The organism is Nocardia sp. NPDC004573, from assembly GCF_053602135.1.
This window is the reverse complement of the sequence record NZ_JBSGDA010000016.1, coordinates 112811-170481: the sequence shown is the minus strand read 5'-3', so window position 1 is coordinate 170481 and position 57671 is coordinate 112811. Positions and strand designations below refer to the sequence as shown.

The window sequence follows — 57671 nt, the reverse complement described above, 5'->3', positions numbered from 1 at the left end:
CGCGGGAGTGGTGGGGCTGGAGCGCGACACCACCCGGGCGTGCGCGCTGCCGAGCGCGCCGGATCCCGGTGAGGCCACCCGCAGCGTCACCCACGCGGCCGGCGTCTCCGAGGTGCCCGCCGACCCGCAGCGCATCGTCGTGCTCACCACCTCAGCGCTGGACGCGGTCTGCGCGCTCGGCCTGTGGGAGCGGGTCGTGGGCACGGTGACCATGGACGGGCCGAGTCCGCAGCCCGCCTACCTCGGCACCGGCGTGCTGAAGATCCCCGGCGTCGGCACCGCCGAGCAGCCCGACCCGGCCCGGATCGCGAACCTGCACCCTGATCTGATCCTGGGCGAGGTACCCGCCGGCGCAGCGACTTTCACCGCGCTGCAGGCCATCGCCCCGACCGTGCTGGTCGGCTCGAACAACAGCTGGCAGGCCGAGTTCGCCGCGTTCGCGGCGGGTCTTGGACGGCGCGGGGCGGCCGAGACCGCACTGCAGAACTACCGCACCGAGGCGCGCGACACCGGCGCCGCCTTGGCGGCGGGCCAGACCCAGGCCTCGGTCGTGCGGTTCACCGCCGACACCGAACGGGTGCAGGGCAGCGACAGCTTCTCCGGCCAGGTGCTCGGCGACGCGGGCGTGCAGCGTCCCGCGGCCCAGCGCGGCGCCTCGTTCGACGTGCGCGAGGACGAGTTCGCCACGAAGGTGGAGGGCGACGTCGTCTACGTGATCCTCGCGGGCCCGGAGGGCAAGGAGCACGGCGAGACGGTGCTGCGCACCGACGCATGGAAGCACCTCGGCGCCGCCACCGATCGCCGAGTGTTCGCCGTGGAGGACAGCGTCTGGCACGGCGAGGGCCTCACCGCCGCCCGCGCCCTGCTCACCGATCTGCGCAACACGCTCAACGGCTACGTGACCGACTGACCCCACACCCTTGGGTGGGGTTTCCCCCACCCTGGGAGTGCGTGGACCAGCGCTGGGGTTGCTGTCGAAAAGCGCTCTCGAGGACGAGATTCAGAGGTACGCCGAGAACCTCTCAATCGACCCCGAGGACACGACATGCACACGCTGACCGATTCGCTCGCCGACAACCTGTACGTCCTGCCGCAAGCGCAGTCCGTCGCCGAGGTCGATCCGCAAGCGGTCGTGGCGTCCGTCGCCGATTGCGACCTCACCTACGCCGAACTCGATCGCTGGTCCAACCGCCTCGCCCGGCTGCTGCTGGCCATCGGCGCGGGACCGGGCACCCGCGTCGCGGTCGCGATCGACCAGCCGATCGAGTCCGTGGTGGCCGAGCGGGCCGCCACCAAGATCGGCGCCATCACCGTCCCGGTCACCGGCGACCGCTCCTACGCGCTCGGCACCCCGGTGGGCGTCACCACCAAGGATCAGCAGCCGGAGCCCGCGGACGAGATCACCTGGCTGGTGCTGGACGAGCGCTCCACCTTGCAGCGCTACCTGGCCAGTTCCGCCGCACCGCTGCGCGCGGCCGATCTGGATCTGCTCCCGAAGACCGCCTGACCGGGCACTGCCTCCTCCCCCGCGACCCGAACAGCGATGTTCGGGTCGCGCAGTGTGCGCAATACCCCCGCAGCGCCGGCCGCACCGGTTCAGAATTGAGTTGCCGCGTGCTGTGCGGCGGCAGGTACTACCGCTACCGCGGTGGCTACGGGCGGTCATTGCCGGATAGCCCGACCGCGGTCAGAACGTAGGACACGTCATGCAACAGCCTTCCCTTTCGGCGAAAAATCCGGACACAGTTCTCCCCGACGGAGCCTTCGCCCTGTCGGCGGCGCAGCGCGGCATCTGGTTCGCCCAGCACGTCGCGGGTGCCACGCCGATCTCCATCGCCCAATACGTCGAACTGACCGGGCCGATCGACCTCGACCTGCTCGCGCGGTCGGCGCGGCAGGCCGGGCGCGAGTTCGGCACCGGCTACCTCCGCCTGATCGAGGTGGAGGGGCATCCGTTCCAGTTCGTCGACCCCACCCTCGACGACAGCCTGGAAACGCTCGACTTCCGCGCCGAACCCGATCCCGAGGCGGCCGCGCACGCGTGGATGCGGGCGGAGTACGAGGCGCCGCTGGAGTTGACCCGTGACCGGCTGGTCCGCATCGCCATGCTGCGCGTCGGCGCGGACCGCTGGTTCTGGTACTCGCGCATCCATCACATCGTGCTCGACGGCATGGGCGCGCTGACCATGGTGCAGCGCACCGGCGAGCTCTACAACGCCGCCGTGGAGGGCCGCGAGGCGCCGCCGGCGAAGGCGGAGGACCTGCGCAAGATCGTCGAGGCGGATCTGGCCTACCGCAGTTCGGAGCGCTTCGGCGCGGACCGCGAGCACTGGATCGCGCACCTGGACGGCATGGCCGACCCGGTGAGCCTGGCCGGGCGCACCGCGCGCGTGGACGGGCATCCGAGCCGGGTCACGGGCGCGCTGCCCGCCGAGACCGCGCGACTGCTGGACGCGGTGGCCGAGCAGGTGTCCTCCGGCGTCGCGCCGACCGTGGTCGCCGCGTTCGGCGCGTACCTGTCCGCGATGACCGGCGCGCCGGAGGTCGTGCTGAGCCTCCCGGTGTCCGCGCGCACCACCGCGACGCTGCGCCGTTCCGGCGGCATGATCGCCAACGTGGTCCCGCTGCGGCTGCGGATGACGCCGGCCACGACGGTCGGCGACGTCATCCGGGCGGCCCAGGGTGAGCTGACCGGGGCACTGCGACGCCAGCGTTACCGGCAGGAGGACATCTTCCGCGATCTGGGCTGGCCGATGGACGAGGCCGGGTCGTTCGGCCCCTCGGTGAACCTGATGATGGTCGACACCAGGATCCAGCTCGGCCCGGTCACCGGGCGGTTGCACGTCCTGACCTCCGGGCTGATCGATGACCTGTTCGTCAACCTGTATCCCGGCGTCGGCGGCGAGAGCACGCATATCGACTTCCAGGCCAACGGCAACCTCTACAGCGATTCCGAACTGACCGGCCAGCACCGGCGCTTCCTGTCGTTCCTGCACCGCTTCCTGGCCGCCGGACCGGACGCGCCGCTGGCGAGCGTGCCGGTGCTGTCCGAGGACGAGCGCGCCGACTTCGCACCCGCCCGCGGGCCGGTGGGCGTCGCGGCGCGCACTCTGCCCGCCATCCTCGCCGCGGGCGCGGCCCGTGATCCGCTGGCGACGGCGCTCGTGGAGGGCGAGACCGCGCTGACCTACCGCGAGGTGGACGACTACACCAACCGGCTGGCCCGGGTGCTGATCGCCGCGGGCGCCGGACCCGAGCGCACGGTGGCGATCTCCATCCCGCGGTCGGTCCGCTCCGTGCTGGCGACGCTCGCGGTCGCGAAGACCGGCGCGGCGTTCGTGCCGATCGACCCGACCTATCCGGCCGACCGGATCGAGCACATGGTCGGCGACAGCGGGGTGGTCGCGGGCATCACGATCGCCTCCGCGCGGAAGTCGTTGCCGGACCGGGTGTCCTGGCTCATCCTCGACGACGAGGGCACCGAGCGAGCGGTCGCCGAGCGGGACGCCGCAGCGTTGACCGACGCCGAGCGGACCGCCGCGGTGCGACCGGACCAGGTCGCGTACATCATCTACACCTCCGGCTCGACCGGCCTCCCCAAAGGCGTGCTCGTCTCGCACCGCGGGCTGGCGAATCTCGTGGCGAGTTCCGGCGCCGGGTTCGGCGTCGACGCGGATGCCGTCGTCGCTCACGCGGTGTCGCCGAGTTTCGACATCTCGGTCGAGGAGATCCTGGTGACGCTCACGGCGGGCGCGACGCTGGCCGTGGTGCCGCCCTCGGCGTACGCGGGCGAGGAGCTGGCCCAAGTGCTGCGCGCGCACCGGGTCACACACCTCAACGTCACCCCGGCGGTCGTGGGATCGCTGGACCCGGCGACGCTGCCCGAGCTGCGCACCGTGATCGTCGGCGGCGACGCCTGCCCGCCCGAGTTGGTCGCGAAGTGGTCGGGGCGCAGGCTGTTGAACGGCTACGGCCCCACCGAGACCACCATCACCGTGACCCTCAGCGCCCCGCTGACGCCCGGCGGTCCGGTCACCATCGGCGGTCTGGCCCGCGACGTGTCGGCCGTGGTCCTCGACCCCTGGCTGCGTCCGCTGCCGCCGGGCACCACGGGTGAGCTCTACCTCGCCGGGCCCGGTGTGGCGCGCGGCTACCACCGGCGCAACGGGCTGACCGCGGACCGGTTCGTGGCCAATCCGTACGCGATCGGTGAGCGCATGTACCGCACCGGCGACCTGGTGCGCTGGGTCGGCCACGACGGGCGCGTGGAACTGGAATATCAGGGCCGCAGCGACTTCCAGGTGAAGGTGCGCGGCTTCCGCATCGAACTGGGCGAGATCGACGCCGCCCTGCAACGCCATCACGACGTCGACTTCGCGCTCACCCTCGGCGTCGAAACCGGCTCGGGCGCCACCGCTCTCGTGTCGTACGTGCTGCCGAAGCCGGGCACGCAGCCGCATCCGGAAGCTCTGAAAGCCGCTGCGGGCGAGTCGCTTCCGTCCTACATGGTGCCCGCGGTGATCATGGTGCTGGACAGTCTCCCGCTGACGCCGCTGGGCAAGGTGGACCGCAAAGCGCTGCCCGCACCGGAGTTCGGCGGGCGCACCAGCACGAGCAGGCCGCCGTCCACGCCCCGCGAGGAGACGCTCGCCGCGCTGTTCGCGGAAGTGCTCGGCCTGGAATCGGTGGGCGTGGACGAGAGCTTCTTCGCGCTCGGCGGCGACAGCATCGTCTCGATCCAGCTGGTGTCGCGGGCGAAGGCGGCCGGACTCGGGTTCGGCGCGCGGGATGTCTTCGAGCGCAAGACCGTCGCGGCGCTGGCCGCGGTGGCCACCGACGTGCCGACCGGCGCGGTGCACGAGCTGCCCGGCGGCGGAGTCGGCGAGGTGGAACTCACCCCGATCGTGCACTCGATGCTCGAGACCGGTGACACCTGGCGGCGGTTCGCCCAAGCGGTGCTGATCGAGCTGCCCGCCGAGAGCGAACGCGCGAGTCTGGTCGCCGCGCTCCAGGCCCTGTTCGACCGGCACGACCTGCTGCGTTCGACGCTGCGCCGCACCGGTGACGGCTGGAGTTGGGTGGTCGCCGAGCCCGGCGCGGTGAACGCGGGCGCCCTCCTGGAAGCCGTGACCGCGGACGCGGACCTCGAGACGACCTGCGAGCGTGCGCTGCAGCGCGCCGCCGACCAGCTCGACCCGGAGACGGGCGTGATGGCGCGTTTCGTGTGGATCGAGCGCCCCGATGCGGCGCCGCTGCTGTGGCTGGTGCTGCACCACCTGGTCACCGACGGCGTTTCCTGGCGCATCCTGCTGCCGGATCTGGCCACCGCCGCGCTGGGCGCCGAGCTCGCGCCGGTCGGCACGTCGTTCCGGCGCTGGGCGCACGGACTGCGCGAGCACGCGGCCACCCGCACCGGCGAGCTGCCGCTGTGGCAACGCGTGCTGGCCACGCCCGATCCCGCGCTCGGCTCGGCGCCGATGGATCCGGCTCTCGACGTGGTGGGTTCCATGGCCCATCTGACGACCGTCGTGCCCGCCGACATCGCGCACACCGTGCTCACCACCGCCCCGGATCGTTTCCACTGCGGCGCCGACGACGTGCTGCTGGCCGGGCTCGCGCTGGCGGTGGCCCGGTGGCGCGGACGCACCGCGACGCTGTTCACGCTGGAGGGCCACGGCCGCGCGGAGAGCGTCCTGCCGGGCGCGGATGTCGCGCGCACGGTGGGTTGGTTCACCAGCGTCTACCCCGTCGCGGTCGACCTGACCGGCATCGATGTGGCGGACGCGTTCGCGGGCGGGGACGCGGCGGGCGCCGCGATCAAAGCCACCAAGGAACAGCTGCGCGCCCTGCCGGACAAGGGCATCGGGTTCGGCATGCTGCGCTATCTGGTGCCGGACACCGCCGCGGCGCTCGCGGACGCGCCGACGCCGCAGATCAGCTTCAACTACCTCGGCCGCGCGTCCACCGGCGGGGAGGCCGAGCCGTGGCTGCCGCGCCGGTTCGCCGCCACCCAGGACGACCGCGCGCCGCTGGCCGCCGCGGTGGATATCAACGCCGTGCTCACCGACGCCGGTCTCGAGGTGACCTGGGCCTACGCCGGACGACTGTTCGACGAGGCCGATCTCGGCGAACTCGCCGCGCTGTGGGAGCAGGCGCTCGGCGCGCTGGCCGGGCACGCCGCTTCCGCGCGCGCGGGCGGACGCTCCCCGTCGGACTTCGACCTGGTCGCCGTCACCCAGGCGCAGATCGACGCCTGGGAGCGCGACTACCCGACCATCGCCGACGTGTGGCCGCTCTCGCCGCTGCAGTACGGGCTGCTCTTCCACGCGCTCTACGACTCCGACACCGCCGACGGCTACACGGTGCAGTCGCTGCTCACCTTGGCCGGGACGGTCGACGCGGCCCGCTTGCGCCGGGCCGCGCAGGCTCTGGTCACCCGGCACGAGAACTTGCGCGTCGCCTTCGTCGAGACCGAGGACGGTCCGCGTCAGCTCGTCCTGGCCGACGCCGAGATCGAATGGCGGGAAGCGGATCTCACCGGGATCGCCGACGCGCAGGAGCGCGAGCGGGAGGCCGACCGGTTGATCGCGCTGGATGCCCGCACTCGGTTCGAGCTCACCCGTCCCCCGCTACTGCGCTGCACGCTGATCCGGATCGCCTCGGACACCTACCGTTTCGTGCTCACCAACCACCACTTGGTGCTGGACGGCTGGTCGACGCCGCTGCTGGTGCGCGAGCTGCTCACCCTCTACGTCACCGACGGTGACGCCGCGGCGCTGCCGCCCGCGCACTCCTACCGTGAGTTCCTGACCTGGCTGGCGACCAGGGACGATGCCGCATCCCTCGCGGCGTGGACCGAGTCGCTGGCCGGTATCGACACGCCGACCCGCGCGGTCCCCACCCTCGCCGGCATCGAATCGACCGAGACCGGCATGATCTCCACCGACCTTTCCCGCGACACCGTCGCCCGGCTGGAGATCGCGGGCCGGGAAGCGGGCGCGACGGTGAACACCTTGGTGCAGGCAGCGTGGGCGATGCTGCTGGCCATGCTCACCGGCCGCACCGACGTGGTGTTCGGCGGCACCGTCTCGGGACGGCCGCCGGAACTGGGCGGGGTCGAGGAGATGGTCGGCCTGTTCATCAACACGCTGCCGGTGCGGGTGCGCCTGGATCCGGCGGAGAAGGTGGCCGACCTGCTCGCTCGCGTGCAGTCCGAGCAGGCGCGGCTGATGGACCATCAGCACGTGGGACTGGCAGCCATCCACCAGGCGGTCGGGTTGGCCGAATTGTTCGACACGCTCACCGTGTTCGAGTCCTACCCGATCGATCGCGAAGCGCTCTCGCAGGCGCTGGACATCGCGGGCATGCGGGTGCTCGATGTGGAAGGCACCGACGCGACGCCGTATCCGCTGAATCTCATGGTGATCCCGCTGCGCGGCGACGATGGCCGCGACACCCTGCGGATCACGCTGAAGTACATGGCCGACCAGCTTCCGGAGCAGGCGGCGCGGCCGCTGCTGGACCGCTTCGTCCGGCTGCTGACCCAGCTCGCGGACAACCCGCGCGCGCTGGTGTCCCAGCTGCAGTACTGCGACGACGCCGAGCGCGCCGCGCTGGTGCCGGTGCGGGGCCCGGAGTCGGTGCCGCAGGCCACGCTGCCCGAACTGCTCACCGCGGGCGCGCGGATCGATCCGGACGCCATCGCGATCACCGCGGGCGCGCTCACCATGACCTACCGCGAACTCGACGCCTGGTCCAACCGCTACGCCCGGGTGCTGCTGCGCCGCGGCGTCGGGCGCGAGGTGTTCGTCGTGCTGGCGCTCACCCGCTCCCTGGAATCGGTGGTCGCGGTGTGGGCGCTGGCCAAGACCGGAGCGGCGTTCGCCCCGCTGGACCCGAACTACCCGGTGGAGCGCATCGAGCACATGCTCAGCGATTCGAAGGCTCCGATCGGCGTGACGGTCACCGCGACCGGCGAGACGCTGCCCGGCACGATCGACTGGCTGCTGCTCGACGACCTCAACACCATCCGCCGGGTGATGACCGTGTCCGAGGCGCCGATCACCGACGAGGAGCGCGGCGGCCCGATCGACCTGGATCAGACGGCGTACCTGATCTACACCTCCGGCTCGACGGGCAAGCCGAAGGCCGTGCTGCTCAGTCACCGCGGCATCGCGAATCTCGTGACCGCGCAACGGGAGACGCTCGGGCTCGACCACACCGCCAGCGCGCTCCAGGTGGCCTCGCCGAGCTTCGACGCCTCGGTGTTCGAGCTGCTCACCGCGCACGGCGCGGGCGGCAGACTGGTGGTGTCACCACCGGACGTCTACGGCGGGACGGAACTGGAAACGCTGCTGCGCACCCAGCGCGTCACCCACGCGGTGATCACGCCGTCGGCGCTGGCCACCATGGAACCCGCCGGACTGGAACACCTGCGCGTGCTCGCGGTCGCGGGCGAGGCGGCCACACCCGAGCTGATCGAGCGGTGGGCGCCGGGCAGGCGCATGGTGAATCTGTACGGCCCCACCGAGTTCAGCATCTGGGCCACCGGGCCGGGCGAGCTCGTCGCCGGCGAGCCGATCACGATCGGCGGACCGATCCGGGGCGCGGCCACCGTGGTGCTGGACGCCTGGCTGCGTCCGGTCCCGGTGGGGGTGCCCGGCGAGCTGTACCTGGCGGGTCCCGCCCTCGCGCGTGGCTACTTCAACCGGTACGAGATGACCGCGAGCAGGTTCGTCGCCGACCCCTTCGGCGAGCCCGGCGGGCGGATGTACCGTACCGGCGACATGGTGCGCTGGGTCGACAACGGCGACGGGTACGAACTGGAGTATCTGGGCCGCAGCGACTTCCAGGTCAAGATCCGCGGCCTGCGCATCGAGCTGGGCGAGATCGACGCGGTGCTCTCCCGCGACGACGAGGTCGAGTACGCGGTGACCATCGGGCGCGCCGGCCCGGCAGGCGCCACCGTGCTGGTCTCCTACGTGCTGCCCGCCGAGGGCGTGCGGCTGGACGTCGAGCGGCTGCGCGCGCAGGTGGCCGCCGAGCTGCCCGGGTACATGGTGCCCGGCTACCTCGTCGTACTGGACACCATTCCGCTCACGCCGGTCGGCAAGCTGGATCGCAAAGCCCTTCCGGTGCCGGACTTCTCGGAGGACCATCGGCCTTACCTCGCGCCGAGCACGCCGGTCGAGGAGGCGGTGGCCGCCGTGTTCGGCGAGGTGCTCGACCGCGAGCGCGTCGGCGTCGACCAGTCGTTCTTCGAACTCGGCGGCAATTCGCTGAGCGCGACGAAGGTGGTGGCGCGGGTGAACGCGGCGCTGGGATCACGGATCGCGCTGCGCGATCTGTTCGACGCGCCGACCGTCGCCCAGTTGTCCGCCCGGGTGGTGCCCGCCACCGGCGCGGAGCCAGGCCGGTTCGCCCTCGCGCCGCGGTTCCGGCCGGATCGCGTGCCGTTGTCGCCCGCGCAGCAGCGCATGTGGGTGCTCAACCGGATGGATCCGGCTTCGCCCGCCTACAACATCGCGGTGGCACTGCGGCTCACCGGCGACCTGGACGTCGAGGCGCTGCGCGCGGCGCTCGTCGACGTGGTCGACCGGCACGAGAGCCTGCGCACGCTCTATCCCGCGGACGCGGAGGGGCCGCGTCAGGTGGTGGTGGACGCGGACGTGGCCGTGCCCGCGATGCCGGTGACCGACACCGAGGACGGCGCCCCGCTGCGCGAGCGGATCACCGAGCTGGCGGGAACCGGATTCGACCTCGCCGCTCAGCCGCCGCTGCGGGTGGGCCTGTTCCGCCTGCACGGCGGCGCCGAGCCCGCACCGACCGCGGCACCGGTGTCGTCGGCTCCGTCCACCGGCGCCGCGCCGGTCGCGTCCGGGCCCGTCGCCGGGACCGCGCCGGTCGCGTCCGGCTACACCGCGGGCCCGGAGGCGATCGCGGCCGCCACGCCGCCGGTACACGTCGTCGTGCTGGTGGTGCACCACATCAGCGCGGACGGCGCGTCGATGGCGCCGCTGGCCGCCGACCTGGTCGCGGCCTACTCCGAGCGGGCCCTCGGCGGACACGCCGCCCGCGTCCCGCTGCCGGTGCAGTACGCCGACTTCGCGCTCTGGCATCGCGAGGTGCTGGGCGACGAGGCGGACCCGCAATCGCTGGCGGCGCGCCAGATCGGCTTCTGGCGCGAGACCCTCGCCGGCGCGCCCGATGTGCTGGAACTGCCTGCCGACCGGCCGCGCCCGGCGGTGCAGACCATGCACAGCGCCGACTTCGGCTTCACGGTCGACGCCGAGACGCATCGAGCGCTGGTGGAATTCGCGGCCGCGCACGGCGTCAGCCCGTTCATGGTCGTGCACGCCGCGCTCGCGGTGCTACTCGCACGCTTGGCCACCACCGACGACGTACTGATCGGCACGCCGGTCGCCGGACGCGGCGAGGAAGCGCTCGACCAGCTCGTCGGCATGTTCGTCAACACTTTGGCGCTGCGCACGCCGGTCGATCCGGGCGCGGGCTTCGCGGCGTTCCTGGACACCGTGCGGTCCGCCGACCTGGACGCGTTCGCCCACGCGGACGTGCCGTTCGAGCGATTGATCCAGGTGCTGGATCCGGCTCGCTCGACCGCCCACCACCCGCTGTTCCAGGTCTCGCTGTCGTTGCAGAACTTCGTCGAACCGGTGCTGGAACTGCCCGGCCTGCGGTTCGAGGTGGAGGACTTCGAGCGCGACGCGTCCCAGTTCGACCTGACCCTGGATCTGCGCGAACGCTTCGCCGACAGTGGTCCGGCGGGCATCGACGCGGTGCTGACCTACGCCACGGACCTGTTCGACGAGGCGACGATGGCCGCGTTCGCCACCCGCTGGCGGCGCGTGCTCACCACGGCGCTGACCCGGCCCGAGATCCGCATCGCCGACATCGACATCCTCGGCGACGCCGAACGCGCCACGCTGGTGCCGGTGCGCGGTCCCGCGCCCGCCGCGACCACGACGCTGCCGGAACTGCTGGCCGACACCGCGCGGCGGTATCCGGATCGCGTCGCCCTCTTGGTCGGCGGGCACATCACCACCTACGCCGAGATCGATGCGCACGCCAATCGCCTGGCCCGTGTCCTGCTCGAGTCCGGCGGCGGGCCGGAAACCGTTGTCGCGCTGGGCCTGCCACGCTCAGCGGAACTGCTCACCGGGATGTGGGCCGCGGCGAAGGCGGGCGCGGCGTTCCTGCCGGTGGATCCGAAGCATCCGGTCGAGCGCATCGACCATATGCTCACCGACTCCGGAGCGACCCTCGGCTTGACCCTCGCGGCGTTGCGGCCCATGCTCCCCGACAGCACGAACTGGCTGGTGCTCGACGACCTCGACCTGGTCGAGCGGTGGAGCGCCGCGAGCGACCGCCCCGTGCGCGAGCGCGAACTGCCCCGACCCGTCCGGCCGGACAACGCGGCCTGGATGATCTACACCTCCGGTTCCACCGGCACACCGAAGGGCGTCTCGGTCTCCCATCGCGGCATCGCCGATCTCGTCGCAGCGCAACGGGACTCGCTCGGCCTGGACGAGCACTCCCGGGTGCTGCAGGTGGCCTCGCCGAGTTTCGACGCGTCGGTGTTCGAGGCGATCATGGCCTTCGGTTCCGGTGGCGCGTCGGTGGTGGCGCCGCCGGAGGTGTTCGGCGGCAGCGCGCTGGCCGAGCTGATCGACACCGAGCAGGTCACCCACATGGTGATCACGCCCTCCGCGCTGGCGACCCTCGATCCCGCCGAGGTGACCAGCGTCCGGGTGCTCGCGGTGGCGGGCGAGGCGGTCGGCGCCGAGCTGGTCGAGCGCTGGGCCACCGGGCGCACCATGGTCAACCTGTACGGGCCCACCGAATCGACCATCTGGGCGACGGGTTCCGCGCCGCTGGAGCCGGGCGCCCCGGTGTCCATCGGCACACCGGTGCAGGGCGCGCAAGTGCTGGTCCTCGACGACCGGCTGCGCCCGGTCCCGTTCGGCGTGGCGGGCGAGCTGTATCTCGCCGGACCGGCGCTGGCGCGCGGTTACCACGCGCGGTCGACCCTCACCGCCGCCCGGTTCGTCGCAGGCCCGTTCGGCGCGCCGGGTGAGCGGATGTACCGCACCGGTGATCTGGTGCGCTGGATCCGCGGCGAGGCGGGGCCGGAACTGGAGTATCTCGGCCGCACCGACTTCCAGGTCAAAGTGCGCGGACAGCGGATCGAGCTCGGCGAGATCGACGCGGTGCTCGGCCGCGCCGACGGCGTGGACTTCGCGGTGACGCTCGGCGTGCCCGGCCCCACGGGGGCGACCGCGCTGGCCGCCTACCTGGTGCGCACGCCCGGGTTCGAGCTCGACGTCGCGAAGGTGCGCGCCTTCGCCGCCGACATCCTGCCCGGCTACATGGTGCCCGCCGCGTTCGTCGTGCTGGACGAGATCCCGCTCAACGCGGTCGGCAAGCTGGACCGCAAGGCGCTGCCCGCGCCGGAGTTCGTCGCCGACCGCACCGAATACCGCGCGCCGGTCACGCCGACCGAGCAGCAACTCGCCACCATCTTCGGCGAGTTGCTGGGCGTGCCGCGGGTGGGCGCCGACGATTCCTTCTTCGCGCTCGGCGGCGACAGCATCCTGGCGATCCAGCTGGTCTCGCGCGCCAAACAACAGGGCATCACCTGCACCCCGTTGCAAGTGTTCGAGCACCGCACGGTGGCGGCGCTGGCCGCGGCCGCCGACGCCGCGGGGACCGTGCCGACGTTGGACGAGTTGCCCGGCGGCGGCGTCGGTGAGCTGCCGCTCACGCCGATCGTGCACTACATGCTGCACCGCGGCGGGAACTACGACCGCTTCGCCCAGACCGCGGTGCTGGAACTGCCGGTCGGCATCGAGCGCGCGCAGATCGTCGCGGTGCTCTCCGCCGCGATGGACCGGCACGACATGCTGCGCGCCCGGCTGATGACCGACGGCGACGGCCCGCGTCTGCTGGTCGGCCCGCCCGGCTCCGTGGACGTGGACGCGCTGGTGCACCGCGTCGAATGCACCGCCGTCGATCCGATCGATCTGCACGAGTTCGCCATGACCGAACTGGACGCCGCGGCCGACCGGCTCGATCCGGCCGAGGGCACGGTGCTGCAATTCATCTGGCTGGAGCCGGTGGGCGACGCCGGCGCGCGCACCCGACCGGGCCGGCTGATCGTGCTGGCGCACCATCTGGTGATCGACGGGGTGTCGTGGCGGATTCTCGTGCCGGATCTGGTGGCCGCGTGGGCGCAGGTGTCGGCGGGCACCACGCCCGTGCTCGCGGAGACCGGAACGTCGATGCGGCGGTGGGCACACGCGCTGGCCGACGAGGCGCGCTCCGAACACCGCGTCGCCGAACTGGCGTACTGGCACGATGTGCTCGCCGCCCCCGATCCGGTGATCGGCGGCCGGGAACTCGACCCCGCCGTCGACCGGACCGGCACGCTGCGCATGATCGAACGGGACGTCCCCGCTGAGGTCACCACCGCGCTGCTGACCACCCTGCCCGGCTTGTTCCACGGCAGCGTCAACGACGCGCTGCTGGCCACCTTGGCGCTGGCGCTGGTGCGGTGGCGCGGCAGCGACCCATCGGCGCTGGTGCGGCTGGAAGGTCACGGCCGCCAGGAGGAAGTGGTGCCCGGCGCCGATCTCTCCCGCACCATCGGCTGGTTCACCAGCCTCTACCCGGTGCGCTTGGACCTGGCCGGAATCGACGTCGACGAGGCGCTGGCCGGTGGGCCCGCGCTGGGTAAGGCGATCCGCGCCGTCAAGCACCAGCTGCTCGCGGTGCCGGACAAGGGCATCGGCTTCGGCTTGCTGCGCTATCTCAACGCCGAGACCGCGCGGCAGTTGCCGGAACGGCTGCCGGGGCGAGTCGGTTTCAACTACCTGGGCCGCTACTCCACCGGCGACATCCCAGCCGGGCTGGAGGGCTTGGGCTGGCTGCCGACCGACGAACTGGGCGACGTGCACGTCGCCGAAGACCCGGGCGTGCCGCTCCAATCGGCGATCGACGTGAACGCCGTCGTGATCGGCGACCAGTTGCGGGCGAGCTTCGGCTTCCCGTCCACCCTGCTCGACGAGGCCGAAGTCACCGAGCTGGCCGAGCTGTGGATCGAAACGCTGCACGCCGCGGCTCGGTTCGCCGCGACCCCGGCCGCGCGCACCGCCGCCGAGGAGGAAGCGGCGGCCACGGCGGCGCCGGCCGTTCCGGCGGCGGGCGGGCTCGGATTGGACGTGGTGCTGCCGATCCGGCTCGGCGGCGACGAACCCGCGCTGTTCTGCATCCACCCGTCGTCCGGAATGTCGTGGACCTACCTGGGACTCGCCGACGCGCTCGCGCCCGGCCGCCCGATCTACGGGCTGCAAGCGCCCGACCTCGGCGGCCACGAACCGCCCGCCGGCTCCATCGAGGAGTTCGCCGAACGCTACGTGCGCGAGATCCGGACCCTGCAACCCGAGGGGCCCTACCACCTGCTCGGCTGGTCGTTCGGCGGTCTGATCGCCCACGCGGCGGCCGCGCGGCTGAAAGCCGAGGGCGCGGAGGTGGGCGTGGTCGCGCTGCTGGACGCCGACACCGCCGACATCGACGGCGACAGCATCGAACGGCTCACCGCGGGGTCGTTCGTGAACGCCTTCGGCGCGGTCTTCGGCATCCACGACGTGCCCGCGGACGCGACCGCGGAGCAGGCGGCGGATCTGATCCGCGAACGGCTCGGCGGGGTCTCGCTGATCGACGCCGCCACGCTGGAGCGGATGGCCGGGTCGTACAACGCCGCCGCGCGAACCAGGACCGGTTACCGCCGTCCGGTGTTCGACGGCGACATCGTGTACTTCAGCGCGGTCATCGACACTTCCGACATCTTCGGTCCCGCTGGGTGGGGGCCGTATGTGACCGGCGAGATCATCAATCACGACATCGAGGCAACCCACGACGAACTGACAGCGCCGCACGTGCTGCCGGTCATCGCGCGCGTGCTCGATGCACATCTGGGAGGCCGAGGATGAATTCCGACCAAGGAGTCGTCGTCGAAGGGATCGAGAAATCCTTCGGCGTGGTGAAAGCGTTGCGCGGAGTCGATTTCGCGGCGGAGCCGGGCGAGGTGCTCGGCATCCTCGGACCGAACGGCGCGGGCAAGACCACGACGGTGAACGTCCTGTCGACGCTGATCCGGCCGGACCGCGGCCGCGCCACCGTCGCCGGGCACGACGTGGTGGCCGAACCCGCGGCGGTGCGCCGCAGCATCATGCTGACCGGGCAGTACGCCGCGCTGGACGACATGCTCAGCGGCTACGAGAACCTCGTGATGTTCGGCAGGCTCATGGGCTTGCGCAAGCGCGCCGCCCGCGCCCGCGCGGACGAACTGCTGGCCGAGTTCGATCTCGAGCGCGCGGCGGCCCGCAAGGTCGGTACCTACTCCGGCGGCATGCGCAGGCGGATCGACATCGCCTGCGGCCTGGTCGTCCGGCCCGATGTGGTGTTCCTGGACGAGCCGACCACCGGGCTGGATCCGCGCAGCAGGCAAGGGGTGTGGGATCTGGTCTCCGGCTTCAAGAAGGCGGGCATCACCACCCTGCTCACCACCCAGTACCTGGAGGAGGCCGACGCGCTCAGCGACCGGATCATCGTCATCGATCACGGCAAGGTGATCGCCGAGGGCACCGCCGACGAACTGAAGGCGCGCACCGGCGGCAGCTACTGCGAGGTGGTGCCGCTGAACCTGAAGGACCTGCCCGCCATCGCCGCTGCCCTGGGTTCCCTGCTGCCGCGAGAGAACCGCGACGCGCTCGGCCCGGATTCCGACCGGATCGCCATACCCGCCCCGGACGGCTCGAAGACACTGCTGGAAGCGCTGCGCCGGCTGGACAGCGCGGGCGTCGACCTCGTGGACGTCGCGCTGCGCCGCCCCTCGCTCGACGACGTATTCCTCCAGCTCACCGGACATCTGGCGACCACGGAGGACTTCTCGCGGCCGGAGGTGGTCTCGTGACGGCGACGGCGACCTGGCTGAGCCGGACCCGGGCGGCGCCGCTGCGGCCGCAACAGTGGTGGGTGCTGACCACCCGGTTGATCGTGCCGTCGGTGCAGAGCGGCGAAGTGCTCACCTCGGTGCTGGCACCCGCGACCTTCACCGCCAGTTTCTACATCCCGCTGAAGACGATCATGACCGTCATCGGCACCGGGTTCAGCAGCTACGCGCAGTACATGATGCCCCTGGTCGTGCTGCAGGCCGCCGCGTTCACCGCCGTCTCGGCCGCCTTCCGCGCCGCCACCGACTCCGTCGCCGGGCTCAACCGGCGCTTCGGCTCGATGCCGATCGGCCCGCTGGTGCCGGTGACGGCGCGCCTGTCCGGCAGCGTCTTCCGCTTGGTCATCGGGTTGATCACCGCGTTGATCTGCGGTCACGTCATCGGATTCCGCTTCTACCTCGGCACCGCGGAGACGATCGGTTTCGTGTTGTTCTCGCTGCTCATCGGGCTCGCGCTGATCTGGGGCGGGGACGTCATCGGCACCGTGTCGCGCAATCCCGAGGCCACTGCGCAGGCGCTGGTGCTGCCACCGTTGATCTTCGGCATGCTGTCCACCGGGATCGCGCCTGCCGACCAGTTCCCGGCCTGGGTGCAGCCGTTCGTGCGCAACCAGCCGGTGTCCCAGTGGGCGATCGCCTTGCGCGCGTTCGCCGGTGACAGCGGACCGAACGCGGGTCAGTTGAGTCTGTCGCTGCTGGGGCCGCCGGTGGCGTGGGCGCTCGGCATCCTGGTCGTCTGCGTGCCGCTGTCGATCCGGCTCAGCTCGAGGAGGGCATGATGGCACTGCTGGCGGATCGCGGACACGAATCATGGACCGGCTCGGAAGTGTCGGTGTCGGCGCTGGTGGCGCACACGCTGATCCAGACCCAGCGCCTGCTGCTGCGCTGGGCGCGCAATCCGGTCACCCTGCTGGAGACGCTGATCATCCCCTGCCTGCTGCTGATCATGCTGAACACCGTGATCGGCGGCCAGATCCAGAAGTTCACCGGCGAGAGCGCGCTGTACGGGTCGGTGCCCATGGTCGCCCTGGTGGGCGCACTGTCCGGCGCGGTGGCGGGGGGCGTGCTGCTCGGCCGCGAACGCGACGCGGGTCTGCTCGCCCGCTTCTGGGTGCTGCCCGTGCACCGCGCTTCCGGTCTGGCGTCGCGGGTGCTCGCCGAGGGCTGCCGCATCTTCGTCTGCACCCTCGCGGTCATCCTGGTGGGCTCCGTACTGGGTTTCCGGTTCCACCAAGGCGTCGCGGCGGCGATCGCCTTCCTGTTCCTGCCGGTCCTGTTCGGCCTCGCCTTCGCCACCATCGTCACCTCCGTCGCCGTGTTCACCGCGAAATCGACGCTGGTCGAGGGCATCACCATCGTCACATCACTGATGATGTTCTTCAGTACCGGCTTCGTCCCGCTGGTGGCCTTCCCGAAGTGGATCCAGCCGGTGGTCCACAACCAGCCCATGTCGGTGGGGGTCGACGCGATGCGCGCGCTCGCCTTCGGCGGACCGCTCGCGCGGCCGCTCACGCTGACCGTCGTGTGGTCGCTCGGCGCGATCGCGCTCTTCGCGGTGCCCGCGACCATCGGCTATCGCCGGGCCAGCAGGCGCTGAGCCCCGGTCACAGCGAATGGGCGCGCGCCCGCCGAGGCGGCACCTCCGGCGGATCATTCTCGGGCCGCCGGTGACTTGCGGCACTACCGGCGATCCGGCACGGCGGGGAAACGACGGATCGGCGAGCCCGGCAACGCTTTCCCCGCCGCGCGGCCGGGGTCGTCCGCGCCTGTGTGTCGCGGTGCCGGTACGTCGGACGCGGTTCGTCGGACCTCATCTGGCAAACATCCGGCGAGCAACACCGCCCGCCGGTGCCGATGTAGTCCCGCAAGAGCGTGTGCCGCACAATAGGGGGCCGTGCGCAGCGTGTCCCGGCGTTCTTTCACCCAGCGGACGCGCGTCGCGGCGACACAAGGTGTTGTGCTAACCGGACATGTCAGCCACTAGGAGTAGTGTCCCCTGGGTAGACATTCCGTGACGGCAGCGTGCTCGGGAAAGGCGTGGAGGCAGGATGAAACTGATCGATCGGGTGTCGGCCATCAACTGGAATCGGGTGCCCGACGAAAAGGACGCCGAGGTCTGGGACCGGCTGACCGGCAACTTCTGGCTGCCGGAGAAGGTCCCGGTCTCCAACGACATCCCGTCGTGGAACACCCTGACCGCCGACGAGAAGCAACTGACCATGCGGGTCTTCACCGGCCTGACCCTGCTCGACACCATCCAGGGCACGGTCGGCGCGGTGAGCCTGATCCCGGACGCGCTCACCCCGCACGAAGAGGCGGTGCTGACCAACATCGCGTTCATGGAGTCGGTGCACGCCAAGAGCTACAGCTCGATCTTCTCGACGCTGTGTTCCACCCGCGAGATCGACGAGGCGTTCCGCTGGTCGGAGGAGAACCGCAACCTCCAGCGCAAGGCCGAGATCGTGCTGGAGTACTACAAGGGCGACGACCCGCTCAAGCGCAAGGTCGCCTCCACGCTGCTGGAGAGCTTCCTGTTCTATTCCGGCTTCTACCTGCCGATGCACTGGTCGTCGCGGGCCAAGCTCACCAACACCGCCGACATGATCCGGCTGATCATCCGCGACGAGGCGGTCCACGGCTACTACATCGGCTACAAGTACCAGAAGGGCTTGGAGCTGGTCACGCAGGCCGAGCGCGACGAACTCAAGAACTACACCTTCGAGTTGCTGTTCGAGCTCTACGACAACGAGGTCGACTACACCCAGGACCTCTACGACGAGGTCGGCCTCACCGAGGACGTGAAGAAGTTCCTGCGCTACAACGCCAACAAGGCGTTGATGAACCTCGGCTACGAGGGCCTGTTCCCGAAGGACGAGACCGAGGTGAACCCCGCGATCCTCTCGGCGTTGTCCCCCAACGCCGACGAGAACCACGACTTCTTCTCCGGTTCGGGTTCGAGTTACGTCATCGGCAAGGCTGTGAACACCGAGGACGAAGACTGGGAGTTCTGAGCCGTCGGTTGGGGTGAAGCGCACCGGGGCCCGGCAGCCATGCCGGGCCCCGGCCTTGTCTTCGTTTGCCGACCCGGCGTGAAAGACTCTGTGCTGTGGAGCGTTTCACTCCGACGAGGAGGCTTTCGATGTACTGACGGCCGGCTCTGATCGCTGCGGTGCTCTTGACCGCCGCCGCGTGTCAGGACGACAGTCCGGCAGCGGTTTCGCAGACCGGTGACGGATCGTTCTGGGTCCACTGTGGCGCAGACCGACAACCAGCGTCTGGAAGTGCTGCGCCGGATGCGTGCGATGGACACTTGCGCGCCGCTGCCGCGAGCTCGAGTGGCCGTCCACGGGCATCGAGGACGCCCTCAGATACCGAGGACCAGTTTCGCCGTCGTGAAGTAGATGATCAGCCCGGTGGCGTCGACCAGGGTGGTGACCATCGGGGCGGAGACGACCGCGGGGTCGATGCGCAGTTTCTTGGCCAGCAGAGGCATGGTGCCCCCGATGGTGGCAGCCCAGCCGCAGATCAGCACCAGCGTGATGCCCACGACCAGGGCGATGCGCGGGCCGACGAACAGGGCGCCGATCGCCAGGCCCACCGACGCCAGCAGCGAGCCGAGCACCAGGCCCACCCGGCATTCCCGCCAGATCACCCGCAACAGGTCCGACGCCCGCACCTCGCCGACCGCCACCGCGCGCACGCAGGCGGTGGCGGCTTGCGCGCCCGCATTGCCGCCCGCGCCGATCAGCAGCGGGATGAACAGCGCCAGGTGCGCGGCCTGCTGCAAGGTGCCTTCGAAGAAGTCGGTCACGCTCACCGTCAGCGTCGCCGCGAACAGCAACAGCAGCAGCCACAGTGCGCGGTAGCGGGCCAGCTGGAACACCCCGGCGGCCATGTAGTGGCCCTCCCAGGGCGCCGATCCCGCCTGGAGTGCGACGTCCTCGCTGTCGGCGGCCTCGATCACCTCGACCGCGTCGTCGATGGTGAGCAGTCCGACCAGCCGGTCCTCGCTGTCCACCACCGGCAGGTTGATGTCGTTGGTCTCGCGCATCAAGCGGGCGGCCTTCTCCGCGGAATCGGTGGCGCGCGCGAAGGCGGGCTCGGTGACGACCAGCTCCGACACCATCGTCTCGGGCTTGCTGAGCACCAGTTCGCGCAGTTCGACGATGCCGGTCAGCCGCCTGCCCGCATCGACCACCGGCAGCGTGTACACCGTCTCGGCGTTGCCGCCCTTGGCCCGCACCATGCCGAGCGCTTCGGCCACCGTCAGGTCGCGGGGCAGCGCCACCACCTCCGGCGTCATGAACTGACCGGCGGAGCCCTCCGGATAGCCGAGCAGGCTCGCGGTCATCCGCCGTTCCCGCGGACTGAGGCCCGCCAGCGCCTTCTTGGCGACCTTCGCGGGCGCCTCGCGCAGCATGCGGGCGCGGTCGTCGGGCGCCATGCCCTCGATCAGGTCGCGGAAGCTCTGATCGCGCAGTCCTTGCAGGATCTGCTGCTGGTCCACCGGCTCGAGTTCCTCGAAGACGGCCAGTGCCAGGTCTTTGTCCAGCAGGCGGAACGCCATCCCGGCCCGTACCGCGTCCATGCGGGCGAGCTGGTCGGCGATGACGTGCGGCGGGTGGTTGCCGAGCCAGTCCAGCGCGGCGTCCACGCGACGGGTTTCGACGATGTCCTGCAGGGATTCGGACAGCGTCGGACGTACTTCGATGATGTCGGTCTGCGACATGAGAGGACCTCAGCACATGCGTGAGTGAACGGAGAGCTCGAGAATTCACACCGCGGGCGCCGGCCCCTGCCGTCGCGACCTGATCAGGAATGCGAAGGGGCGGCGCCGCGCGGCCTTCGACTGGGAGGTTCGCTGCGCATCGCTACCCCACCTCCCTCTCGTCGTCGCCGCGGATCTCTGATATCCGCACCATTCGGATCAACATCGCACGGACACGAAAACGTCCTCGTGCAGCTTACATCGCTCCGGAGAGAATGATCACCTCACGAGGGCTCGCTGTGACCGAAGCCGCTTCTCAGCACCGGAAAGCGCGGGCCGGTGTTCCGGAATGTCGGCATCCTCCCCGTACGGCGACGACCGTGACGGCAGGCGAATCGAACCCGGCCGCTCGCACACAGTGCGATTACAGGGCCCGGCCTGGATCGGCGAGGAGCGCCGCACGATGTCGTCGCGCGAACGCGCGTGCCGTGTGACCGTCACCGAGCGGATTGATCGCACCACCAGGCCCGATGGTCATCGACCGCCGGAATACAGGTTTATACGCAGTCGGCGTCGAACTGTTGCTCCCATGCCTGGGAACCGGGAGAGTGTTTGCCAGGCAGGCGGTGAAAGTCACCGGCGTCGCCGACTCCAGCACAGCTCACGAAAGTTTCGAAGTGTCGACAGCAACAGCATTGATCCGCCGTCGCGCGGTCGACTTCATGCGCGTGCCACACGGAATCTGTTGCCGCTGAGGCAGCGCGGCCGTGGTCTGGCGACCGCACTCCGCGCGGTCGTCCACCGCCGCATCGCTCCCGCTGTGGTGTCGCCGACGCCGGGCACCGAAATGCACGGCGTCATCTCGTCTTCGAAAGAACAACCATGCCTTTCCCTCCATCCTCCCGGCGCGTCGCCCGCGCTCTCTCCGCCGCCGTCGCGGTGCTCACCGGCCTGTCCGTGCTCACCGGCTGCGGCGAGTCCGCGCCCGCCAAGACCACCGACGGCAAGACCGTGCTGCGCTATCAAGGCGCCACCGGGCAGGTGAGCCCCGTCGAATTGGCCGACGACCTCGGCTATTTCACGAAGATCAGCCTGCACTGGGAAGGCGACACCACCAGCGGCCCCGCCAATATCCAGGCGGCGGCGACCAACCAGGTCGAGTTCGGCAGCGCGTTCAACGGCGCGGTGGTCAAACTGATCGCGGGCGGGGCGAAAGTCACGTCGGTGCTCAGTTCGTATGGCGCGGACGAGGAGTCGTTCACCGGCTACTACGTCCGTGACGACTCCGGCATCACCTCGGCGCGTGATCTCATCGGCAAGAAGGTCGCGGTCAACACCCTCGGCGCGCACCACGAATTCATCACCAGGGAGTGGCTGCATCGGCAAGGCCTGACCGACGACGAGATCAAGCAGGTGCAACTGATCGTCGTGCCGCCGGCCAACACCGAGGACGCGCTGCGCAAAGGGCAGGTCGACGTCGGCGCGCTGGGCAGCGTCTTCCGGGACACCGCCCTCCGGCGCGGCGGCATCCACCCGCTCTACACCGACAAGGCCATCTTCGGCACGTTCGACTACGGCACCTACGTCTTCCGCAACGACTACATCGCCAAGAATCCCGAAGCCGTCGAGGACTTCGTGCAGGGCACGGCGCGCGCGATCCGCTGGCTTCAGGTGACGCCCCGCGACCAGGTGCGCGAGCGCTTCACCCAGATCATCGGCAAGCGCGGCCGCAACGAGAACACCGGCTTGGTGCCGTACTGGCTGAGCTCCGGGATCCCGGTGCCGGGCGGCGTGGTCGCGGAGCAGGAACTGCAGATCTGGATCGACTGGCTGGTGCGCAACGGCGAACTGCCGAACGGCAAATTCAAGGCCGCGGATCTGTTCACCAACAAGTTCAACCCCTACGCCAACGGCAGATACAAGCCGGAGGCGGGACCGACCGGAGAGGTGGTGGCCGCGAAATGACCACGGCGACCAAACTATCGCTGACCGGAGTACGCAAGCAGTTCTCGGTGCGCGGGTCACACGAGCGATTCACCGCGCTCGAGGACATCTCGCTGGAGCTGCGCGAGGGCGAGTTCCTGGTGCTGGTCGGCCCCAGCGGATCGGGCAAGTCCACGCTGCTGGACCTGCTCGGCGGGCTGAGCAAGCCCACCGCCGGGGAGATCCTGCTGGATGGCAAGCCGATCACCGGCCCCGGTCTGGATCGAGGCATCGTCTTCCAGCAGTACGCGCTGTTGCCCTGGCGAACGGCTCGCTCCAACATCGAATTCGGCTTGGAGGCCAAGGGTTTGCGCCGTAAGGCGCGCCGGGAACTCGCCGAGCACTACCTGGAACTGGTCGGGCTGTCCGGGTTCGGCGACCGCTATCCCCACGAGCTGTCCGGCGGCATGAAGCAACGCGTCGCCATCGCGCGCAGCCTCGCGTTCGATCCCGAGGTGCTGCTGATGGACGAGCCGTTCGCCGCGCTCGACGCGCAGACCAGGGAGTCTCTGCAGGACGAGCTGTTGCGCATCTGGCGGGCCACCGGCAAGACGGTGTTGTTCATCACCCACGGCATCGACGAGGCGGTGTACCTCGGCCAGCGGGTGGCGGTGCTGACCTCCCGGCCCGGCCGGATCAAGGCCATCGTCGACGTCGAGATCGACCGGGACACCGACGACGACGTCCGCTCCTCCCAGCGCTTCCGGGACTACCGCCACGAGATCTGGACGCTGCTGCACAGCGAGGTCCAGCGGGCGGCGAGCCTGGAGCTGGAGTCGTTGTCCGAGCACGCGGCCGATGCCGAATCCACCACCGAGAGGACCGCCCATGTCTAGCGCCATACAGCTCACCGAGCGGCCGGTGCGGAAAACCTCGGCCGCGTCCACCCGGCTGGTCCCGCTGCGGCGGGCCGAAGTGACGCCCTCCGCCGTGCCGCGACTCCTGCGGGCGGTGAGCCGATTCGCCTGGCGGGTCTTCAAGCCGACGGTCGTGATCGCCCTGTTCCTGCTGCTGTGGCAGCTCGCCCCCACCGTCGGGTTGGTGGACGAGGTGTTCCTGCCGCCGTTCTCGGTGGTCGCCCAGGCGTTCGCCGACCTGGTGGCGAGCGGGGAGATGTGGACGCATCTGTCCGCGAGCCTGAACCGTTCGCTGGCCGGGTATACGCTGGCGCTGGTCGCCGGTATCCCGGTGGGCATCGCGATCGCCTGGTACAAGCCGGTGGCGGATTTCCTGAACCCGATCCTCGAGCTGTTCCGCAACACCGCGGCATTGGCGTTGCTCCCGGTCTTCTTGCTCATCCTGGGTATCGGCGAGACCTCGAAGGTCGCCATCGTCGTCTACGCGAGCTTCTTCCCGATCCTGCTCAACACCATCACCGGCGTGCGCACCGTCGATCCCCTGCTGGTCAAATCGGCAGCTTCCCTGGGCTTCTCGCCGTTGCGCCTGTTCCAGAAGGTGATTTTGCCCGCAGCGCTGCCGTCCGTCTTCACCGGTCTGCGCATGGCCGCCGCCAGCTCGATCCTGGTCCTGCTGGCCGCCGAGATGTTCGGGGCCAGAGCCGGGCTCGGCTATCTGATCACGGCCGCGCAGCAGAATTTCGCGATCCCGAACATGTACGCGGGCATCCTCGCCATCTCGCTGCTCGGTCTCGCCTTCAACGGCCTGCTGGTCGCCCTCGAACGCCGCCTGTCGCGGTGGCGCGCCCCGGCGAACTCCTGAGCCATGGCAGCCCCGCGCACGGTCGACCAGGCGTTGACCAAACGGCGCGCCGTCGACTTCATGCGGGTGTGCGGCAGCGCTTGTCGCGTTACCGCATTCCCCCGCATTCCCGGTTGGCGCCGGCCCGATCCTCTAGTTCGAAATGAGTTCTACCGATGACCGCTGTCCACGAAACCCCCGTCTCGACCGCTACCGCTGACGCACTGCACGTCGCCCCCGTCGCAGGCCACATCGGCGCCGACGTCTCCGGCGTCGATCTCCGTGAGCCGCTGACCGACCAGCAGGTCGCGGCCATCACCGACGCGCTGCACACCTACAAGGTGCTGTTCTTCCGCGACCAGCACATCGATCACGCCCAGCAGATCGCCTTCTCCCGCCGCTTCGGCGCGGTCACGCCGTCACACCCCTATGACGACGACGCGCCCACGGAGTACCCGGAGATCCTCGCGGTCGACAGCCGGCTCTACGAGAAGCGGTTCGGGGTGCGCAAGCACAGTTACACCAACCAGTGGCACACCGATGTCTCCGCGCTGATCAACCCGCCCGCGGCCTCGATCCTGCGCGCCGAGATCGCCCCGGAGCGTGGCGGCGACACCGGCTGGACGAACCTCGTCGCCGCCTACGAGAACCTGCCCGAGTCGCTCAAACGATTCGTCGAAGGGCTGCGCGCCGAACACCGCTTCGGCGGCAACCGTCCCATCTGGGACTCCGACAGCGACTACGCGAAGAAGGTCGCGACCGCGCCGCTGGTCACCGAGCATCCGGTGGTCCGGGTGCACCCGGTGACCGGCGAGCGGGCCCTGTTCGTGAATCCCGGCTTCACCACCCGGATCGTCGGGCTCACCCCGCCGCAGAGCGACGCGGTGCTGCGGTTGCTGTTCGACGAAGTGACCAACCCGGCCTACACGGTGCGGTTCCGCTGGGCGAAGGGCAGCCTCGCGTTCTGGGACAACCGCGCCACCGCGCACCTCGCGCCGAGCGATCTGGACCATCTCGACGTCACCCGCGTGTTGTACCGCACCACCCTCGAGGGCGACATCCCGGTCGGCGTCGACGGTGAGCCGTCGAAGTCCATCGCCGGAGCGAAGTTCACCGGCGCGTAGGACCGGACAGGCGGAATCGGCCGGGCGTTTCGCCGACGCCCGGCCGATTTCTCGTCGTCGCCACCGCACCGATTCGCCGAGACGACAACCGCCTGGGCCGGCAACGGAAGTCACGGAGTTCAGGCGACGGAGAGTTTCACCACGGGATCGGGGCCCAGATCGGTGATGTAGACGTTGCCCGCCGGGTCGACCGCCAGACCCTGGGGATTCTTGAGGCCGGTGAACGGCAGCGGGGTCGGCGTCGACGCGCCCGCCGCCAGCATCACGACCCATTTGTTACCCCAGTCGACGACGTACACATCTCCCGACGTGTCGACCGCCAAGCCCTGTGGATCCTTGAGGCCGGTGAACGGCAACATGGTCGGCGCCGACGCGCCCGCCGCCAACAACCGCACCTGCTCGGTACCCAATTCGGTGACGTAGACGTTGCCCGCCGGGTCGACCGCCACACCATCGGGACCTTGGAGCCCCGCCAGCGGCAGCGTCGTCGCCGCCGACTCGCCCGCCGCCAACTTCAGCACCCGATCATTGCCCCGGTCGGCGACGTATACGTCTCCCGTATTGCCGACCGCCACGCCGTGGGGGTCCTTCAGGCCGGTGAACGGCAGCGGGGTCGCCGCGGCCGCGCCCGCCGCCAACTTCAGCACCCGATCGTTACTCGTGTCGCTGACGTAGACGTTGCCCGCGGCGTCGACCGCCACATCCTGGGGGTTCTTCAAACCGGTGAACGGCAGCGGGCTCGCCGCCGCACCCGCCGCCGACTTCAGCACCCGATCGCTGCCCATGTCGGTGACATAGACGTTGCCCGCGGCGTCGACCGCCACACCGGTGGGCAGGCTGACCCCGGGGAACGGCAGCGAAGTCTGTGACGAATAGCCCGGGGCGACAGCTGTGGGCGAGGAGCCACCGCCGCCTGATTCCCGTCGGACACCGAGGACGACAGCTACGACGGCCACCACCACCGCCGCCGCGACCGCGGCGGCGACCAGCACGGCCGTCTTGCGCGACGATTCGATTCGCCGACCAGGGGGCGCGGCCACGCCCCCGGTGATGCCGGCCGGGGAATCACCCACCGCGGCGCAGGCCGCCACGGCCAGCTCACGCACGGTCTGGTACCGATCGTCGGGATTTTTGGCCATTCCCTTCGCGATCACCGCGTCCAACTCAGCCGGCACCTCGGGTGTAGTGGTGCTGGGACGCGGCGGCGGAGTGTGCAGATGATGGGCGATCACACCCTGCATCCCGAATTCGCTCGCGAACGGCGGCCGACCGGTCAGGCACTCGTACAGCACGCACGTCAACGCGTACACGTCCACACGGGCATCGGCCCTGACCTCCGCCCCGACCTCCTCCGGCGCCATGTACGCGACGGTGCCGATGGTCTCGCCGGTCGCGGTCAGCGTCCGGTCGTCGGCGGCGTGGGCGATCCCGAAGTCGATCAGGGAGGCGAACTCGTCGGCCCCCAGCAAGATGTTGGAGGGTTTGACATCGCGGTGGACCAGCCCGGCGTCATGGGCCGCCTGCAGCGCGCCGGCCACCTGGGCGATGATGGCCACCGCCCGCCGCGGCGACAAGGCCCCTTCGCGGGTGATCACCGTGCGCAGGTCGGTGCCCTCGATCAAGCGCATATTCAGATAGAGCCGACCATCGATGTCGCCGAAGTCGTGGATGGGGATCACATGGGGCTCGGTCAACTGCGCCACCGCCCGGCACTCCCGGCGGAATCGCTCCCGCAGCTGCTCGTCATCGGCGAAGCGCTCGGGCAACACCTTGAGCGCCACCACCCGGTTGGTCAGCGAATCGTGCGCCCGCCACACCTGACCCATACCGCCCTGACCCAGCAGCGACAGCAGACGATAGCGTCCGAACGCCTCCGCGGACCTCTGAGTGGCGTCTCCGTCTCCCGCTACCGTTTCATCCATTGTGCCGTCCCGTGACCACCCCGACTGGCAAACGGTGTCCTCGCTTGCATTCCGATCCGCGCCTGAGCGTCAGCCGCACACTCGTGCGAACATCCAGGACCGGACACGCGAGCGTCGGCGCTGCTGTCGGCGTGCGGATTTCCCAACCATGCTCATGCCGGCAAGTAAGCGGCCGGGCACTGTCGCGTCGCTGGCGCGAGTACGCTAACCGCGCCTCAGAAAATCGCCAGCAACCTGTGCGAATTCAGTGTACCTCTACGTCTACGACCAACTCCGTGAAACCGGCCGTCCAGCAACCGTCGGAGTCCGGGCCATCCGCCATCGAACCGATCACGCCGAGCTGCGTCGGTCATGCCAGTGCTGCGCAGGGTGCGGGTGGCGAAATCCCGGCTCCATGACGGACTACGAACGGAGCGGCGGCATGGTCTCCAGCATGGCGCGCTCCACGTCATTCCAGCTCGGGACGTGGCGCACCCAGTCGGGAATCGGCTCGGACTGCGCGCCGAACAGGAACCGGTGCGGCACCAGATCACGTAGTACGCGGTGTACGTCGAGGCGATCATCGATCATGTGCGTGATGCCGAGTTCGGCGCAGTGCACCGCCTTGTCCGCCCGCGCACGGCAGAAGCGCACATTGTCGCGGGCGATCCCGGTCCGGTCGTAGAAGTCGTGGTGGTCGAGCCACTGGCGAGTGCGCTCCTCGATCCGGGGACCGCACTTCGAGATGATCCACGCGCGGCCCTCGAAGCGCCGGACCAGGCGGGGCAATACGTCGAACGCGCCCGCGCTGGGCGGCGTGCGCAGGGCCTGCTCGAGCCCGCCGGAGAGGAACACCGTGTCCTCGTCGCCGGGCGCAAGGGCGGCCCCTTGGACGACTCGGCCGAAATCGATGCCGAGTCGAGGCTGCCTGCGTCTATTCGAATGTCTTGCTTCTTCGTTCATACGATTTCCAGCGTGCGGCATTCACCCCCGCTGTCGCCAGTGCATTTTCTCGATGCGCTGCTCAGCGTTGCCGCTCGTCGTGCGCCGCGCGATTGGCGTCGATCTCGGGATTGTGCTCGATGGCCCATTCGGCCAGGGCGACCGCGTGGGGGATCAAGGTGGTGGCGAGTGCACTGAGCTCGTATTCCACGCGGGGCGGGACCTCGGCATGGACGGTGCGGATGACGAGGCCGTCACGCTCGAGTTTGCGCAGGGTAAGCGAGAGCATGCGCTGCGAGATGCCGTGGATGCGCTGCTGCAACTCGGTGAATCTCAATCGCCGGGTATACAGCATCGCGATGATCGTCAAAGCCCATTTGTCGCCGATGCGCTCGAGTAGCGCACGAATAGCCCGGCCCTGGTCGCCTTTTATCGCGCAGACTTTCTGGTGGTCGGACAAGGCACCTCGCTGAGAGCAACGCACACGGATGTGACTTTTGTGAGCCTTCCGATTCTGGTTCACAATGACGCCGCTGACCAGTGTTACCGAGGGAGTGTGCCGAATGACCGTGGCGTATTGGATCGTTGCCGCCGCTTTGGCGGTGTTCTACCTGTACGCGGGTGGGATCAAGGTGGTGCGGTCGCCGGATCGGCTGCGGCCGATGATGGGCTGGATCGATGCGGTGCCGCTCGGCTTCGTGCGCCTCGTCGGCGTGCTCGAGGTGCTCGGCGCGATCGGACTCGTCTTGCCGCCACTCACCGGCATCGCGGCGGGGCTGTCGGTCGCGGCAGCCGCCGGGCTCGCACTGATCCAGGTGGGCGGGCTCACGTTGCACCTCAGCCGGGGCGAACGCGAGGTGATCGGATTGAACCTTCTGCTGCTCGTTCTCGCCGTCGTGGCGACTTGGCTGGCAACGATCCGGTGGTAGCGCCGATAGGGTCCCGCCGCACGCGGGCCGGAATTCGGTGCGCGGAGCGCCGAACGGTTGCCAGACCGCGGTGGACTGGTAACAGTGAGGTACGGAAGCCGCGGCGCTCGCCACGGCGGTTCGGGTACACACGAAGGAGATATTCGTGCGCTTCGGCATCTTCATTCCGCAGGGCTGGCGGCTCGATCTGGTTGGCATCGACCCGGCGGACCAATGGGGGGTGATGCGAGAGCTCGCCCAGCGCGCCGACGCGAATCCGGCGTGGGAATCGCTGTGGGTGTACGACCACTTCCACACCGTCCCGGTCCCCACCGAGGAGGCGACGCACGAAGCCTGGACGCTGATGTCGGCGTTCGCCGCGACCACCGCGCGCATCCGCCTCGGTCAGATGTGTACCGCGATCAGCTACCGCAACCCGGCCTACCTCGCGAAGGTGGCCGCGACGGTCGACCTGATCTCCGGCGGGCGCGTCGAGATGGGCATCGGCGGTGGCTGGTACGAACATGAGTGGCGCGCCTACGGCTACGGCTTCCCGTCCGCGGGCGAACGGCTCGGCCGCCTCGACGAGGGTGTGCGGATCTTCCGGCAGGCGTGGACCAGCGGTTCGGCCACCCTCGACGGCAAGTACTACCAGGCCGACGGCGCGATCGTGCGGCCACTTCCGCTGCAGGAGAACGGAATCCCGCTCTGGATCGCGGGCGGCGGTGAGAAGAAGACGCTGCGCATCGCCGCGAAGTACGCGCAATACACCAACTTCAGCGGCAATCCCGAAGAGTTCACCCACAAGTCCGAGGTGCTGCGCGCCCACTGCGCAGACGTCGGCACCGACTTCGACGCGATCGTCCGCAGCTCCAACTTCAACGTCGTCATCGGCTCGACCCAGGCCGAGGTCGACGAGCGCCTCGCGGCGCTGAAAGCCCGCCTGACGCCGGTGATAGGCGCCGACGCGACCGAGTCCTACTTCGCCCAGCTCTACAACAGCGGCGCCGCCACCGGCACCCCCGAGCAGATCGTCGCGAACCTGCGCCGAGTCGGCGACCTCGGCCTCGGCTATGCCATCTTCAACTTCCCCGAATCCGCCTACGACACCTCGGGGATCGAACTCTTCGAGCGCGAGGTGCTTCCGGCCCTGAGCTGATCACCTGATCACCCGAGCTTGCGGCCGACCGCGCTCCAGCAGTTCACTTGCGCGTCGAGCCAGGACGGAGAATCGTCCTGCGGGCGCCATCGGTTGGTGACGACGATGCCCGGGTCCAGCAGGTCCAATCCGGTGAAGAAGCGCGCGAATTCGTCTCGCGTGCGGGTCTGGGCGTAGACCCCGCTCTGCCGATACACGTTCAGCGCCTCGGTGATCATCTCCGGCTCGAGGTCGGCGGTGATATGCGAGACCGCGAGGAACGAACCCGGCGCGAGGGCATCCAGCAACGTCTCTACGATGCCGTAGGGGTCCTGGTCGTCGGACAGGAAATGCAGCACGGCGACCAGACTCAGCGCTACCGGACGTTTCAGGTCCAGGGTGTCGAGGAGTTCGGGCGCGGAGAGGATCGTCTCCGGGTCCTTCAGGTCTGCGTCGACGTACGCGGTGCGCCCCTCCGGCGTGCCGGTGAGCAAGGCGCGGGCGTGGGACAACACGATCGGGTCGTTGTCCACGTAGACCACCCGCGCTTCGGGCGTCGGCGCCTGCGCCACCTGGTGCAGATTCGGCTCGGTGGGGATACCGGTGCCGATGTCGAGGAACTGTGTCACGCCCAGCGCGGTGAGCGCGTTCACCGCGCGGTGCATGAAGAGCCGGTTCTGCCGAGCCGCGACGCGGGTCGTCGGGAATGCCGCGATGACTTTCTCGGCCGCGTCCCGATCCACCTGATAGTGGTCCTTCCCGCCCAGGACGTAGTCGTATATCCGCGCACTGCTCGGCACGCTCGCGTCGTGGATCGGCCGGCCGTCGCCGCCGAGATCGGTCATCGTCGTTCCCATCACTACCGGATCGCTTCCGCGCCAGCTTATTCCAGACGCGGGTGGCTTCCCGCGGGTTGCGGGAACAGAGGCGGCGGAGCTGGGAGCCGAGCGCGATCCCGGTGACCGGAGAACGCGACAGGGGCCTCCGGGCAGGAGGCCCCTGTCCGCTACGGACCTACAGCATGCAGGAGACGCAACCCTCGACTTCGGTTCCCTCCAGCGCCATCTGGCGCAGGCGGATGTAGTAGAGGGTCTTGATGCCCTTGCGCCAGGCGTAGATCTGGGCGCGGTTGAGGTCGCGGGTGGTGGCTGAGTCCTTGAAGAACAACGTCAGCGACAGGCCTTGGTCCACGTGCTGTGTGGCCGCGGCGTAGGTGTCGATGATCTTCTCGTAGCCGATCTCGTAGGCGTCCTCGTAGTACTCGAGGTTGTCGTTGGTCATGTAGGGCGCCGGGTAGTAGACCCGACCGATCTTGCCTTCCTTGCGGATCTCGATCTTCGACGCCACCGGGTGGATGGAGCTGGTGGAGTGGTTGATGTAGGAGATCGAGCCGGTCGGCGGGACCGCCTGCAGGTTCTGGTTGTAGATGCCGTGCTCCATGACCGAGACCTTCAGCTCACGCCAGTCGTCCTGGGTCGGGATGTGCACGTCCGCGTCCGCGAACAGCTGCCGCACGCGATCGGTCTTCGGCTCCCACACCTGCTCGGTGTATTTGTCGAAGTACTCGCCACTGGCGTACTTCGATTCGGGGAAGCCGCCGAAGTAGGCGCCGCGCTCGATCGCGATCCGGTTCGACGCCCGAATGGCGTGATAGACCACGGTGTAGAAGTAGATGTTCGTGAAGTCGATGCCCTCTTCGGACCCGTAGTGGATCCGTTCGCGCGCCAGATACCCGTGCAGGTTCATCTGCCCGAGACCGATGGCGTGCGAGGAGTTGTTGCCTTGCTCGATGGACGGCACCGAGTAGATGTGGGTCTGGTCCGACACCGCGGTCAGCGCCCGGATGGCCACCTCGATGGTCTGCGCGAAGTCGGGCGAGTCCATCGTCTTGGCGATGTTCAACGACCCGAGGTTGCAGGAGATGTCCTTGCCCACCTTGGCGTAGGACAGGTCGTCGTTGAACTCCGACGGCGTGGAGACCTGCAAGATCTCCGAGCACAGGTTCGAGTGGGTGATCTTGCCCGCGATCGGGTTGGCCCGGTTCACCGTGTCCTCGAACATGATGTACGGATACCCGGACTCGAATTGCAGCTCGGCGATGGTCTGGAAGAACTCGCGCGCCTTGATCTTCGACTTGCGGATGCGCTTGTCGTCGACCATCTCGTAGTACTTCTCGGTGACGTCGATGTCGGCGAACGGCTTGCCGTAGATACGCTCCACATCGTAGGGCGAGAACAGGTACATGTCCTCGTTCTTCTTGGCCAGCTCGAAAGTGATGTCCGGGATGACCACGCCCAGCGAGAGCGTCTTGATGCGGATCTTCTCGTCCGCGTTCTCCCGCTTGGTGTCCAGGAACCGGTAGATGTCCGGGTGATGCGCGTGCAGGTAGACCGCGCCCGCACCCTGCCGCGCGCCGAGCTGGTTGGCGTAGGAGAACGAGTCCTCGAGCAGTTTCATGATCGGGATGACGCCCGAGCTCTGATTCTCGATCTTCTTGATCGGCGCGCCGTGCTCGCGGATGTTGCTCAGCAGCAGAGCGACTCCACCGCCGCGCTTGGACAGCTGCAGCGCGGAGTTGATCGAGCGGCCGATGGACTCCATGTTGTCCTCGATGCGAAGCAGGAAGCACGACACCGGCTCGCCGCGCTGCTTCTTGCCCGAGTTCAGGAAGGTCGGGGTGGCCGGCTGGAAGCGGCCGTCGATGATCTCGTCGACCAGCTTGCCCGCCAGCGCTTCGTCGCCCGCGGCGAGCGTGAGCGCGACCATGCACACCCGGTCCTCGAAGCGCTCCAGGTAGCGCTTGCCGTCGAAGGTCTTCAGCGTGTACGAGGTGTAGTACTTGAAGGCGCCGAGGAAGGTGGGGAACCGGAACTTCTTGGCGTAGGCCTGCTGGAACAGCTTCTTGATGAACTCGCGGCTGTACTGCTGGAGAACTTCCGCCTCGTAGTAGTTCTCGTCGATCAGGTAGTCCAGCTTCTCGTCCAGATTGTGGAAGAAGACGGTGTTCTGATTGACGTGCTGCAGGAAGTACTGGTGGGCGGCCTCACGGTCCTTGTCGAACTGGATCTCCCCGTTCGGACCGTACAGGTTCAGCATCGCGTTGAGGGCGTGGTAGTCGAGGACCTCGCCCGCTTCGGCGCCGCGGACCGGGGGCTGCTCTAAGCGAGCTGTCTTTCCGGCCGGTGCTGTCGTTGCTGTTGCCAAAACAATCCCAATCCCTCTCGGACGCGTTCGACGTCCTCAGCGGTTCCCATGAGTTCGAAGCGATACAGGTACGGCACCCCGCACTTGCGTGCGATGAGTTCGCCCGCGTAGCAGAAGGTGTCGCCGAAGTTCGTGTTGCCCGCCGCGATGACCCCGCGCAGCAGCGCGCGGTTGTGCGGATCGTTGAGGAACTTGGCGACCTGCCTCGGCACGAAATCCTTGTCGGAACGATCGCCTCCCAGCACGTGCCGACCGCCCCCGTAGGTGGGGACGATCAGCACGTACGGTGCGTCGACCCGCAGCGAGTCGGCGGTGTGCAGTGGTATGCGAGTCGCCGGGAGGCCCAGCTTCTCGACGAAGCGATGCGTGTTCTCCGAAGCGCTGGAGAAGTAGACCAGCGCCGCCGTCTCCGACATGGTCGCCTTCCTCTTCTCGGGAGCAGCCCGGATGAACCGGAAGCGGTGGAGCGTCAGGCCGCCACGGTCGCGAGCGACTTGATGCGATCGGGCCGGAAGCCCGACCAGTGATCGTCCCCGGCCACCACGACCGGCGCCTGCAGGTATCCGAGTGCCATGACGAAGTCACGCGCCTCGTCGTTCTCCGAGATGTCGACGACCTCGTAGTCCACCCCGGCCTTGTCGAGAGCCTTGTAGGTGGCGTTGCACTGGACGCAAGCGGGCTTGGTGTACACGGTGACGGTCATTGACATCCCTCTCTCCTTGTGCCTGATCCACAGCTTGACCCGTATGCAATGCACGATCGACGTATGCTGCGCAAACTCCTGGAGCCGGACTCGAATCCCCTGATCAGCCACGCGTGGCCGCCTCCTGACGAGTGAGGTCTCTCGCCGTCTTCCAGTAGCGAAGACACTACACCTAGTGGCCGACAGATTCCTACAACACGACATGTAGCGAGTCACATTGATGAAATTCCATCGAGAGAAGTACCAGTACGCTCGATTCACCCCGAGATCAAACAGTGGCGCAGATCACTCTTCGACGCGTCAGCATACTTTCAGCAAACCTTCGGGCAAACGAAGAGGGCCACCGCTACCGGTAGAGCGGTGACCCTCGTCCGAGACCGGAGATGGAGCTTACACCGACGCCAGTTCGCCCCGCGTGGCCTCCACCAGATCGCGCACGGTGGCGGCCAGCTGGGTCAGCGCCTCGGCGTCGTCGCGCGGATGCGTGGCGCCGAACCGCTCGCCGATCACGCCGAAGTGCAGATGCGCGGACTCGACCACCTTCGCGCCCGCGACGCCGAGCGCCTTGACCGCGTCGCCGTGCGCCCATTGAGCCGCGTTCGGGCTGATCGACGCGCTCACCACGGCGGTGGGCTTGGCCTTGATGGCCCCGGCGCCGTACGGACGGGAGGCCCAGTCGATCGCGTTCTTCAGCACTGCCGACAGCGTGCCGTTGTACTCCGGCGTGACCACCAGCAGGCCGTCCGCCTCGGCGACCGCGTCGCGCAGCGCCTGGGCGGCCGCGGGGACGGAGCCGGGCACGTCGATGTCCTCGTTGTAGAACGGGATGTCGGCCAGCCCCTCGTAGAGGGCGACCTCGACACCCTCCGGCGCGGTGTGGGCCGCGGCCTCGGCCAGCCGCCGGTTCACGGAGGCGGCGCGCAGGCTACCGACGAGTGCGAGAATGCGGGTCTGACTCATGACAACTCCTGGTGTACTGATGAGGTGGTGTCCGTACGTTCACCACACACTAACCGGACCATGGTCCGATTACTTCCCGCGGAGTCGGCGTGAGCGCTGTGAACTACCCCACACCCGACGCGTCCGCCAACGGCTCGCACCGGCTGGTCGACGTGGGCACGCCGCTGCCCGGCACGTCCGAGCCCGCCGAGCGCGCCGACGCGGCCCGCAACCGGCGACTGCTGCTGGACGCGGCCCAGCAGCTCGTACGCGAGCAAGGCGTGGACAGCCTCACGATGGACGCGCTGGCCAAACGCGCCGGAGTCGGCAAGGGCACGGTGTTCCGCCGATTCGGCAGCAGATCCGGCCTGATGCTCGCGCTGCTCGATCATTCCGAGCAGAAGTACCAGGAGTCGTTCATCTTCGGGCCGCCGCCGCTGGGGCCCGGCGCACCGCCGGTGGAACGGCTGGTCGCCTTCGGGCGGGCCCGGCTGCTGGACATCGAGGTGGAAGGCGAACTGCACCGCGCCGCCGAGCACGGCGAGGCGGGTGACCGTTACTCGGGCGGGCCATATGGATTGCTGCGCGCGCACGTCGTGATGCTGCTGCGGCAGGCAGGCGCACCCGGGGATGCCCGGCTCATCGCCGACGCGCTCCTGGCGATGCTGGGCGCCGCGCTGGTCATGCACCAGATGCAGGTGCTGGGCTACACCCGCGAGCAGATCGGCGACAACTGGGAGCACATCGTTCGGCGCGTTGTCGCCTCGTGAACCGCCAGTAGACTCGGGCGCCATGGGGAACCTGCGCGAACAGATCATCAGTGAATTGGGTGTCCAGCCCACGATCGAACCGAAGAAGGAGATCCGCCGGCGGATCGATTTCCTCAAGGATTATCTGAACGCCACCCCCGCACGAGGTTACGTCCTGGGCATCAGCGGTGGGCAGGACAGCGCGCTGGCCGGACGGCTGTGCCAGCTCGCGGTCGAGGAACTGCGGGACGAGGGCGTGGACGCGACCTTCCTCGCCGTCCGGCTGCCCTACGGCGTGCAGGCCGACGAGGCCGACGCCCGCACCGCGCTGACGTTCGTCCGGCCCGACCGGCAGGTCGTGGTGAACGTCCGGCCCAGCGCCAACGCCGCGGCCGCCGAGGCGGCGTCGGCGTTGCAGGTGGACCGGTTGCGCGACTTCGTGCGCGGCAACATCAAAGCGCGCGAGCGCATGGTGCTCCAATACGCGCTGGCCGGGCAGGAGAACCTGCTCGTGGTCGGCACCGACCACGCGGCCGAGGCGGTCACCGGATTCTTCACCAAGTACGGCGACGGCGGCGTAGACCTGACCCCGCTCACCGGTCTCACCAAGCGCCAGGGCGCCGCCCTGCTCCAGGAACTCGGCGCGCCGGCCCGCATCTGGTCGAAGGTGCCCACCGCCGATCTGGAGGACGACCGGCCCGCCCTGCCCGACGAGGAGGCGCTCGGTCTGCGCTACAGCGAGATCGACGACTACCTGGAGGGCAACGAGGTCACCCCGGAGGTCGCCGAGCGCCTGGAGAACATCTTCCGCAGCACCCGGCACAAGCGCACCGTTCCGGTGACCCCGCTCGACACCTGGTGGCGCTGAGCCTCCTACGGCGACCCGCCCGCGCGGCGGGTCGCGTTCACCCGCCCGCGAACGGTGGCAGGACGTCGACGCGCGAGTGCAACGCGGCCGTGGGGTCACGGGTGAGTTCGTCACCGATCAGGTAGGCACACACCGACAGCATCTTGTCCAGGTCCGGGCCGTAGGCCGCCGACAGGGCCGCGCGCAGGTCGGCCACCGTCGCTCCGGCCGGTAGGTCGAGGGTTTCGCCGTCCTTGCCCACGGCGTCGGCGATCGCGGCGAAATAGCGGATCTCAACCACCGATGGCTCCCATCGTCCGCTCCGGGGGGACAAAGCCCTCCGCGTCGATGCCGTGACCTGCCCATTTGTTCCACATCGCCCCACGCCAGAGGGTCGCGACCTCCTCGTCGGACGCGCCGGAGCGCAGTGCCTGGCGCAGGTCGAACTCTTGGTCGCTGAACAGGCAGGAGCGCAGCATGCCGTCCGCGGTGAGCCGGGTGCGGTCGCAGGTGTCGCAGAACTTGCGGGTCACCGTCGCGATGATGCCTACGGTGCCGGGCCCGCCACCGACCAGCCATTTCTCCGCGGGGGCCGACGGATCGGCGCGACCGGCCTCGCTGAGCTCGAACCGGACGCCGAGCACGTCGAGCAACTTGGCGGCGGTGACCATGTTGGCGCGGGCCCATTCGTGGTCGGCATCGAGCGGCATCTCCTCGATGAAGCGCAGCTCGCAGCCCTCGTCCAAGCACCAGCGCAGCAGATCGGGGGCGCCGGAGAGGGTTTCGCGCATCAAGACGGCGTTGACCTTGATCGGGGCCAGTCCGGCGGCGCGGGCCGCGCGGATCCCGGCGAACACCGATTCCAGGCGGTCGCGGCGCGTCAGCCGCGCGAAACCGGCCCGGTCCACCGTGTCCAGCGAGACGTTCACCCGACGCAGACCGGCCGCGGCCAAGCCCGACGCGCGGTGTTCGAGCCCGATGCCGTTGGTCGTCATGGCCAGCGGGATGTGTGGCACCGCGGCGTGGCAGCCCGCGATGATCTGTTCCAGGTCGCGGCGCATCAGCGGCTCGCCCCCGGTGAAGCGGACCTCGCGCACGCCCAGGTCCCGCACCGCCAAGCGCACCAGACGCACGATCTCGTCCGGCGTGAGCAGTTCGTGCCGGGGAATCTCCGGCAGCCCCTCCTCCGGCATGCAGTAGGTACAGCGCAGCGAACACTTCTCGGTGATCGACACGCGCAGGTCGCGGGCGACGCGTCCGAAACGATCCAGCAAATAGGGGGTGTCGGGACGGCCGGCGAGCGAGGGACGCCCGGAACGCACCGCGGGAATCCCGATCTCGACCAGAGTCACACGTCCATTATGACCGCCTGTCCCGATTCGTCTGCGGGCGGAACGCTCACCGAGGTCACGGATCGACGGTGAGGCAGCCGCCGGGGGGACGAGCACGGCGCCGGCGACCGGCGCACCGCGACAGAGGCGGAAAACCGCCCGGATCGGGCGTTAGGCTGACTCGCATGAACCCTCGGCCCGCCGGCGTCTCGGCCGAGCCCGTCGACGACTACCGCAACAGCATCGAACAGCTGCTGCGGCCCTTGGCCGCGCGCACGGTGGAGACCGTCGCGGTGCCGTCGGCGTTGGGCAGGCAATTGGCCGAGGACGTCCGTTCGCCGATCGACCTGCCGGTCTTCCGCAACTCCGCGATGGACGGTTACGCGGTACGCGCCGAATCGGTGCTGGTCGCGCCGGTCACCCTGCCCTTGGCCGGGGTGGTCGCGGCAGGCGCGGCGGGCCGAACGCCGCTGCCGCGCGGCGCAGCGATGAAGGTGATGACCGGAGCGCCGGTCCCGCCCGGCGCGGACTGCGTCGTGCCGGTGGAGGACGCCAGCGTGGGCGACGGCACGGTGACCATCGAACGCGGCCGCAGCGCAGGGGAATTCGTCCGAGAGCCGGGCACCGACGTCCGAACCGGTGACCTGCTCGTGCGGGCGGGCGCCCGGCTCGCACCCCGGCACGTCGCCGCCCTCGCCGCGGTCGGCCTGTCCGCGGTGGCGGTCTTCCGCGCGGTGCGCGGTGCGGTGATCACCACCGGCGACGAGCTGGTGGCGGCCGGAAAGCCGCTGCGTCCCGGGCAGATCTACAACTCCAACGGCATCGCTCTCGCCGCGGCGCTGGCGGCCAACGGCGTCGAGGTCGTCTCGGTGGCGCACAGCACCGACGATCCGGCGCGCTTCCGCGGGCTGCTGTCGGCCGCGACCGAGCACGCCGACGTGGTGTTCACCTCCGGCGGGGTGTCCAAGGGCGACTTCGAGGTGGTCAAGGACGTGCTCGAGCCGATGGGCGGGCGGTTCGGCTCGGTCGCGATGCAACCGGGCGGCCCGCAGGGGCTGACCGTCGTCGACGGGGTGCCGGTGCTCAGCTTCCCCGGCAACCCGGTCAGCACGATGGTGTCCTTCGAGGTGTTCGCCCGCCCGGTACTGCGTCATCTCGCCGGTCTGCCCATGGTGGACACCTATGATCTTCCCCTCGTCGGCGCGGTGCCGCGCTCGCCGGAGGGCAAGCGTCAGTTCCTGCGCGGCAAGCTGATCCGCGGGCGCCCCGGTGAACCGGCCGCGCACGGGCAGCCGCGGGCGGTCGAGGTGGTGTCCGGTCCGGGCTCGCACCTGGTGGCGGCGATGGCGCAGGCCGACGTGCTGATCGATGTGCCGGCCGAGGTCACCGCGCTGCCCGCCGGGGCACTTGTGCGAGTGTGGTCGTTATGAGCGAGTTGTCCCATGTCGACCACGAAGGCCGCGCCCGCATGGTGGACGTGAGCGAGAAGAGCGACACCACCCGGATCGCCGTCGCGGCAGGCGAGTTGCGCACCACGGCCGAGGTGGTCGCGCTGGTGCGAGCCGACGACATGCCGAAGGCGGACGTGCTGTCCACCGCCCGGATCGCGGGCATCGCGGGGGCGAAGAAGACCTCCGAACTGATCCCGCTATGTCATCAGCTGGCGCTGTCGTCGGTGCGCGTGGAGTTCGGTTTCACCGACACCGCCATCACGATCGAGGCCACCGCCAAGACCAAAGGCCCCACGGGGGTCGAGATGGAAGCGCTCACCGCGGTGGCGGTCGCCGGATTGACCTTGCACGACATGGTGAAGGCGGTGGACCCCGCGGCAACGCTGGACGGCGTGCGGCTGCTGACCAAAGAAGGCGGCAAGCGCGGGCACTGGGAGCGCCCGGCCGACGAAGCCCCCGCTGAACTGGAGGCGGTGACCGGCGATGAGTTCGCCCCCGACGAGGCGGACACCCCCGAGTACGCCGAGGCGGAGTTCGGCGACGAGGAACGCTCGGCGGTGGTGCTGGTCGCCTCGACCGGCGTCGCGGCGGGGATCCGCGAGGACACCACCGGACCGGTGCTCGTGGACTGGCTGACCGGACTGGGCTTCTCGGTGCGTGGCCCGCTGGTCTACGCCGACGCCGAGATCGAGTTCGGCTTGGCCGACGCCCTGCGTTTCGAACCCGCGCTCGTCGTCAGCACCGGCGGGACCGGCGCCTCCCCCACCGACGCGACCCCGGAGGCCACCCTCGCGCTGCTCGACCGCGAACTGCCCGGTGTGGCCGAGGCGATCCGGCAGCGCGGCACCGCGAAGTTCCCGCTGGCGGCGCTGAGCCGCGGCGTGGCGGGGCTCGCGGGGCGCTCGGTGATCGTGAATCTGCCCGGCTCGCCGGGCGGCGTACGAGACGGCATCGCGGTGCTCGAACCGCTGCTGGATCATCTGCTCGCACAAGTCGCCGGAGGTGGAAGTCATGACAACGGCTGAGGCCACGGTCCGGCTCGCCCGGATCAGCGACCAGCCGCTCGACCCAGCGCAGGTCGAGGAGGCGGTCGCCGGGCCGCACTACGGCGCGGTCGTGGTGTTCACCGGGAAGGTCCGCGATCACGATGGCGGACAAGCCGTTTCGGCGCTGGAGTACTCCGCGCACCCGCAAGCGGAGCGTTTCCTGCACAGCGTCTGCGCGGAAGTCGCCGCGGCGCACGGCTTGCCGGTCGCGGCCGTGCACCGCGTCGGCTCGCTCGGCATCGGCGACCGCGCGATCGTCGTCGCGGTGGCGGCGGCGCATCGCGGCGCGGCATTCACGGCGTGTGCGGAACTGGTGGATCGGATCAAGCACGAGGTCCCGATCTGGAAGCGGCAATTGTTCGCCGACGGCCTGTCCGAATGGGTGAACGCCTGCGGGTGACCTGTCCGTGACATGAAACTCATGACGAATCAACACGGCCGGTATAGCGTGTGCGCGTCGCGGTGTCGTCGTCCTCGCTCGGTCTCGCTGCGCGTGTGAGCCGATCGGTCGCGGTGGGAGAAGGGAGCACGCGATGGGAACCGACCAGGTCTTGCTCCACCGATTCGTCATCTCGCAACTCACCGCGGCCGGTGTCGACCGCGACCTGCTGCTGCGGGAATCGGGATTGCCCGAGTGGACCATGGCGGGCGACGACCTGCACCTGCCCAGCCGGACGTTCTCCCGGTTGTGGGAGATCGGTGCACACGAACTCGGCGATCCGGACGTCGCCCTGAACGTGGCGAGCCGCTACGAGCTCACCTGCCTGGGTCTCTACGACTACTTGTTCTCCTCGGCGCCGACGCTGGGCGCCGGATTGGCGACATGCGGACCGTACGTCACCGCGGTGACCACCAACCACCGATTCGACCTGGTCGCGGAGAACGACGACGAGGTCGCCCTGTATCTGGACATGATCGATGGGGAAGGCCGCGGTCGGGATCTCACCCAGCTGTGGGGTCTGAGCGCGGTACTCAGCCGGGCGCGGCGGGTGGTGCGCGAACCGCTGGCCCCGGTGCGGGTCTCGTTGCGTCAGCACGCTCCCGCCAAGATCGGCACCTTCGTCGAGGTCTTCGGCACCACCGCGATCGAGTTCGGCGCGCCGGTGGACGCCATGACCTTCCGCGCCGCGGACATGGACCGGCCGTTGACGACCAGCGATCCGGTGCTGGCCGGCATCCTCCGGCCCTTGGCCGCCGCGCTTCCGCCACCGCCGCCGCTGGCCACCGCCTGGCCGGAGCGCGTCGCAGCCGCCTTGGCGGACTGCTTGGACGAAGGCGACGCGTCGTTGGAGCGGGTGGCGCGCAGGCTGGCCACCAGTCCGCGCACGCTCCAGCGGCGGCTGCGCGAAGCGGGTACCACGTGGCGCGCGGAGCTGGACCGGGCGCGCGGCGCGCGGTGGGTCGCCGCGACCGCCGCAGAGCCGCTGAGCCCGGCACGGCAGGCGGAGATCCTCGGCTACTCCGACCCGGGATCGTTGCGGCGCGCGGCGCGGCGGTGGTCGCCTGCCACGTCCGTGCCGCGGGTCGAGCGGACGTTCACCGCCTGAGGAACCGCGCGGCGATCGACCAGAACGTCGCGTCCTCGATCGCCCGGAAATCCCAGCTGTTGGTGAGGGCGTGGGTCTCGGCGACGATCGCGGGAACGTCGAAGTCGTCGCGGGTGGCGGTGCCCTTGGCCTCCAGCGCCTCGATGACGTACGCGGTGGCGCTCTCCATGGAATCTGACACGGAAACTCCCATCGGTCGCAGAACGATTCGGTCGGTTACGGATCGGCTGCCGAGCGGCGCCGCGCGCGGCAGTACGCTCCCGGTGCCCGCCGCGCGGCGGACACGCATTCAGTCTCATGAAAAGACCGCTCGGTTACCAGCACCGAACGCGACAGGTCGCGACCGAACGCGCCAAGAATTCGATGCGATCAGTGCGGCGTGTAGCGCCACACGCCGAGCATGCTCTGCGCGTCGAGCGGTTCGGCGGCGTCGTGCACGGTGTCGCGCAGCCGGGCCAGGGCCGCGTCGGTGTGCAGGCCGGCGCCGATGAGCACCAGCTGCGCGCCTCGTGACTCGCCGCGCGACCAGGCGCCCGGCTCGAAGACGATGTGGCGGCCGACCATGTGCAGGACGAACTTCCTGCGTTCGTCGGCCACGCCGAAGGCGGCGAACCCTTTGGCCCGGAACAATCCCGGCGGCGGGTCCTCCAGGAAGCCGATCAGTTTGCGCGGGTCCAGCGCTCGTCCGCTGGCGAAGGAGACGCTGGTGTAGTCGTCGTGCAGATGACGGTGCCCGGCGTGGTCCTCGTGGTCGTGCTCGACGAGCAGTTCGTCGAAACTCAGCTGCTCGGCCACTGCCGGGCGTGCGCGCAGCGGTTCGTCGAACAGCAGCCCCGGATCGATCCGGCCGTAGATGGTGGCGTACACCGGCACTGAGCCGATCAGTGCCGCGATGTCCGCGCGCAGCCGGGCGAGTCGCTCGGGCGCGACCCGATCGGCCTTGTTCACCACCACCAGATCGGCCAGCCGCAGATGGGTGCGCAGCTCCGGGTGGCGGGCACTGCTCTGCGGGAACTGTTCGGCGTCGACCACTTCGACCAGCCCGCCGTAGCGCAGGCGCGGATTGTCGCTGCCGAGCACCATCCGGATGAGGTTGCGCGGCTCGGCCAGGCCGCTGGCTTCCACCACGATCACGTCTATCCCGGCGCGCGGCTGGGTGAGCCGGGTGAACAGCTCGTCCAGTTCGGTGACGTCGACCGCGCAGCACACGCAGCCGTTACCGAGCGAGACCATGGCGTCGACCTGTCCGGCGACCAGCATCGAGTCGATGTTGATCGCGCCGAAGTCGTTGACCACCACGCCGATCCGGGTCCCCCGATTGTCCCGGAGCACATGGTTGAGCAGCGTGGTCTTCCCGGAACCGAGAAACCCCGCGACGAGCACAACAGGAATCCGGTCAGCCATTCCGCTCACCCTAGTGCGCCGCGCGACCCGGGCGGAAAGCCGGACGCCACCCTGGCAGCGGCGAGAGTGGCGTCCGGTGGGTTCGATGTGCGAACTATTTGGCGGGGCCGAGCAGCATGCCCGCCAGGCTGTAGCCGAGATTGATCAGCTCGGTGGTGATGGCGTTGTTGTCCAGGCCGAGCAGCTTCGCCAGCGGCATCAGCAGTTCCATGATCGAGGCGTTGCCCCCGGCGGTCCCGGGTGACTGCTGCGCGTTCGGCGTGCCCGGCGACTGGGTCCCGGACGTACCCGGCGATGTCGGCGACCCCGAGGTGCCAGGAGACTGCGGTGCCGCCGTACCCGGGGCGGGCTTCGGCGTCGACGTGCCCGGAACGGACTGTGCCTGCGGCACCGCGGGAGCCGCCGGACTCTGCGGCGATCCGGGCGTCGTCGAACCCTGCGGCACTCCGGGGATCGTCCAGTTCTGCGGCGCTGCCGGACTCTGCGGAGATCCGGGAGTCGTGAAATTCTGCGGCACCGCGGGAACCGTCTGGGCCTGCGGTACCACCGGGTTCGTCTGCGCCTGCGGACTACCCGGAGTCGTCTGCCCCTGCGGGGTTTCCGGTGCCGCCGCCGGGCGGTCGAGCGACGAGCCCTGCGGAGCGGTCTGCCCGGATCGCTGATCAGGCGCGGCACTCGGCTGCGGTGCGCCGAGCAGGTGCCCCACCACACCGGTGGTCAGCGCGATGGCGTGCTTGAGCTGGCCCTCCGGTGTTTCCAGCAGCGCCGCGTCCTCGGGATTGGCGCCGTTGCCCATCTCCAGGAAGACCACCGGGACAGTGGTCAGAGCGGGCCCGGCGACGTCCTTGCGGGTCTGCAGACCGTCCACCACGCCGCCGTAGTTCGCGGGCGGGAATCCCGCCTGGCGGTAGGCGTCGCGCACCGCTTCGGACGCGGCGCGGCCCGCTCCGGACTGCGCCTGATCGATGATCGGATTCGGGATCGGCAGTTCGGGGACGATCAGGTGGAACCCGCGATACTGCGCGGGCGCGCTGTCGGCATGGATGCTCACGGCGAGATCCGCGCCGGACTGGCTCGCCGCGCGGGCCCGGTCGTCGATGCAGCCGCCCCAGTTCAGGTCGTCTTGGCGGCTCAGCACGACGTGCGCGCCGAGCGTCTCCAGCGACGTCTTGACGACTTGGGCGACGTTCCAGGTGATGGTGTGCTCGGGAACGCCGTTCATGGTGGTCATGCCGGTGGTCTGGCAGTCCTTCGTGCCGCCGCGACCATCGCTGACCTGTCTCGCCAAGTCTTGGGAGTGGTTCGATCCCTGGTGACCGGGATCGAGGAAAACGGTCTTGCCCGCGAGCTTCTCGGACATGTCCAGCGGCGACGGCTCCGCCTGTGCGGCGACCGGGAGCAACCCGGACAGCGTCACCGTCACCGCCGCCGTGACGGCGGTACAGATACCGGCTTTGACGATGCTTGGCTTCATAGTGCGGTCGGCGCCCCGGGATGGGGCGCCCCTCCCTTCCCACTTGTAACACCAAACTCAGTGGTTCACTCTGGCAACGCTTGTATCAGCAAAGCAAGCTGCGTGATCGAAGTGTTACAGCATGCGCGGGACCCGGTGACCAACCTCGGCCGGGCAGTTTGCGCGGAGATAGCAGAGCGTAATGCATCGGCGGCTTCGGCACGCCGATCGGCACGCCGAAATCCTGGGCGACTTCCTGGTGGGCGGGACGCATCGGCGACTACGGCACACCGGGCGCAGGGTGTCGTGGCCAGTAGCTGGACACCCTAGAGGTCAAGGAGATTGTCGGCGACGCAGAGCATCTGACGGAGCTCGACGAACTCGCCGGTCCCGCTTGGTCACACGGTCCAGGAGACCCGCGCCCGTGCGGATTCCCGGATTCGGCGCACACCACCCCGTCGGTTCTGGTATTCCTTGCCGCGGAGATGGGGGTCTCTCGGGTCGGCCGCGGCGGCGGGAGAACGACGACCGTGGACGCGGCGGTAGTACAAGGCAAGGAGAATCGGTATGCGTGCGCGCGCACTCCTGTTCGCGGGAGCCATGACCACCGCGGTGACGCTGCTCGCGACGGGAACGGCGTCGGCCGAACCCGCGAACACGATGTCCCACGACGGCGTCTACCTGGTCGGCGTCGACATCGCGCCCGGGATCTGGGAGGCGCCCGGCACCCCCGACCCCGCCTACGCCTGCGATTGGCGCAGGCTCTGGAAGGTCGAGGGCGGCAACACGAACCTGCAGTACATCATCGCGAACAACTACACCCGGCTCGGTCCCGTCCGGGTGCAGATCAAGGCGACCGACGTCGGGTTCAAGACCGAGAACTGCGGGCCGTGGCGGTTGTCGCCGGCGTCGCCGCCGACCGGCTCGTTCGGCGGCTGAACCCGAACGCCATCCCCAGGCGGCATATCGACTCGCGTTCAACAGCGGCTAGGGTCAGCCGCATGACGCGGAAAAGGATTCTGATCACCGGGGCGAGCGCGGGCCTCGGGGCCGCCATGGCGCGTGACTTCGCCGCCAGGGGCCGTGATCTCGCGCTGTGCGCGCGCAGGCTGGACGCGCTCACGGCGCTGCGCGACGAGCTGGCGGCGGCACACCCCGGGATCACTGTCGCGGTGCGCGCCCTCGACGTGGACGACCACGCGGCGGTGCCGGTCGTCTTCGAGGAGCTGCGCGACGAGCTCGGCGGCCTGGACCGCGTGATCGTCAACGCCGGTATCGGCAAAGGCGCGCGGGTCGGCAGCGGACGTGCGGACGCGAACCTCGCGACGGCCACGACGAACTTCGTCAGCGCGCTGGCGCAGGCGGAAGCGGCGCTGGAGATCTTCCGCGCACAGCGAGCCGGGCATCTCGTGCTGGTCGCCTCGATGAGCGCGGTCCGCGGCCTTCCCGGCAAGAAAGCGGCCTATTCGGCGAGCAAGGCGGGGCTCGCGGCCCTCGGCGAGGCACTGGCCACCGAACTGGCCCGTTCGCCGATCACCGTGACCACACTGTTGCCGGGGTTCATCGCCACGGACATGGCGGCCAAGGCGGGGGACGCACGGATGGTGGCGTCCCTGGACCAAGGCGTCGCGGCCATGGTGGCCGCCATCGAGAAGGAGCGGCGGCGGGCCTGCGTGCCCGGCTGGCCGTGGCGGCTGGTAGACCTCGCACTGCCCCACCTGCCCGATGCCCTGGTGGCCCGGTTGAGCTGATCCGGCCGCCGGTTACTTGACCAGCGTGAACTGGATGACGTCGACGCGGCCCGCGCGGAATTGCGCCGCGCACCCGGTCAGGTACTCGAGGTACCTCCGGTAGACCGCTTCGGACGCGAGGGCCACCGCCTCCTCCCGGTGCGCCCGCAGCGCCTCCGCCCAGCAGTCGAGGGTGCGCGCGTAATGCGGCCGCAACTCCTGCATCTTCTCCGTGCCGAGCCCTGCGCGTCCGGCGAGCCGCGTGACCTCGGCGGGGTGCGGCAGTTGTCCGCCGGGGAAGATCTCCCGCTTGATGAAGATGTGGAACAGCGCGTCTTCGCGGGTGACGGGAATCTGCATCCGCTGCAGGTCTTTCAGCGTGTACCCGACGATGGTGTGCAGCAGCATCCGGCCGTCCAGCGGCAGCATCCGATGGCACCGCTCGAAGAACGCCTCGTACCGGGACCGCCGGAAATGCTCGAACGCGCCGATACTGACGATCCGATCGGCCGCGCCGTCGTATTCCTCCCAGCCCTGCAACCGGACCTGCGCGCCCGCGATGCGTTCGCGCTCGATCTTGTTCCTGACGTAGTCGTACTGATTGCGGCTGAGCGTCAGTCCCACCACCTCGACACCGTAGGCCGTGGCGGCCCGTAGCATCGTCGAGCCCCACCCGCATCCGACGTCGAGCAGGGTCATTCCCGGCCGCAGGCCGAGTTTGCCGAGTGCCAGATCGATCTTGGCCCGCTGCGCCTGCTCGAGCGTCAGGTCCGGTTGCTGGAAGTAGGCACAGCTGTAGGTCATCGTCGGGTCGAGGAAAAGCGCGTAGAACTCGTCGGAAAGGTCGTAGTGCGCCTGCACCTGCCGATAGAACGGCTGGAGGTCGGTCATCGAGTTCTCCTGTTCATCGGGTTCATGCACTGATACCTCCGCACCCGCCGCCGCGTTTCACCCCACGCCGACCGATACCGAACCGATGTGCACGTCTCCGTAGGACAACGGGCGATTACCCCCGAAGTAATCGACTCCGCGACCGGCGACGGGCAGGATCGCGGCCATGATCGATGAGACGGGCACCAAGCTGTTCCACCAGACCATGCCGTTCACCGAGCGCCTCGGCGTCGAGGTGCTCACCCACGGACCCGAGCTGGTCCGCAGCCGCCTGGCCTGGGACGAATCACTGTGCACGCTCGGCGGGGTGCTGCACGGCGGGGTGCTGATGTCGCTGGCCGACGCCACCGGCGCGGTCTGCGCGTTCCTGAACCTGCCCGAAGGCAAGCAGGGCACCACCACGGTGGAGTCGAAGACGAATTTCCTGCGCTCCGTCCGCTCCGGGCACGCCATCGCCTCGGCGACCCCGCTGCATGCCGGGCGCTCGTTCATCGTGATCGAGACCGTCGTCCGGGACGACGCGGACAAGCTGGTCGCGAAGGTCACCCAGACCCAAGCGGTGCTCTAGCCGCAGGCCGGGCGAGCGCCCACTCAGCCCGCCGCCGCGCGGGCGGCCGGCCACACGCGGGCGAGGTCGAGCAGTTGCCGCAGTCCCGCGTCGAAATCCGCCGCGGGGACCGGCAGCCGCACCGCGGTCCGTCCGCCCGGCGCCGACCCCGACCGGCGCGCGGCCGCCGCGCACGCCACTCGACGCGCGTAATCGGTCAGCGGGCACCCCGATCCGACCGGCTCGGCGGCCGCCGGAGCATAGCGTCCGAGCTGCAGCAGCGCGTCTTGGATCTCCACCGTCATGCGCAACAGCCGGACCTTCGCATCCTCCCGCTCGTCGGCGGCGGGCCGCAGCACGATCTCGGGAACGGCGGCGGTGAGATCTCGCCACAGCGGGCGCAGCCTGCGGCAGGATCGCCCGGACCGGTCGAGTTCCACCGTGGCCAGCAGGGCCCGTACCAGCGGAATCGCGACCAGCGCCGCGTCGAGCGTCAGACAGATGATGACTGTCGCCTCGATCCTGAGCACCTGCGTGCCCAAGCCCGGCCGGCCGGAGATCACCTGCACCATCGACAGCACCAGATTCGCCGCGAAAAGCGTCGCGGCCCAGATCATCCCGCCGGATACCAGCTTCACCGCCAGGCCGACGTCGCGGGACCGCAGCTCACGCAGGCACATCGCGGCCAGCAAGGAGACATTCACCAGCAGCGGAAGGCAGAAGGCGCTCCACACCACGAGACCCTCGACATCCGGTGTCAGGTCGACGAGCCTTCCCTCCTGCCGGGCCGGCGTTCCCGCCAGGAGTATCGCCGCGGTGCACCCGGCGGCGATCGCGCAGCTGACCTGGTGCCTGCGCCGGACCGCCGCCGGATCCGCGTCGAAAGCCCAGACGCGGACGATTCCCTGCAGGCACATCGATGACATCACGGTGCAGCCCAGCGCCAGCTGATGCGTCAGACTGGCGATCCCGGGCGTCATGGTGCACCGATACAGCAGCAGACTCAGCACGCCCCAGACGAACAGCCGATTCACCAGTCGGTCGACCACCGTGTCGCGCAGAAGCGCCAGGCGGCCCGCACCGACTACCGCGACGAAGCCGAGCGCAGGCCAGGCGATCATTCCCGGAACCGATGACATCGGCCGACCTCCCACCCACGAAACTGTCGCCCGCGAACGATACCGTTGCCGGATGTTCGTGACCGCCCAGTTCCAGACCCGATTGGCACTTCCGGGCACCGAGCATATGTCTTGTTTGTCCCTTTTTCGACATCACGGGCCGATCCCCGGGGGAATACGCGCACCGATTGTCACCGAGCCCAGAATCGACGCGCGTAGCTCATGCGAAGTCACAGCGCCACACGCGGGGACGAATTGGAAATGGGCGCAAAACATTTGGTCGAATGACTATGGATGTTACGGTGTATCACATAGAGTTTCAGTGACGACACTCACCTCCGACACGCACCCTCAGGCGGGTGCGTCTGCTCTGTGTAGCTCGCGAACGCGGCTCCACCTCATGCTCTGCCCGCCCGTTCGTGCGGCAAGAACGGAGATATCTGTGCGCGATGAACCCCGATCGACTTTCCGGACCGAGCGAGTCGAAGGTGCATCGATCCGAACAGATGTCGTTCCCCGACCACGGCCGGGCCGTGCCCGAACTCTCCGGCCGCGGCCGACGGCCCCGAGACCGGCGGCCCGCGCGGCGACCACAACCTGGGCGCGCTCGGTCGAGCGGCGGTACCGCCTCCCCGAGGACAGCGCACTAGCGAATCTATGCGCCACGGCGTGACCGTGCTGGGGAAACGGAAACGATGAGCAAGCAGACTGCCGGAACAACTGAACTAGTCGTGCGCCCGGCCGCCGGGACGGATTCGATGAACACCGCGTTGCGTGATCGCCTGATCGACGCGACCGTCGAGGTGGTGTCGACCGAGGGCTTGCACGCGCTCACCGTCCGCCGCGTGTCGCGAATGTGCGGGGTCTCCACGATGGCGGTGTACTCCAACTTCGGGGGCATGCCGGGCCTGATCCGAGCCGCGGGATCCGCCGGCTTCGCACAGCTGGCCGAGCGCATGACCGCAGCCGGGGTGACCGAAGAGCCGATCACCGATCTGCTCGTGCTCGGCCTCGTGTTCCGCGACGAGGCCCAGCGCAGGCCGGAACTCTTCCAGCTGATGTTCGGCACCGGGACCCGCATCGATCTGAAGATCAACCGTGGCAATGTGCTGGTGGCCGGGCACGATTCGGAGTTCGAACATTACGCGGAGACTTTCGACCACGTGGTCGGGGCGGTGCAGCGCGCGCAGGACGCCGGGCTGATCAACACCCCGGAGGTCCGTTCCGCCGCGGCGCAGCTGTGGATGGGGCTGTTCGGCTTCGTCCAATTGGAGATGGCCGGCCATCTGGGCGACGACGGGCTGCTCGAAGTACTGGTGCCCGCGATCGTGAATCTGCTCGTCGGCATGGGCGCGGAACTGGAGACCGTGGGCGCGTCGGTCCTGCTCGCCGTGGAGCGGTTCGCCACGCTGTTCGGCGACTGACCGCTCGCGTCCGGGTCAGAACGGCAGCCGGGACCTGAACCGCTGGGCGCGTGCCATCGCGCGCTCGGCGGCGCTTCCGCGCGGCGGCATCAGCCCCAATTGCAGCAGCATCTCGGTGAGGTCCCAGGTGGCCTGGCTGCGCCAGATCAGCCCGGAGCGGAACTGCCACGCGTCGATGACCAGCAGATCGATGCGCTTGCCGGTCGGCCCGAACCCGGGCGGATCGATCGGACCGAGGTGGGTACCGGTCATGCGCCACGGCACGAGGGCGAGCCGGTTGTCCGCGGCGAGTACCGGCGCGAACGGATTGGTATAGGCGACATCCGGGAACGAGCGCACCGTGTCGGTGACGAACTTCTCCACGCCCGCCCGCCCGTGCGCGGGCGCGTCCAGCGAGGGATCGTGCCAGATCGTGTCCTCGGTGACGCATTTCGCGACCGCCGCACCGTCTCCGCTGTTCCAGCCCGCGATGTATCGCTCGGTGAAGTCGAGCAGCCACGCAGCGCTTTCGATGGGTTCGGCCTCCGGCTCGATACGGAACTGCCCGGTGTTGTACGGATCCACGCCCATCGCCTTTCACCCCAGTGCGTATTCGACGAGCCATGGTAGCCACGAACGGACGACCGACTCAACAGGTCCCGGGGCACCGCCGCCGAACGATGCAAAATAACATCGGAATAACGGTGTAATTCCCCGGAGGCGCGGCGGCCATAACTGCGTAATAACAGCAGAATAATATCGTCATACCCGTCCTGAACTGCGGTGATAACGAGTCGTCATTACTTATCCCGCAATGCATTTCGTTTGCGGTCGGCACGATTCCGTATTGACCTTCGCGAATCGGGACTCCTACCATGGGTGGACACAGACCTCCTACCGCGGAACCACTTCACCTCCGGACGACGCTGCTGGCCGAACAGGTTTACCGGCGTCGCGTTTCCGGTTGTCTCCACGCTGTTTCGACGATGTCGGCGAGAAACCGCCGACATTTTCGAATACCTGAGCATCAGGGGATTTTTCATGCCCAATGTAGCAATTGTCGGTATCGGCTGCCGTTTTCCGGGCGGCATCGACGGACCGGGCTCGTTCTGGGATCTCGTCGTGCACAGGGGTGACGGGATCGTGGAAGTACCGGCGGACCGCTGGAACCTGGCGAAGTTCTACGACCCCGACCCGGACGCTCCGGGCCGGATGTACACCAGGCACGGCGGATTCCTGACCCAGCCGCTGTGGGAGTTCGACGCCGAGTTCTTCGGCATCTCCCAGCGCGAGGCGTCGATCATGGATCCGCAGCAGCGACTGCTGCTGGAGGTCGCCTGGGAGGCGCTGGACGACGCGGGGATGGCGGGCCGGGTCGGCGGCAGGGAGGTCGGCGTGTTCGTCGGCGGCTTCATGAACGACAACGCGTTGGTGCGCAGCGGCTCGGTGTCGCGGACCTCGATCAACAGCCACAGCCCGACCAGTTCGTCGCACACACTGCTGTCGGCCCGCATCGCGTTCCTGCTGGATCTGCTCGGGCCCACCATGACCATCGACACCGCCTGCTCGTCTTCCCTGGTCGCCCTGCACCAAGCGGTGCTCGCGCTGGAATCGGGCGAGTGCGAGACGGCGATCGTCGGCGGCGCCAACGCGATGCTGCGGCCGGAAGCGTTCATCTCCATGTGCAAAGGCCGGTTCCTCGCGGTCGACGGCCGGTGCAAGTCCTTCGACGCGGCCGCCGACGGCTACGGCCGTGGCGAGGGCGCGGGCGCGGTGGTGCTCAAGCAGCTGGACGCGGCGGTGCGGGATCGGGACCGGATCTACGCGGTGGTGCGGGGCAGCGGCGTCAACCAGGACGGCCGCACGCTCGCCATCCCGGTGCCCAACCCTGTCGCACAGGAGGCCCTGGCCCGGCGGGTGCGCCGGCTGGCGGGCATCGACGCGCACGACATCCGCTACGTGGAGGCGCACGGCACCGGCACGCCGGTCGGCGATCCGCTCGAATTGGCCGCGCTGGGCGCGGTGTACGGGGCCGTCGAGGGCCGCGACGAGCCGCTGCCGGTCGGCTCGGTGAAGAACAACATCGGGCACACCGAAGCCGCCGCGGGCGTCGCGGGCGTCATCAAAGCCGCGCTGACCTTGCACCACGGCGTCATCGCACCGCAACTGCGGCTGGACAATCCGAACCCCGAGATCGATTTCGACGAACTGCGGGTACGCATTCCGCTGGAGACCGAACCGCTGCCGAACGACGACGGCCGGGCCGCGGTGGCGGTCAACAGCTTCGGGTACGGCGGAACCAACGCCCACGCGATCCTCACCCGCGCACCGGAAGTGCCCGCGCCCGCCGCGGAATCCGCGCGCGGGCCGATCACCGTGCTGCCGCTGTCGGCCCGCAACGAGACCGCGTTGCGCACGATGGCCACCCAGCTGCACGACCTCACCGAGGCCACCCCCGTCGAGGCGGTGACCGAGGCGGCCTGGGTGCAGCGCGCGCACCATCCGCTCCGCGCCGCCTTCGCCTACCGTGACGCCGACGATCTGCGCACCCAGCTCGCCGATTTCGCCGCGGGATCGGGCAAGTCGCCCGCCCGGGCGCTCACCGACGGTGCCACCCAGCCGGTGTTCGTGTTCAGCGGCATGGGCCCGCAGTGGTGGGGCATGGCCCGCGGCCTGCTCGAGGCGGGCGGGCACTTCGCGGCCGCCGCGCGGGCGATCGACGAGGTCTTCGGCGAGATCGCGGGCTGGTCGATCGTCGAGGAACTCCTGCGCCCCGAAGCGGAATCGCAGATCACGAGCACCGCCTACGCGCAACCGGCGAACTTCCTGGTCCAAGCCGCGCTGGTGGCCGAACTCGCCGAACTCGGCATCCACCCCGCCGCGGTGGTCGGCCACAGCGTCGGCGAAGTCGCCTCGGCCTATGTCTCGGGCTCGCTGTCGCTGCGCGACGCGCTACTGGTGAGCTATCACCGCGCTCGGTTGCAGGCCACCACCGCTGGCACCGGCGGCATGCTGGCGGTCGGACTGCCGGAGGAACAGCTGCGCGAGCGCCTGGCCGGTGTGCCCGGCGTCTGCGTCGCGGCGATCAACAGCCACTCCGCCGCGACACTGTCCGGCGACCTGGCCGAATTGGACCGCATCAGGGAAGAACTCACCGAAGAAGGCGTGTTCGCCAAGGCCCTGCGCGTCGAAGTGCCCTATCACAGCCACCTGATGGACCCCATCCTCGGCGATCTCACCGCGGCGCTGGCCGACCTCGCGCCGCGATCCGCGCGGGTGCCGATCTGGTCCACCGTCACCGGTGATGAACTGTCCGGCCCCGAGTGGGACGCCGAGTACTGGTGCCGCAACGTGCGCGAGCCGGTGGCGTTCGGCGCGGCCGTGGACAGCCTGCTCGACGCCGGGCACCGGGTCTTCCTCGAGGTCGGCCCGCATCCGGTGCTCAGCGGCAACATCAAGGAGGCGTTCGTGCGCCGCGGCCTCGACGGCGCGGCGATCAGCACCCTGGCCCGCAACGCCGACGACCGGGACAACCTGCTGCGCGCGGTGGGCGAGCTGTACCAGGTGGGCGGGTTGGACACCACGCACGCGCCCGGCGCGCCGGAAACCCCCGCCGCGCATCTGGATCTGCCCCGCTACCCGTGGCAGCGCCGCAGGCTCTGGATCGAGGACCCCGCGATCGAGGCGGATCGCGTCGGCGCCGTCGACGGCTACGTCATGCTCGGGCAGCGCACCGCGGCCTCCGCGCCGGAGTGGGAGGTCGAGCTGTCCGTGGCCGCGTTGCCGTGGCTGCCTGATCACGTGGTGGACGGATCGGTCGTGCTTCCGGGCGCGGCCTATCTGGACGCCGCGCTCAGCGCCGCCGCGGTGCGCACCGGCCGCGCCACCTTCGGGCTGGAGTCGGTGCAGTTCGTCGCGCCGCTGGTGATCGCACGACATGACGTGCCGGTCCTGCGCCTCACGGTCGAGGAGACCACCCACCGGTTCACCTTACGCTCGCGCGCCGCCACCGCGACCACCTGGACGGTCAACGCGTACGGCAGGCTGATCGAGGCCGATGTCGACGCGCGCACCGTCGACCTCACTCCGGCGGCGGACGCGGTGGACGTGACCGCGGCGACCCTGTACGAGGGCCTGGCCGCGCACGGCCTGGCCTACGGTCCGAGCTTCCGCCTGATCACCGACGCCCGCGTCGGGGCCGACTCCGTCCTGGCCCGGCTGGATCTGAGGCCGCTGGCAGACAGCGCGCCGAGCCTGCCGCATCTGGCCCACCCCGCCGCGGTCGACGCCGCGCTGCAGTGCTTCGCCGCCCTGTACGCCCAGACTTCGCGCGGCGCGAGCGTCGTCGTGCCGTCCTCGGTCGCGGGAGTGCGCTGGACCGGGCCGCTGCCCGAGCAGGCGGTCGTGCTGGTCCGCCGGGTGGACGGCGATCCGCTGGGCGCCGACATCACCGTCGCATCGCCGGAAGGGGCTGTCGCACTGAGTCTTTCGGGTGTTCGGTTCGCCAGGCTGGCCGCCGAGCCGGACCTGCACGACCAGCTCGACGACCTGTTCTACGAGCCGGTGTGGTCCATCGTCGACGACATCGCGACCGCCGACGAACCCGCGGCCGGCGAGGAGTTCCTGCTCGTGGTCAGCCTGGGCGGCACCGTCTCCCAGCGCGCGAAGGAGATCGCCAGCGCCCGTGCCTCCTCGGAGATCCTCACCCTGGACCCGGAGGAGGCCGGGGCCTCGGATCGCGTCCTCGCGACTCTGCGCGCAGCGCAGCAGCGGCCCGGGGCGACGCGCGGCCGCCTCGTCGTGGTGTCGGGCGCGGAGCTGGACGCCGTGCCCAATGCCTACGGGCTCGCCCTGGTCGCGAAGGCGGTCGGCGAGCTGGTGGTCGGCGAGGAGAACGACGACGCCACGGTGGCCGAGGTACGTGCGGTGGTGGTCACCGAGCAGGCGTTCTGCCTGCCGGTCGACGCCTTCGCGCATCCGGCGCAGGCCGCGCTCACCGGCGCGCGGCGCACGCTGCGCAACGAGCAACCCGCCGTGCAGTGGCGGCTGGTCGACACCGAACCGGCCACGCGCGCCGCCGACATCGTCGAGCAGGTGTTCGGCGACGGACGGGCCGACGAGGTCGCGTTGCGAGCGGGCGCGTGCTGGGCGCTGCACCTGCGCAAGTCCCTGCGGGAGCATCTGGCGGTCTGGGACGAGGCCGCGCCGCTGACCGACCCGGAAAGTTCCTTTCGCTTGGAGATTCCGCGGTCCCGGCTGTTGTCGGATCTGGCCTGGCGCGCGGTCGAGCGTGTGCCGCCGGGCCCCGGCGAGGTCGAGATCCGGATGGACGCGGTGGGCCTCAACTACAAGGACGCGCTCAAGGTGCTCGGCGTACTCACCGAAAAAGAGCTGGCCGGAACGTACTTCGGCACCGACCTGGGGATGGACGGGTTCGGCGTCGTCGAGCGGGTCGGTCCCGGGGTCACCGAGGTCGCCGTCGGCGACGAGATGTCGGTGTGCGCCAGGGACCTGGTCCGCAGGCATGTCACCCTCCGGCCGGACGAGGGCGCCACGATGCCCCTGAACTATCCGGACACCGAACTCGACCCGTGCCACTCCAGCTCGGTGCTGCCCTTCCTGACCGCCGAATTCGCCTTCGGCGAGCTCGCCCACCTGCAAGCGGGTGAGACGGTGCTGGTGCACGGCGCGGCGGGCGGCATGGGCATGGCCGCGGTCCAGGTGGCGGTGCGCCTCGGCGCGCGGGTGATCGCGACGGCGGGCTCGCAGCAGCGCCGCGCGGTGGCCGCCGCGGCGGGCGCGCACGAGGTGATCAACTCGCGGTCGATCAGCTTCGTCGACGAGGTCCTCGCGCGCACCGGCGGACGCGGCGTCGACGTGGTCTACAACTCCTCCCCCGGCGAGATCCTCCAGCAGAATCTGCGGGCGGCCGCCGAGTTCGGCCGGATCATCGAGATCGGCAAGGCCGACATCTACGGCGGAGGCGCGATCGACCTGCGCCCGTTCGACCGGAACCTGTCGTTCTTCGCCGTGGACATGGACCGCGCCTTGGCCGTGCGCCCCGAACTGGTCCGTCGCGCGGCACGCCGGGCGATGGACGCGCTGAACGACGGCACCTACGACTATCTGCCCTACACCGCTTTCCCGATGACCTCGACCGCCGAAGCCTTCGAGACCGTGGTGCGGTCCAAGCAGATCGGCCGCGTGGTCCTCGACCTGCGCGAACCGGAACCGACCGTGCTGGGCAAGCGGCCGGGCCTGCCGATCGATCCCGAGGCCAGCTACCTGGTCACCGGCGGCTTCGGCGCGTTCGGCCTGGCCACCGCGCGCTGGCTGGCGCGGATCGGCGCGCGGCGCCTGGTGCTGGCCGGGCGCAGCGGCGCCACCGGGGACGCGGCTCGCGCGGCGGTCGCCGAAATCGCCGCCCGCGGTGTGGAAGTGGTCGAAGAACGCCTGGATATGGCCGACTACGACGCCGTCGCCGCGCTGGTCGAGCGCATCGGAGCGAGCGGGCACCCGCTGCGCGGGGTGTTCCACGCGGCCGGTGTGGTGAACAACCTCGAGGTACCGCAGATCACCGCCGAGTCGCTGGCGGAGATCTTCGGGCCCAAGGTCGCCGGAGCGGTCAACCTGGATACCGCCGTCACCGCAGCCGACATCGAGCTGGACATGTTCGTGCTGTTCTCCTCGGCGAGCAGCATCGTCGGCATCTCACCCCAATTCGGGTACGCGGCAGCCAATTCCGTCCTGGACATGATCGCCGCCGCCCGCCGGGCCCGCGGCGCCGCCGCGCTCGCGGTGAACTGGGGCTTCATGAGCGGTGGCGGCGGCATGGCCGACTACGAGGCGGTCAGCCGGTACGCGGAGATGACCGGC

Annotated in this window: 41 protein-coding genes (2 of these 41 running past the window's edge); 24 read left to right on the top strand and 17 right to left on the bottom strand. The window is 69.5% G+C overall.

The features are described from left to right. The 7 genes from ACWEKR_RS24070 to nrdF form a co-directional block, all read left to right on the top strand. A protein-coding gene (locus tag ACWEKR_RS24070) for an ABC transporter substrate-binding protein (RefSeq protein WP_452356364.1) crosses the window boundary here: on the top strand, positions 1-910 show its 3' portion. Its footprint begins 182 nt before the window's first position; the window shows 910 of its 1092 coding nt (coding positions 183-1092); the start codon falls outside the window, past its left edge; it ends in the stop codon at positions 908-910. Positions 911-1045: 135 nt separating this feature from the next. Next, positions 1046-1507 (top strand): AMP-binding protein, encoded by a 462-nt coding sequence (locus ACWEKR_RS24065; protein ID WP_452356363.1) that lies wholly within the window; start codon positions 1046-1048, stop codon positions 1505-1507. Between the two features lie 199 nt (positions 1508-1706). Further along, positions 1707-15008, top strand: a complete 13302-nt coding sequence (locus tag ACWEKR_RS24060; protein WP_452356362.1) for an amino acid adenylation domain-containing protein — start codon at positions 1707-1709, stop codon at positions 15006-15008. After that, the gene (locus ACWEKR_RS24055) at positions 15005-15991 is read left to right on the top strand and encodes an ATP-binding cassette domain-containing protein (RefSeq protein ID WP_159838450.1); all 987 of its coding nucleotides are present in this window, start codon (positions 15005-15007) and stop codon (positions 15989-15991) included. Before ACWEKR_RS24060 ends, ACWEKR_RS24055 begins: the two co-directional genes overlap by 4 nt. Further along, positions 15988-16809: an ABC-2 transporter permease gene (locus tag ACWEKR_RS24050; RefSeq protein WP_195086276.1), complete on the top strand. Its 822-nt coding sequence runs from the start codon at positions 15988-15990 to the stop codon at positions 16807-16809. The genes ACWEKR_RS24055 and ACWEKR_RS24050 overlap by 4 nt, the downstream gene beginning before the upstream one ends. Further along, on the top strand, positions 16809-17627 hold the full coding sequence (locus tag ACWEKR_RS24045) for an ABC transporter permease (RefSeq protein ID WP_452356361.1): 819 nt from the start codon (positions 16809-16811) through the stop codon (positions 17625-17627). The genes ACWEKR_RS24050 and ACWEKR_RS24045 overlap by 1 nt, the downstream gene beginning before the upstream one ends. Positions 17628-18078: 451 nt before the next feature. Further along, entirely contained in the window at positions 18079-19041 is a 963-nt protein-coding gene (nrdF, locus tag ACWEKR_RS24040) for a class 1b ribonucleoside-diphosphate reductase subunit beta (RefSeq protein WP_159838446.1), read from the top strand. Positions 19042-19394: 353 nt separating this feature from the next. Here the strand turns inward: nrdF and mgtE are convergent, their stop codons facing one another. Then, complete coding sequence (gene mgtE, locus ACWEKR_RS24035) at positions 19395-20759, bottom strand: magnesium transporter (protein ID WP_159838442.1); 1365 nt, start codon at positions 20757-20759, stop codon at positions 19395-19397. A gap of 861 nt (positions 20760-21620) precedes the next feature. Here mgtE and ACWEKR_RS24030 point away from each other — a divergent pair. From ACWEKR_RS24030 to ACWEKR_RS24015, 4 genes are all read left to right on the top strand, one after another. Beyond that, a complete protein-coding gene (locus ACWEKR_RS24030; RefSeq protein ID WP_452356360.1) occupies positions 21621-22703 on the top strand; it encodes an ABC transporter substrate-binding protein in 1083 nt (360 codons plus the stop codon). Further along, on the top strand, positions 22700-23557 hold the full coding sequence (locus ACWEKR_RS24025) for an ABC transporter ATP-binding protein (RefSeq protein ID WP_195086280.1): 858 nt from the start codon (positions 22700-22702) through the stop codon (positions 23555-23557). The genes ACWEKR_RS24030 and ACWEKR_RS24025 overlap by 4 nt, the downstream gene beginning before the upstream one ends. Further along, the gene (locus tag ACWEKR_RS24020; RefSeq protein ID WP_195086282.1) at positions 23550-24440 is read left to right on the top strand and encodes an ABC transporter permease; all 891 of its coding nucleotides are present in this window, start codon (positions 23550-23552) and stop codon (positions 24438-24440) included. The genes ACWEKR_RS24025 and ACWEKR_RS24020 overlap by 8 nt, the downstream gene beginning before the upstream one ends. A 155-nt stretch (positions 24441-24595) precedes the next feature. After that, on the top strand, positions 24596-25543 hold the full coding sequence (locus tag ACWEKR_RS24015; protein ID WP_452356359.1) for a TauD/TfdA dioxygenase family protein: 948 nt from the start codon (positions 24596-24598) through the stop codon (positions 25541-25543). A gap of 119 nt (positions 25544-25662) precedes the next feature. Here ACWEKR_RS24015 and ACWEKR_RS24010 read toward each other — a convergent pair whose 3' ends face one another. The 3 genes from ACWEKR_RS24010 to ACWEKR_RS24000 form a co-directional block, all read right to left on the bottom strand. Next, positions 25663-27465: a serine/threonine-protein kinase PknD gene (locus tag ACWEKR_RS24010; protein ID WP_452356358.1), complete on the bottom strand. Its 1803-nt coding sequence runs from the start codon at positions 27463-27465 to the stop codon at positions 25663-25665. A 402-nt stretch (positions 27466-27867) separates the two neighbouring features. Further along, the gene (locus ACWEKR_RS24005) at positions 27868-28407 is read right to left on the bottom strand and encodes a hypothetical protein (protein WP_452356357.1); all 540 of its coding nucleotides are present in this window, start codon (positions 28405-28407) and stop codon (positions 27868-27870) included. A 61-nt stretch (positions 28408-28468) separates the two neighbouring features. After that, positions 28469-28846, bottom strand: coding sequence for a winged helix-turn-helix transcriptional regulator (locus tag ACWEKR_RS24000; protein WP_452356356.1), 378 nt, complete (start codon positions 28844-28846; stop codon positions 28469-28471). 103 nt (positions 28847-28949) lie between these two features. On the opposite strand from ACWEKR_RS24000, the gene ACWEKR_RS23995 reads away from it, so the two are divergent. Together ACWEKR_RS23995 and ACWEKR_RS23990 are read left to right on the top strand one after the other, a co-directional pair. Then, positions 28950-29315, top strand: a complete 366-nt coding sequence (locus ACWEKR_RS23995) for a DoxX family protein (RefSeq protein WP_452356355.1) — start codon at positions 28950-28952, stop codon at positions 29313-29315. A 145-nt stretch (positions 29316-29460) separates the two neighbouring features. Further along, a complete protein-coding gene (locus ACWEKR_RS23990; protein ID WP_452356354.1) occupies positions 29461-30453 on the top strand; it encodes an LLM class F420-dependent oxidoreductase in 993 nt (330 codons plus the stop codon). Between the two features lie 8 nt (positions 30454-30461). Here ACWEKR_RS23990 and ACWEKR_RS23985 read toward each other — a convergent pair whose 3' ends face one another. The 5 genes from ACWEKR_RS23985 to ACWEKR_RS23965 form a co-directional block, all read right to left on the bottom strand. After that, positions 30462-31277 carry an SAM-dependent methyltransferase gene (locus ACWEKR_RS23985; RefSeq protein WP_452356353.1) on the bottom strand — a complete coding sequence of 272 codons (816 nt, stop codon included), beginning with the start codon at positions 31275-31277 and terminating at the stop codon, positions 30462-30464. Between the two features lie 169 nt (positions 31278-31446). After that, complete coding sequence (gene nrdE, locus ACWEKR_RS23980) at positions 31447-33528, bottom strand: class 1b ribonucleoside-diphosphate reductase subunit alpha (protein WP_452356372.1); 2082 nt, start codon at positions 33526-33528, stop codon at positions 31447-31449. Positions 33529-33590: 62 nt separating this feature from the next. After that, entirely contained in the window at positions 33591-34052 is a 462-nt protein-coding gene (gene nrdI, locus ACWEKR_RS23975; RefSeq protein ID WP_159838420.1) for a class Ib ribonucleoside-diphosphate reductase assembly flavoprotein NrdI, read from the bottom strand. 53 nt (positions 34053-34105) lie between these two features. Beyond that, positions 34106-34339 carry a glutaredoxin-like protein NrdH gene (nrdH, locus tag ACWEKR_RS23970; protein ID WP_159838844.1) on the bottom strand — a complete coding sequence of 78 codons (234 nt, stop codon included), beginning with the start codon at positions 34337-34339 and terminating at the stop codon, positions 34106-34108. Positions 34340-34729: 390 nt separating this feature from the next. Beyond that, positions 34730-35299, bottom strand: a complete 570-nt coding sequence (locus ACWEKR_RS23965; RefSeq protein ID WP_195086299.1) for an NAD(P)H-dependent oxidoreductase — start codon at positions 35297-35299, stop codon at positions 34730-34732. Positions 35300-35442: 143 nt separating this feature from the next. On the opposite strand from ACWEKR_RS23965, the gene ACWEKR_RS23960 reads away from it, so the two are divergent. Next, positions 35443-36048, top strand: coding sequence for a TetR/AcrR family transcriptional regulator (locus tag ACWEKR_RS23960; RefSeq protein ID WP_452356371.1), 606 nt, complete (start codon positions 35443-35445; stop codon positions 36046-36048). A 22-nt stretch (positions 36049-36070) separates the two neighbouring features. After that, positions 36071-36895 carry an ammonia-dependent NAD(+) synthetase gene (gene nadE, locus ACWEKR_RS23955; protein ID WP_195086301.1) on the top strand — a complete coding sequence of 275 codons (825 nt, stop codon included), beginning with the start codon at positions 36071-36073 and terminating at the stop codon, positions 36893-36895. A gap of 37 nt (positions 36896-36932) precedes the next feature. Here nadE and ACWEKR_RS23950 read toward each other — a convergent pair whose 3' ends face one another. After that, on the bottom strand, positions 36933-37175 hold the full coding sequence (locus ACWEKR_RS23950) for a MoaD/ThiS family protein (RefSeq protein ID WP_452356352.1): 243 nt from the start codon (positions 37173-37175) through the stop codon (positions 36933-36935). Next, positions 37168-38226: a GTP 3',8-cyclase MoaA gene (gene moaA, locus ACWEKR_RS23945; RefSeq protein WP_452356351.1), complete on the bottom strand. Its 1059-nt coding sequence runs from the start codon at positions 38224-38226 to the stop codon at positions 37168-37170. Before moaA ends, ACWEKR_RS23950 begins: the two co-directional genes overlap by 8 nt. 164 nt (positions 38227-38390) lie before the next feature. On the opposite strand from moaA, the gene ACWEKR_RS23940 reads away from it, so the two are divergent. The 4 genes from ACWEKR_RS23940 to ACWEKR_RS23925 all read left to right on the top strand — a co-directional run bounded on the left by ACWEKR_RS23940 (position 38391) and on the right by ACWEKR_RS23925 (position 42249). Next, entirely contained in the window at positions 38391-39635 is a 1245-nt protein-coding gene (locus ACWEKR_RS23940; protein WP_452356350.1) for a molybdopterin molybdotransferase MoeA, read from the top strand. Further along, entirely contained in the window at positions 39632-40681 is a 1050-nt protein-coding gene (moaCB, locus tag ACWEKR_RS23935) for a bifunctional molybdenum cofactor biosynthesis protein MoaC/MoaB (RefSeq protein ID WP_452356349.1), read from the top strand. The genes ACWEKR_RS23940 and moaCB overlap by 4 nt, the downstream gene beginning before the upstream one ends. Then, positions 40668-41102: a molybdenum cofactor biosynthesis protein MoaE gene (locus ACWEKR_RS23930; RefSeq protein ID WP_452356348.1), complete on the top strand. Its 435-nt coding sequence runs from the start codon at positions 40668-40670 to the stop codon at positions 41100-41102. The genes moaCB and ACWEKR_RS23930 overlap by 14 nt, the downstream gene beginning before the upstream one ends. A 133-nt stretch (positions 41103-41235) precedes the next feature. Beyond that, positions 41236-42249: an AraC family transcriptional regulator ligand-binding domain-containing protein gene (locus ACWEKR_RS23925; protein ID WP_452356347.1), complete on the top strand. Its 1014-nt coding sequence runs from the start codon at positions 41236-41238 to the stop codon at positions 42247-42249. On the opposite strand, the gene ACWEKR_RS23920 is transcribed toward ACWEKR_RS23925, so the two are convergent. The 3 genes from ACWEKR_RS23920 to ACWEKR_RS23910 form a co-directional block, all read right to left on the bottom strand. Continuing rightward, positions 42239-42430 carry a hypothetical protein gene (locus ACWEKR_RS23920; RefSeq protein WP_159838402.1) on the bottom strand — a complete coding sequence of 64 codons (192 nt, stop codon included), beginning with the start codon at positions 42428-42430 and terminating at the stop codon, positions 42239-42241. The genes ACWEKR_RS23925 and ACWEKR_RS23920 overlap by 11 nt on opposite strands. A 188-nt stretch (positions 42431-42618) precedes the next feature. Next, positions 42619-43653 carry a CobW family GTP-binding protein gene (locus ACWEKR_RS23915; RefSeq protein ID WP_452356346.1) on the bottom strand — a complete coding sequence of 345 codons (1035 nt, stop codon included), beginning with the start codon at positions 43651-43653 and terminating at the stop codon, positions 42619-42621. A gap of 94 nt (positions 43654-43747) precedes the next feature. Next, the gene (locus ACWEKR_RS23910) at positions 43748-45127 is read right to left on the bottom strand and encodes an N-acetylmuramoyl-L-alanine amidase (protein ID WP_452356345.1); all 1380 of its coding nucleotides are present in this window, start codon (positions 45125-45127) and stop codon (positions 43748-43750) included. A 546-nt stretch (positions 45128-45673) separates the two neighbouring features. Here ACWEKR_RS23910 and ACWEKR_RS23905 point away from each other — a divergent pair. Together ACWEKR_RS23905 and ACWEKR_RS23900 are read left to right on the top strand one after the other, a co-directional pair. Then, positions 45674-46045, top strand: a complete 372-nt coding sequence (locus ACWEKR_RS23905; protein ID WP_452356344.1) for a hypothetical protein — start codon at positions 45674-45676, stop codon at positions 46043-46045. A 62-nt stretch (positions 46046-46107) separates the two neighbouring features. Then, a complete protein-coding gene (locus ACWEKR_RS23900; protein WP_452356343.1) occupies positions 46108-46857 on the top strand; it encodes an SDR family oxidoreductase in 750 nt (249 codons plus the stop codon). A gap of 12 nt (positions 46858-46869) precedes the next feature. Here the strand turns inward: ACWEKR_RS23900 and ACWEKR_RS23895 are convergent, their stop codons facing one another. Beyond that, the gene (locus ACWEKR_RS23895; RefSeq protein WP_452356342.1) at positions 46870-47727 is read right to left on the bottom strand and encodes a cyclopropane mycolic acid synthase family methyltransferase; all 858 of its coding nucleotides are present in this window, start codon (positions 47725-47727) and stop codon (positions 46870-46872) included. A gap of 166 nt (positions 47728-47893) precedes the next feature. Between ACWEKR_RS23895 and ACWEKR_RS23890 the strand changes: the two genes are divergently transcribed. After that, on the top strand, positions 47894-48295 hold the full coding sequence (locus tag ACWEKR_RS23890) for a PaaI family thioesterase (protein WP_452356341.1): 402 nt from the start codon (positions 47894-47896) through the stop codon (positions 48293-48295). A gap of 23 nt (positions 48296-48318) precedes the next feature. On the opposite strand, the gene ACWEKR_RS23885 is transcribed toward ACWEKR_RS23890, so the two are convergent. Further along, positions 48319-49413, bottom strand: coding sequence for an MAB_1171c family putative transporter (locus ACWEKR_RS23885; protein ID WP_452356340.1), 1095 nt, complete (start codon positions 49411-49413; stop codon positions 48319-48321). Positions 49414-50087: 674 nt separating this feature from the next. On the opposite strand from ACWEKR_RS23885, the gene ACWEKR_RS23880 reads away from it, so the two are divergent. After that, positions 50088-50816, top strand: a complete 729-nt coding sequence (locus ACWEKR_RS23880; protein WP_452356339.1) for a TetR/AcrR family transcriptional regulator — start codon at positions 50088-50090, stop codon at positions 50814-50816. A gap of 15 nt (positions 50817-50831) precedes the next feature. On the opposite strand, the gene ACWEKR_RS23875 is transcribed toward ACWEKR_RS23880, so the two are convergent. After that, positions 50832-51386: an ester cyclase gene (locus tag ACWEKR_RS23875; RefSeq protein ID WP_452356338.1), complete on the bottom strand. Its 555-nt coding sequence runs from the start codon at positions 51384-51386 to the stop codon at positions 50832-50834. Positions 51387-51836: 450 nt separating this feature from the next. Between ACWEKR_RS23875 and ACWEKR_RS23870 the strand changes: the two genes are divergently transcribed. Next, positions 51837-57671 carry the 5' portion of a type I polyketide synthase gene (locus tag ACWEKR_RS23870; RefSeq protein WP_452356337.1) on the top strand. The gene runs 495 nt beyond the window's last position, so only the first 5835 of its 6330 coding nucleotides appear in the window; the start codon lies at positions 51837-51839; its stop codon lies beyond the right edge, outside the window.

What these genes read in the sequence shown, in the direction of transcription:
- ACWEKR_RS23895 (WP_452356342.1), bottom strand. Translation starts at nt 47,727, where the DNA reads ATGACCGACCTCCAGCCGTTCTATCGGCAGGTGCAGGCGCACTACGAC.
- moaCB (WP_452356349.1), top strand. Translation starts at nt 39,632, where the DNA reads ATGAGCGAGTTGTCCCATGTCGACCACGAAGGCCGCGCCCGCATGGTG.
- ACWEKR_RS23965 (WP_195086299.1), bottom strand. Translation starts at nt 35,299, where the DNA reads ATGAGTCAGACCCGCATTCTCGCACTCGTCGGTAGCCTGCGCGCCGCC.
- ACWEKR_RS23890 (WP_452356341.1), top strand. Translation starts at nt 47,894, where the DNA reads ATGATCGATGAGACGGGCACCAAGCTGTTCCACCAGACCATGCCGTTC.
- ACWEKR_RS24045 (WP_452356361.1), top strand. Translation starts at nt 16,809, where the DNA reads ATGGCACTGCTGGCGGATCGCGGACACGAATCATGGACCGGCTCGGAA.
- ACWEKR_RS23995 (WP_452356355.1), top strand. Translation starts at nt 28,950, where the DNA reads ATGACCGTGGCGTATTGGATCGTTGCCGCCGCTTTGGCGGTGTTCTAC.
- ACWEKR_RS23880 (WP_452356339.1), top strand. Translation starts at nt 50,088, where the DNA reads ATGAGCAAGCAGACTGCCGGAACAACTGAACTAGTCGTGCGCCCGGCC.
- ACWEKR_RS24015 (WP_452356359.1), top strand. Translation starts at nt 24,596, where the DNA reads ATGACCGCTGTCCACGAAACCCCCGTCTCGACCGCTACCGCTGACGCA.
- mgtE (WP_159838442.1), bottom strand. Translation starts at nt 20,759, where the DNA reads ATGTCGCAGACCGACATCATCGAAGTACGTCCGACGCTGTCCGAATCC.
- ACWEKR_RS24065 (WP_452356363.1), top strand. Translation starts at nt 1,046, where the DNA reads ATGCACACGCTGACCGATTCGCTCGCCGACAACCTGTACGTCCTGCCG.
- ACWEKR_RS23875 (WP_452356338.1), bottom strand. Translation starts at nt 51,386, where the DNA reads ATGGGCGTGGATCCGTACAACACCGGGCAGTTCCGTATCGAGCCGGAG.
- ACWEKR_RS24025 (WP_195086280.1), top strand. Translation starts at nt 22,700, where the DNA reads ATGACCACGGCGACCAAACTATCGCTGACCGGAGTACGCAAGCAGTTC.
- nadE (WP_195086301.1), top strand. Translation starts at nt 36,071, where the DNA reads ATGGGGAACCTGCGCGAACAGATCATCAGTGAATTGGGTGTCCAGCCC.
- ACWEKR_RS23940 (WP_452356350.1), top strand. Translation starts at nt 38,391, where the DNA reads ATGAACCCTCGGCCCGCCGGCGTCTCGGCCGAGCCCGTCGACGACTAC.
- ACWEKR_RS23930 (WP_452356348.1), top strand. Translation starts at nt 40,668, where the DNA reads ATGACAACGGCTGAGGCCACGGTCCGGCTCGCCCGGATCAGCGACCAG.
- ACWEKR_RS24055 (WP_159838450.1), top strand. Translation starts at nt 15,005, where the DNA reads ATGAATTCCGACCAAGGAGTCGTCGTCGAAGGGATCGAGAAATCCTTC.
- nrdI (WP_159838420.1), bottom strand. Translation starts at nt 34,052, where the DNA reads ATGTCGGAGACGGCGGCGCTGGTCTACTTCTCCAGCGCTTCGGAGAAC.
- ACWEKR_RS23910 (WP_452356345.1), bottom strand. Translation starts at nt 45,127, where the DNA reads ATGAAGCCAAGCATCGTCAAAGCCGGTATCTGTACCGCCGTCACGGCG.
- nrdE (WP_452356372.1), bottom strand. Translation starts at nt 33,528, where the DNA reads ATGCTGAACCTGTACGGTCCGAACGGGGAGATCCAGTTCGACAAGGAC.
- ACWEKR_RS23985 (WP_452356353.1), bottom strand. Translation starts at nt 31,277, where the DNA reads ATGACCGATCTCGGCGGCGACGGCCGGCCGATCCACGACGCGAGCGTG.
- ACWEKR_RS24010 (WP_452356358.1), bottom strand. Translation starts at nt 27,465, where the DNA reads ATGGATGAAACGGTAGCGGGAGACGGAGACGCCACTCAGAGGTCCGCG.
- ACWEKR_RS24005 (WP_452356357.1), bottom strand. Translation starts at nt 28,407, where the DNA reads ATGAACGAAGAAGCAAGACATTCGAATAGACGCAGGCAGCCTCGACTC.
- ACWEKR_RS23915 (WP_452356346.1), bottom strand. Translation starts at nt 43,653, where the DNA reads ATGGCTGACCGGATTCCTGTTGTGCTCGTCGCGGGGTTTCTCGGTTCC.
- ACWEKR_RS23900 (WP_452356343.1), top strand. Translation starts at nt 46,108, where the DNA reads ATGACGCGGAAAAGGATTCTGATCACCGGGGCGAGCGCGGGCCTCGGG.
- nrdH (WP_159838844.1), bottom strand. Translation starts at nt 34,339, where the DNA reads ATGACCGTCACCGTGTACACCAAGCCCGCTTGCGTCCAGTGCAACGCC.
- ACWEKR_RS24020 (WP_195086282.1), top strand. Translation starts at nt 23,550, where the DNA reads ATGTCTAGCGCCATACAGCTCACCGAGCGGCCGGTGCGGAAAACCTCG.
- ACWEKR_RS23905 (WP_452356344.1), top strand. Translation starts at nt 45,674, where the DNA reads ATGCGTGCGCGCGCACTCCTGTTCGCGGGAGCCATGACCACCGCGGTG.
- ACWEKR_RS23925 (WP_452356347.1), top strand. Translation starts at nt 41,236, where the DNA reads ATGGGAACCGACCAGGTCTTGCTCCACCGATTCGTCATCTCGCAACTC.
- nrdF (WP_159838446.1), top strand. Translation starts at nt 18,079, where the DNA reads ATGAAACTGATCGATCGGGTGTCGGCCATCAACTGGAATCGGGTGCCC.
- ACWEKR_RS24030 (WP_452356360.1), top strand. Translation starts at nt 21,621, where the DNA reads ATGCCTTTCCCTCCATCCTCCCGGCGCGTCGCCCGCGCTCTCTCCGCC.
- ACWEKR_RS23885 (WP_452356340.1), bottom strand. Translation starts at nt 49,413, where the DNA reads ATGTCATCGGTTCCGGGAATGATCGCCTGGCCTGCGCTCGGCTTCGTC.
- ACWEKR_RS24060 (WP_452356362.1), top strand. Translation starts at nt 1,707, where the DNA reads ATGCAACAGCCTTCCCTTTCGGCGAAAAATCCGGACACAGTTCTCCCC.